The sequence below is a fragment of the Intrasporangium zincisolvens genome, from assembly GCF_034724055.1.
Lineage (GTDB): Bacteria > Actinomycetota > Actinomycetes > Actinomycetales > Dermatophilaceae > Monashia > Monashia zincisolvens.
Map to the genome: position 1 here is coordinate 1 of NZ_JAWIIL010000004.1, position 56,307 is coordinate 56,307.

The window sequence follows — 56,307 nt, forward strand, 5'->3', positions numbered from 1 at the left end:
GCGATCCATGCTCACCCTTGTAACGCCGATAATCGACATTATGTCATTTCAGTGGAGAGAACCCCTCTACCCGAGGAGGTAGACGACGCCCGGCGACCGTAGCCTTGGCCCCGATGCTGTGCGACTACTTCGATGCCGACCGGTGCCGCTCGTGCACCCTCATGGGCGTCCCCCACGACCACCAGCTGGCCGACAAGCAGCGACACGTCGTCGACGTCCTCGCACCGGTCACCGCCGGCGTCACGTGGCTGCCGCCGCACGCCGGTCCCGAGTCGCACTTCCGCAACAAGGCAAAGCTCGTCGTCGGGGGCTCCCCCGGTGCGGTGACGGTCGGCATCCTCGACCGCAGCGGCCTCGGCACCGACCTGCGCCACTGCGGCCTCTACGAGCCCGGGCTCGCCGAGCTCGTGCCGCGGGTCGCCGACCTGCTCGACGCGCTGGCGCTCGAGCCGTACGACGTGCCGTCCCGGCGCGGCGAGGTCAAGCACGTCCTGCTGACCCACTCCCCCGACGGGGACGCGATGCTCCGTTTCGTCCTCCGGTCGCAGAAGCACCTGGCGCTTTTGCGCTCCCGCTTGGCCGTCATCCTCGACACGCTGCCCGAGGTGCGCGTCGTGTCGGTCAACCTCCAGCCGGAGCACAAGGCGGTCACCGAGGGCGACGTCGAGATCCTCCTCACCGACGCCGACGTCCTGCCCATGCGTCTCGACGACGTCGAGCTGTTCCTGCGGCCCAACAGCTTCTTCCAGACCAACACCGGCGTCGCCACGGCGCTCTACCGGCAGGCCCGCGACTGGGTGGCGCGGGTCGACCCGGCCGTCGTCCTCGACCTCTACTGCGGCGTCGGCGGATTCGCCCTGCAGGCAGCCGTCGCGCCGGGCCGGGCCGACCGCGTGGTCCGGGGCGTCGAGGTGGCCCCCGAGGCCATCGTGTCGGCCCGCCGCAGCGCCGCTGCGCTCACGGCGTCGGGCGCCACCAGCGCGGACCTCGGCTTCACCGTGGGCGATGCCACCGACGTGACTGCGCTGCCCGGCGTGACCGAATCCGACTCGGGCCGTGGGCTCGTCGTCGTCAACCCACCCCGACGCGGCATCGGTCCACGTCTCGCTGCGTGGCTCGAGGCGTCGCCTGCCTCGCACGTGGTCTACTCCAGCTGCCACGTCGACAGCCTGGCCCGCGACCTCGGCGCGATGCCGTCGCTGCACGCCGTGGAGGCCCGCCTGTTCGACATGTTCCCCCAGACGTCGCACCACGAGGTCGCCGTCCTGCTCGAGCGAAACCCATTGCGCAGCAACCACTTCGGAGGCAGACCGTGACGACCACCCCGCCGCCGTCGGACCAGGCCGAGCCGGCGGCCCCGTGGACCGCGCCGCCCGTCGAGCAGCCGGGCGGCTCGCTCGTCGCCGGCGAGCGTGAGCTGCTCTCCGGGCTGCTCGCCTACCACCGGGCGACGCTGCTCGCGATCTGTTCGGGCCTGACCGGCGAGCAGCTGGCGACGCGCTCCGTCGAGCCCTCCGGGGTCAGCCTCCTCGGGCTGCTGCGTCACCTGCGCAAGGTCGAGCGCATCTGGTGGCGCCAGCGCGTCGGCGGCCAGGACGTCGTGCCGCTGCACGGGTTCGGTGAGGGGGTCGACCGCGACTTCGACGAGCTGGACCCCGAGCGCGCCGCCGAGGACTACGCGGCGCTGCTCGACGAGTGGAGCCGGGCCGACGCCGTGGCGGCTGCCCACGACCTCGACGACGTCGTGCGATCAGGTGGTCAACCCTTCAAGGTCCGGTTCGTCTACCTGCACCTCATCGGCGAGTACGCCCGCCACAACGGTCACGGCGACCTCGTGCGCGAGAGGGTCGACGGTGCCACCGGCTTCTGACCGGCACACCTCACGCGAGGGGGACGACGACGGCGCGGCCGAGCGCCTCGCGCACGTGCGGCGGCGGTTCCGCGAGTTCGGTGCGGAGTACGCGTCGCTCCCGCTCTACGGTTCCGTCAGCCGACGCGTCGCCGAGGACCCGGAGACCGCCGGGCTGCTCGTGTCGGCCCAGCCGGGACAGGCGCGTCCGGTGCTGTGGTTCGCGGCCCTGCACGACCTCGTCCTGCGCCGGCCCGACGTCCCCGCGGCCCGCTGGTACGCCAGCGTCGTGGGCCGGGACGCCCTGCCTGAAGGCGACCCGTGGCCCGACGTGCGCACCACGGTCCTGGACCACGCCGACGAGCTGCGGCAGCTCATGGCGACGCGCACGACGCAGACGAACGAGGTCAACCGGTCCGTGTACGCGGCCGCCGGTCTCGCCATGGCCACGACGGATCGCCCGGACGTGCCGGTCGCGCTCGTCGAGCTGGGCGCGAGTGCCGGGCTGCTGCTCGGTGTCGACCGCTACGCGGTCGAGCTGTCCTCGCCGCACGGGACCGTGGTCCTGGGCGACGCCACCTCCCCGGTGCGCTGCTCGGGGGTCGACCGCGCGGGCGTCGGCACCGCGCTGCATGCACGAGGTGCCGGGCTGCCGCCCGTGCGTGCACGGGTCGGGCTCGACCTCGCCCCCGTGGACCTCGACGACGACGAGGCGGTCCGCTGGTTGGAGGCGTGCCTGTGGCCCGACGTGCCGGGCCGGGTCGAGCGGTTCCGTGCGGCGCGGGGCCTGCTGCGCCACGACCCCCCGCTCGTCCTCGCGGGCGACATGGTCGACGGCCTGCACGACGCGGTCGGGCGTGCGCGCTCGCTGGCCGGGCCCGGCGCGCACGTCGTGGTCCTGACCTCGTGGGCCCTCACCTACCTCGAGGCGTCGCGCAGGATCGGGCTCGCGTCGGTGCTCGACGCGATCTCGCGTGAGGTGTCCGACCTCTCGTGGCTCACGGCGGAGCCGCCGGGCTGCGTCCCGGCCGTCCCCGTGCCGGACGGTGCCGGTGACCGCGGCACGGTCGTCGGGCTGAGGCGCTGGCGTGCCGGTCGTGAGGGCGAGCCGCGGGCGCTCGGCACGTGCCATCCGCACGGTGCCTGGGTGGACCTGAGCCTCTAGTCGGCCACCCCGGGTGTCTCGCCGGTCACGGAGTTCGCCGAACCACTGACGTGGGATGCGAGTCGTGCCTACCCTCGACGTATCGGGGCCGTACTGCGAATTCCGTTGCAGCAGAACGCATTACGGGAATGGGTGGTTTTTCACGCAATTCGGCCCCGGGAGGACGAAGCATCATGATGCTGCGACGACGGGGCGGTCTTGTCGCCCTCCTTGCCCTGTCCCTGCTCGTTCCGGCGTCGGTCGCCACGGCTCAGGCGTCGGCGACCGCCGCGGGTCCGTCGCCCAGCGCGGTCTCGGCGGCCCCGGTGCCGCCGACGAACCTGCCGCTCCTGTCGGTGGCGCTGACCGACCCGGACCCGACCAAGAACACGCTCGCGTACATCCACGCGTCCAAGGACAACTCCGTCGCGGCCACGGTCAACCTCGTCGACGGCTCCACCCCCGGCAACGACATCATCGACGCCGGCGCGACGATCAAGGGTCGCGGCAACTACACGTGGACCCTCGACAAGCGTCCGTACCAGATCAAGTTCACGACCGCCGTCGGCCCGCTCGGCATGCAGTCGAGCCGGACCTGGGTGCTGCTGGCCAACCACCAGGACCCCTCGCTGCTGCGCAACAAGATCGCCTACGACCTCGCCGACTCCTTCGGCCTGGCGTACTCGCCCGAGTCGCGGTACGTCGACCTGAGCATCAACGGCGAGTACCTCGGCAACTACCTGCTCGTCGAGAAGACCGAGGTCGGCACCAACCGGGTCGCCCTGACCAGCGACCACGGCGTGCTCCTCGAGCAGGACCCGATCCACGGCCGGGCGGAGCCGCACTACTTCCTGACCGCCCGCACCGGGACGTTGTTCGTGCTCAAGGACGCGACGCTCGGGGTGGACGACGTGCTCGACCCCACCGTGGCGGTCGCCTATGCGGAGATCCAGGCCGACGTCAACGCGCTGGAGACGGCGCTCTACGCGCCGACCCCGGACTGGCAGAGGATCAGCTCGCTCATCGACGTGGACTCGTTCGTGAAGTACGCCTTCATCCACGAGGTCACGGAGAACTACGACTTCGACCGCTCGAGCGTCTACTTCTACAAGAACGGGCCCGGCGACAAGCTCCACGCCGGGCCGGTGTGGGACATGGACGTCGCGATGGGCAACTTCACCCCGAAGATCTGGGGCGGCGACCCCAGCTCCGAGTATGTCAAGTCCACGACCTACCTCCGGGTGAAGCGGCACAACTGGTTCGAGACGCTGACGCGGAACCCGCAGTTCGTCGCGCTGACGAAGCAGATGTACGCCTCCACGTTCCGCAGCCGGATCGACGCGACCCTGGCCGAGATCGACGACCTGCGGGCCGACATCGAGGACTCGGCCCACCTGAACTTCCAGCGCTGGGACGGCAACCTCGGCTACACCACGGGCTCGTTCGAGCAGGGCGTCCGGTCGTTCAAGAACTGGATGTCGGCCCGCGCCGCCTACCTGCGACTGGCGTACGGCCCCGGCGTGCCGACCCTGACCTTCCCGGCGCATCTCGCCGGCACCGGGTGGCAGCCGGCGGTCTCGTCGGGCATGATCGCCGGAACGACGGGCGAGGCTCGGCGCCTCGAGGCCGTGCGGTTCGCGGTGTCGGGCACGACGCTGACCGGCGGGGTGCAGGGGGACGGCCACGTGCAGAACCTCGGCTGGATGGGCTGGGGCGCGCCCGGTGGCCTGGTGGGTACGACTGGTCGCGCCCTGCGGCTCGAGGCGGTCCGGCTGCGACTCACGGGTGAGCTCGCGTCGAGGTTCGACCTCTCCTACCGCGTGCACGTGCAGAACGTCGGCTGGATGGGCTGGGTCCGCAACGGCGCCACGGCCGGCACCACGGGCCGCGCGCTGCGCATCGAGGCCATCCAGGTGCGGCTGCTGGCCAAGGCGCCGTCGACGACGTACGCCGCCTACGTGCAGGGTCTCGGGTGGATGGCGGCCGTGAGCGACGGCGCGGTGAGCGGCACGACGGGTCGCGCGTTGCGTCTCGAGGCGCTGCGGATGTCCACCGCGCGACTGCCCTTCTCCGGGCAGGTCCAGTACCGCGCCGACGTCGAGGGCCTTGGCTGGATGGCCTGGACGACGACGCCGGCCATGATCGGCACGGTCGGTGAGTCGCGACGGATGGAGGCGCTCCAGGTCCGGCTCATCGGTGACCTCGCGACGTTCTACTCCGTCCGCTACTCGGCGCACGTGCAGGACGTCGGCTGGCAGCCGTGGGTCGTCGACGGGGCGACCGCGGGCACCGTCGGACAGGACCGGCGCCTGGAGGCGGTCAAGATCCAGCTCGTCCCGAGGGTCTTCTGACGCGTCGGTCGGTCACGAGCCCCATTGCATAATGTCGATTATGGGCGAATTACATTGTGGCACAGTGGGATTCGCTCACCCTACTCTACGACCGAGCCCGGCGGCGTACTGGTCGAGCGCCCGGAGCACGTCAGGTGCCCGATAGACCCGGTTGCGCCGATGCCCCGTCGACTCGACGACGATGCCGTCGGCGACGAGGCGCTGGATCGCGGTCTGCGCCGTGGGGGCGGTGACGCCGAGCTCCCGAGCCACGACGCGGGCCGTGACGACGGGCTGGCGGACGAGCAGGTCGAGCGCGGCCCGAGCCGCGGACCCGCCACGGGCCGTGAGCCGTTCGTCCCACTCGGCGCGGACGTCGCGGAGCGTGCCGACGAGCCGCTCACCGATGTGGGCGCCGCTGCGGGCGGCGCCGGCCACGCACCGCAGGATCGGCTCGGCGTCGCCGGCGCGGTAGGCGGTCAGTGCCGCGAAGTAGTCGTCGCGCACCGCGAGCAGGCCGGCCGAGATCGGCACCGTGACCCGATGGATCGCCCCGGTGTGCAGGAGCACCGAGTGGAGCAGCGCCCGCCCGGTGCGGCCGTTGCCGTCGGTGAACGGGTGGATCGTCTCGAACTGCGCGTGCGCGAGGGCCGCCTGCGCGAGCGGCGGCAGGTCGTCGCGGTCCATGAACGCGACGAGGTCGGCGACAAGCGTCGGGACGTCGGCGGCCACTGGCGGGACGTAATCGGCCTGGCCCGGGTGCAGGGGCGAGCCGCCGACCCACACCTGCTCGGTACGCCACTCCCCTGCCGCGTGTCGCACCTGCTGGGCCATGAGGGCGCGGTGCATCGCGAGAATGGCCGACTCGTCGAGCCGGCCCGCGAGGTCGAGCGCTGCTTGCATCGTGCGGACGTTGCCGAGGATGAGCGAGGCGTTGGCGCGGTTGCCCTCACCGATCTCGGCCTCGGCGAGCGCCCGGGCCGACGACGTGAGGTTCTCGATCTGCGAGCTGGCCGCGCTCTCCGAGCGCAGCAGGACCGAGGCGAACGGGGCGATCTCCCCCGCTCCCCCGGCATCGAAGGCCGCGAGCAGCCGGGTGGCCTCGTCGAGGTCGGCGGCGAGGTCGCCGGGCAGCACCAGCGACGCGTCGACGACCGTCGGCACGAGGGCGGCGTCGTAGGTGCGCGGGGTCGAGCGCAGGGCCCGGCGTGAGAGGTCGAGCAAGCCCTCGACGGGCTGCCACGGCACCGTACGGCGACCGAGCGTCGGCCAGCTGACTGCCACGTGGACCACCTCCTTGGTAAAGGTTATCGCACAACCTTTACCAAGGAGATGGGTCGTGGCCGGGGAACGGCTCACACCGACGCGTCGACGACCCACCACGCGGCGTACGGGCTGAGGGCGGCCATGCCGTCGGGCCCGGCGTAGACCGGGTGACCGCCGAGGGCGTCGACGGGCTGGGCGATCCCGGCCTCGTGCAGGTGCCGGACGGCCACGGTGCGCCACGTCGGGGTCACGTTGTAGACGCCGACCATCGGCCCGCTCGGGTGCGAACGCTCGACGACGAGAACGCCGTCGTCGCTGTCGGCGACGACGCGCACGGGGGCGGACGCGTGCAGCTGGGGCAGCGAGGCGCGCACGCGCGCGAGGTGGCGCAGGCCCTGGAACGCCTTGCCCGCGTCGGTCGCGAGGTCGGCCCGTCGGGTGGCGACGTCCCAGTCCAGGCGCTCCCGGTGGGCCCACCGGTTGTCGTCCTCGTGGCCGGGCTCGAGGTCCCACAGCGGGTCGTTGGGCAGGCCGAGCTCGTCGCCGCTCCACACGACCGGGATGCCGCCCCAGCCCGCGACGACGGCGTGGGCCAGGAACAGCCGTGCGAGGCCGAGGTCGCGCCCGTCCCGGTCACCGGCCTCCTCACCGGCCTGCAGCCCCGCCAGGGCCGCTGCCGTGCCGGAGATCCGCTTGTCGCCGGTGGCCGGGTTCGCCTGGAAGACGAGCCCGCGCGCCCACGAACCCGGGAACTCGCCGGCGTACCAGTCGGACAGGAAGCGGCGGTGGGCGAAGCCGTCGAGACCTGCCCGGGCCGCGTCCTCGTCGTCGATGGCCCAGCCGATGTCGTCGTGGCAGCGCACGTAGCAGATCCACGTGCCGCTAGGCGGGGTCGGCGGCAGCGACGAGAGCGCCACCCGCGCCAGGTGCGTACTCCCGGTCGCGAGCATCGACCAGACCTGCACCATGAGGCTGTTGTGGTACGCGAGGTCGCTGACGCGTCCGGCGTGGGCGCCGAGGCCGAGGTACTGCACGAGGTCGCGCGGGCCGACGATGGCCTCGGCCTTGAACGCGAGGGCGGGGCACGCGATCCGCGCGACGGCGCGCAGCGCCTGGGCCACGGCGTGCACCTCGGGCTGGTTCTGGCAGTTGGTGCCGAGCCGCTTCCACGTGAAGGCGATGGCATCGAGCCGAAGCACCTCGACGCCGAGGTTGGCCAGGTGCAGGACGATCTCGGCGTACTCCACGAGGACGTCGGGGTTGGACCAGTCGACGTCCCACTGCCACTCGTTGAAGGTCGTCCACACCCAGCCGCCGAGCTCGTCGTCCCACGTGAAGTTGCCCGGCGCGAAGTCGGGGAACACTTCGGGCAGGGTCCGCTCGTAAGCATCGGGCATGACCCGGTCGGGGTAGACGTGGAAGTAGTCGCGGTAGCGCGACTCCCCCGCGCGGGCCCGCCGGGCCCACTCGTGCTCGCGCGCGACGTGGTTGAGGACGAGGTCGAGGACCAGCGAGATCCCCTCGGTGCGCAGGGCCCGGGTCAGGGTCCGCAGGTCCTCGACGTCGCCGAGGTCGGGCCGGACGCGCCGGTAGTCCGCGACCGCATAGCCGCCGTCGTTGTCGCCGTCGCGCGGCAGCAGCAGCGGCATGAGGTGCAGGTAGGTGACGCCGAGGTCGCGCAGGTAGTCCAGGCGCCCGGTCATCCCCTGCAGGTCCTCCGCGAACCGCTCGGTGTAGCAGGCGTACCCGAACATGTCGGGCTGCTGGAGCCAGTCGGGCCGCAGGAGCCGCTTCTGGTCGAGGCGACGCAGCTCGGGGTCGCGATCACGGAAGCCCGTGACGGCGCGCTCGATGAGGCGCAGTGCGAGCGCCGACACGTCGTGCTCCGGGTAGAGCGTCGCGAGCGCCGTGACGAGGTCGTCGGTGAAACGGTCGAGGCGCAGCCGGATCGTCTCCCGCTCGGCGGGGTCGAGCCCCGCGAGCAGTGCCGTCATCGACTCCTTCGTCGGCGCGTGGCTCATGGGGCGATTGAACCCCACCGGAGGACGTCGCGACAGTGGGTCGCTCGTCGGCGCGCGCCGGGCACGCGTCGGCTCACTCGAACGGCGACGGGTCCCCGGCGCCGACGCGCGTCACCTCTGGGTAGCCCTCGGACCAGTCGACGACCGTCGTCGGCTCGAGGCCGCACTCCCCCGAGTCGATCACGGCGTCGACGACGTGGTCGAGGCGGTCCTTGATGGCCCAGCCCTCGGTCATCGGCTCGTCGTCCTCGGGCAGCAGAAGGGTGCTCGACAGGATCGGCTCGCCGAGCTCGCGGAGCAGCTCGCGGACGACGGGGTGCTCGGGGATGCGCACGCCGACGGTCTTCTTCTTGGGGTGCAGGAGGCGACGCGGCACCTCCTTGGTGGCGGGGAGGATGAACGTGTACGGGCCCGGGGTGGCGGCCTTGACGGCTCGGAAGACGGCGTTGTCGAGGTGCACGAACTGGCCCAGCTGCGCGAAGTCGGCGCACACGAGCGTGAAGTGGTGCTTGTCGTCGAGGTGGCGGATGCGCAGGATCCGCTCCTTGCCCTCGGGGTTGTCGAGGGTGCAGCCGAGGGCGAAGCACGAGTCGGTCGGGTACGCGACGAGACCGCCGTCGCGCAGCACCTGCACCGCCTGGCGGATCGCGCGCGGCTGGGGGTCCACCGGGTGGACGTCGAAGTACTTCGCCATGGGGCCCACCCTGCCATGCTGGGGCGATGAGCGAGCCCGCGAGCCAGCCCGAGGACGGCGCCGCCGACCCGTTCACCGTCGCCGACGCACCGGATGCCGGTCGCTGGGAGGTGCGCGACGGCGACCGCGTCGTCGGCATCGCCGAGTACGTCGTCGTGCCCGGCACCGACGGCCGGCCCGACCGGGTCGTCTTCTTCCACACCGAGGTGCGCCCGGAGGCCGAGGGCCACGGGCTGGCGAGCCGCCTGGCCCGCACCGCCCTCGACGCGACGATCGCCTCCGGGCACGCCATCGTCGCGCTGTGCCCGTACATCCGCGTCTGGGTGGCCCGCCACCCGGACCCGTACGCCGAGCACGTGGTGCCGGCCACGCAGGCCGACGTCGACGCCGTCGAGCAGGGCGCGTGACCGCCGGGCCGGCGCGGAGCCGCGTGGTCGTCGTCGGCGCCGGCATCGTCGGGGCCGCGGTGGCGCGTCGCCTCACGCGGCCCGGTCCGGGTGGGACGGTGCCCGAGGTGACGGTGCTCGAGAAGGAGGCCGAGCCCGGCACGCACCAGACCGGCCACAACAGCGGCGTCGTCCACGCCGGCGTCTACTACGCGCCCGGCTCGGACAAGGCGCGCCTGTCGCGGGAGGGGGTGCGGCGGCTCTCGGCCTACTGCCGCGAGCGCGGCCTGCCCTACGACGAGCTCGGCAAGGTCGTCGTCGCGCTCGACGCTGACGAGGAGGTTCGCCTGCGCGAGCTCGAGCGCCGGGCGAGCGCCAACGGCGTCCCCGGCCTGCAGCGGCTCGGTCCGGACGGCCTGCGGGACGTCGAGCCGCACGTCACCGGGCGGGCCGCGTTGCTGTCCCCGACGACCGCCGTCACCGACTTCGGCGCCGTCGCGCGGGCGTTCCTCTCCGACGCGTCGGACGCGGGCGCACAGGTCCTCACTCGTTTCGAGGTCGTCGACGTGCGGCGCCGGGACTCCGGACCGGTGCGGCTCACCGCTGCCGACGGGCGCGGGGTCACCGCCGACGTCGTCGTCGTCGCGGCCGGGCTCGGGGCCGACCGGCTCGCCGCCCTGGCCGGCGACGGACCGGAGCCGCGCATCGTGCCCTTCCGCGGTGAGTACCTGCGGCTGCGGCCCGAGGCGCGTCACCTAGTGCGGGGGCTCGTCTACCCGGTGCCCGACCCGCGCTACCCGTTCCTCGGCGTGCACCTGACCCGCCGTACCGACGGCGAGGTGCTGCTCGGGCCCAACGCCGTGCTGGCCACGGCCCGCGAGGGCTACCGGCGCGGAGACGTCGACGCGTCGCAGCTGCGCGAGCTGGTGGCCTCGCCCGGGTTCCGACGCTTCGCCCGGGCCAACGTGCGCACCGGCCTCCACGAGGTGGCCGGCTCACTGAGCCGACGCACGTACGTGGGCCGCGTCCGTCGCTACGTGCCCGAGCTGAGCCAGTCCGACGTGCTCCCCGCGCCCGCCGGAGTGCGGGCCCAGGCAATGGACGGCGACGGCTCGCTCGTCGAGGACTTCCGCTTCAGCCGCGTCGGCGCGGTGTTCTGCATCCGGAACGCGCCCTCCCCCGCGGCCACGGCGTCGCTGGCCATCGCCGACCTCGTCGTCGACCGGCTCGAGCTCGCCTGAGCCGCAGTGTGTTTCGGTGGTCGCCGGGGCGTCACTGCTTGCCGAAGTAGGTGCTCGCCTCCATGGCGTCGATGACCGAGGGCGCCTGGTGCTCGTGCACCGACCACCCGCCGAGGTCGGTGGCGACGTCGATGGCGCCGACCACGGGGCTGAGCGCGGCCCATCCCGACACCGACACGTGCGGCCCTTCGGCGGGGTCGAGGGCGATCTGGGTGCCGAGGGCGTCGGGGGCGAGGGCGTTGTCGCCGATGCCGAACGGGACGTGGTCGACGAAGGACCCGAGCGGGTTCTGCAGCGTCGTGAGCAGCTCGCCGCGCACGTGGTAGTTGCGGACCTGGTCGGCGGCGACGCCGAGGTGGCTGCCGCCGAGCGCCGCGGCGGCGAGCAGGGTGTTGGGGTGGACGCCGGCCGCGTTGAAGGTGACGGCCGGGTCACCGGTGGCGGCCGCCGCCGTGCTGGCCAGTCCGCCGCCGAGCGAGTGGCCGGTGAGGACGAGGTGCTCTGGACCGACCGCCGTGCCGAGGGCCTGGGCCAGGCGGATCGCCTGCAGGTGCTGGGCGCTCAGCTGCCCGGTGCCCTGCTGGACGTTGGTGGCCCAGTCGCTGACGCTCGTCGGGTCGGTACCGGCGAAGGCGAGGACGTAGCCGCCGTCGGCGTCGCGGTAGACCTGGGCCTGGAAGCCGCCCGGTCCGGTGAGTCGCGACGGGTCGATGCCGAGCGCCCGCAGGTCGTCGTCGGCGACGGGGCTGAAGCGGTCGGTGCCCTCGCCGTCGTAGACGCCCTGCGCGAGGTGTGCCAGCTCGAGGTCGATCGGCTGCGGCTCCGTGCCGCGGGTCTCGTCGGCCAGCGGCTCGGAGGCTTCGCTCCCGCTCGGGGAGGGGGCGAAGGGGAAACCCGGGACGCCACCGCCGCCGAAGGGCCACGGGAACACGGGCACCCCACTGCCACCGGCGGCCTCGCTCGCTCCACGTTGGGCGCGTGCGTTCTCACGCAAGCGGGAGGCGAGGTCGTCGAGACGCGTACCGAGGACGGACAGGTGCGCGGATGCCCGGCGCCAGTCGTCGGCGGCACGGTCGGCGTCGGCCCCGCCCCAGGCGTGTCCGATCGCTGTGACGGCGCGGGAGGCGTCGGCCCGCACGGTGTCGACGTCGCGCGCGCAGCGGGCGAGCTCGCCGGCGACGCGGTCGAGCACGACGGGGTCGGCACCCTTGCGGTACAGCACGGCACACCTCCTGACGACGGTGCGGCCACGCTAGGGCGCGCCGAGCCCGGAGTCCATGGGGAGAGGTCCCCCGTGCACGGCGTCAGGCGTGTCGCGAGCGCCGGACGCGGCGGACGACGAGCCGGCCTAGCAGACCGACCGCGAGCACGAGCGCCCCGGCGACGAGCGACGCGAGCGGCACGGCCCAGGCGAGGACGAGGCACCCGACGAGCCCGAGCACCGCGATCGGCCGCGGGTACCGCCGGTGCTCCGCTGCCTGGGTCAGGGCCGAGGCGTTGGCCACCGCGTAGTAGGTCAGCACGCCGAACGAGGAGAACCCGATGACGCCGCGCAGGTCGGTGAGCAGCACGAGCACGACGACGACGACGCCGAGGACGAGCTCGGCGACGTGCGGCACGGCGTAGCGGGGGTGGACGGCCGCGAGCGCTCGCGGCAGGTCGCCCTCGCGGGCCATCGCCAGGGTCGTGCGCCCGACGCCGGCGACGAGCGCGAGCAGCGCCCCGAGCGTGGCCACCGCTGCCGCCACGACCGCGACCCACGACAGCCAGCCGTCCAGGCCCTGGGCCACCTCGGCGAGCCGGTGCACCGGAGCCCGCGTGGCGGCCGTCGCGCCGGGTCCGAGGACGTGCAGGAGCAGGGCCGCCGTCACCGCGTAGAGCGGCAGGACGACGGCGAAGCTGAGGGCGACGGCCCGCGGGATGGTCCGGGTCGGGTCGACGACCTCCTCCCCCAGCGTCGCGACGCGGGCGTAACCGGCGAAGGCGAAGAAGAGCAGCGCCGCGCCCTGCAGCACGCCACCGACGCCGCCGGTGCCGGGCGCGGCGACGCCGCCGTCCAGGGGCGGCTCGCCCCAGCGCAGGACGGTTGTCGTCGCGAGGACGACGCCGAGCAGCACGAGGACGACGGTGACGAGCACGCGCGTCAGGGCCGCGGTGCGGGTGATGCCGCGGTAGTTGACGGCCACGAGGGCCACGACGACCGCCGCCGCGACCGGGCGCTGCCAGGCCGGCGGGGCCACGTAGACCGCGAAGGCGAGCGCCATGGCGGCGCAGCTCGCGGTCTTGCCGATGACGAACCCCCAGCCGGCGACGAACCCCCACCAGGGGCCGAGGCGCTCGCGTCCGTAGACGTACGTGCCTCCGGACGTCGGGTACTGGGCAGCGAGCTGGGCCGAGGACGCCGCGTTGCAGAACGCGACGACGCCGGCGACCAGCAGGGCGAGCAGCAGCCACGAGCCGGCCGACGCGGCGGCCGGCGAGAACGCCGTGAACAGGCCCGCGCCGACCATCGACCCGACGCCGATGAGGGTCGCGTCGGAGGTGGTGAGGCGCCGCGCGAGAGCGGGGACGGTCGAGCCCGTGGGAGTCGAGGTCACGGGCCCGAGTCTGCCCGGTCGCCCACCCGCGGCGCCTGATCGGCCTTGCGGGTGGGCGACGGGGTCTCTCAGGCGCTGAGGCCGTCGAGGAGGGCCGCGAACGGCGTCACGTCCTCGAAGGGGTCGACGCGCTCCCGGCGGGGGGCTCCGGTCAGCAGGCCGGCGAACGCCGAACCCGCGCGGGTGATGCGCTCCCCGAGCCGGCCCGCGTCGACGCTGCCCCAGTCCTCGGAGGCCGCGAACACGGCGACCGGGGCCACGAGCGCGCCGAGGTGGGCGAAGAGCGGCCGCAGCGCGTGGTCGATGGCCAGCGAGTGCCGGGCGGTGCCGCCGGTGGCCCCGAGCAGGACCGGGGTGTCGCGCAGGGCGTCCTTGGGCAGCACGTCGACGAGCATCTTGAACAGGCCGCTGTAGGAGGCCGCGTAGACCGGGGTCGCCACGATGACGGCGTCGGCCCCGGCGACCGCGTCGAGCCGGGACTGCAGCTCGGGGGCGGCGAAGCCGGTGAGGACGTTGTCGGTCAGCTCGTGGGCGACGTCGCGCACCTCGACGACCTCGACGACGACGTCGCGGGGCGCGAGGGCTGCGACGACGGCGTCGGTGAGGCGGTCGGCGAGCAGGCGCGTCGAGGACGGCTGGGTCAGGCCGGCCGTGACGACGGCGAGGTGGAGCGGCCGGTGCAGGTTCGTGGTCATCGGGTCACCTCCGCGGTGTCCTGGGTGCTGTCGGTGGTGTGGGTGCCGGTCTCGGGCGAGGCACCGGTGACGTCGTCGGCGGCGGCGTAGACCGTCGCGTCGTGGGCGCCGCCGGCCGCGGCGACGAGGCTGGTGTGGGTCGGGGCGTCCGGCACGTGGGCGGGCTTGAGGGCGGCGAACTCCTTGCGCAGCACGGGGACGACCTCCTCGCCGAGGATGTCGAGCTGCTCGAGGACCGTCTTGAGGGGCAGGCCGGCGTGGTCCATGAGCCAGAGCTGGCGCTGGTAGTCGCCGACGTAGTCACGGAACCCGAGGGTGCGCTCGATGACCTCCTGCGGGCTGCCGACGGTGAGCGGCGTCTGGGTCGTGAAGTCCTCGAGCGAGGGCCCGTGGCCGTACACCGGCGCGTTGTCGAAGTACGGGCGGAACTCGCGCACCGCGTCCTGGCTGTTCCTGCGCATGAAGACCTGGCCGCCGAGGCCGACGATGGCCTGGTCGGCGCTGCCGTGGCCGTAGTGCTCGAAGCGGCGGCGGTAGAGCTGCACCATCTGGGCCGTGTGGCTGGCCGGCCAGAAGATGTGGTTGGAGAAGAAGCCGTCGCCGTAGTACGCGGCCTGCTCGGCGATCTCCGGGCTGCGGATCGAGCCGTGCCACACGAACGGCGCGACGCCGTCGAGCGGGCGGGGCGTGGAGGTGAAGCCCTGCAGCGGGGTGCGGTGCTTGCCCTGCCAGTCGACGACGTCCTCGCGCCACAGCCGGTGCAGCAGGGCGTAGCTCTCGATGGCGAGCTCGATGCCCTCGCGGATGTCCTTGCCGAACCACGGGTACACGGGGCCGGTGTTGCCACGGCCCATCATGAGGTCGACGCGGCCGTCGGACAGGTGCTGGAGCATCGCGTAGTCCTCGGCGATGCGCACCGGGTCGGTTGTCGTGATGAGGGTCGTCGAGGTGGACAGGATGATCCGCTCGGTCTGCGCGGCGATGCTCGCGAGTAGCACGGGCGGGTTGCCCGGTGCGACGAACGGCGGGTTGTGGTGCTGTCCGGTGGCGAAGACGTCGAGACCGACCTCCTCGGCCTTCTTCGCGATGGCGACGGTCGCCTTGATCCGCTCGTGCTCGGTCGGTGTGCGACCCGTCGTCGGGTCGGTCGTGACGTCGCCGACGGTGAAGATCCCGAACTGCATGGCTCCCAGCTCCTTGGTTGTTGAGAATTCAACCACTCTAACGCAGGGTCCTCCTCGCCCATTCCCGGCGTGAAAGGCTGGGCACATGTCGCCGGTCCACGCCCTCGCCCGCACGGTCTGGCGCCGGATCGGGGGCCGGTGGCAGTGGCGGCTGCTGCGCTGGCGCCACGACACCTTCCTCGTCGGGCTCACCGGCGCCGTCACGACACGCGACGGCCGGGTCCTCGTGCAGGAGCACCGCTACTGGATGGGCAACCCGTGGGGGCTGCCGTCCGGCTGGGCCGAGGTCGGCGAGACGTGGGAGCAGGGCCTGGCCCGCGAGGTCCGCGAGGAGACCGGGCTGCGTCTCGAGGAGGTTCGGGTCCTGCGCGTGCGCCCGGTACCCGGCGCCCGGCGCGGGCCGCGCATCGAGGTCGTGCTCGCCGGGGTGCTGCCCGACGACGCCGTGCCGGTGCCCGACGGCAGCGAGGTGCTGCGGGCCGAGCTGCTGCCGCTCGAGGCGGCCCGGCAGCGGCTGCGCCCCGAGCACGTCGGGCTCCTCGACCTCGCTGTGACATCCTGACGCGGTGACCCCGCAGGACCGCCGCACCACCCGCCAGAGCACCGATCGTCCGAGCAGCGATCGCCACGGGTCCGAGCCCGTCTCGCCGAAGGACCGCTTCATCACGGTCTACGGGCGCAACCCGGTGCACGAGGTGCTCCTCGACGACGAGCTGCACGTCGACAAGGTCGTCGTCGCCGAGGGCGTGCGGGGTGCCGGCATCCGCGAGATCGAGCAGGCCGCGCGGCGTCGCGGCGTCCAGGTCCAGCGGGCGAGCGCCGACCGCGTCAAGAAGCTGGCCGGCAACGGCCGGCAGGACCAGGGTGTGCTCGCCGACGTCACGGCTCCTCGGATGCGCCCGCTCGACGCAGCCCTCGAGGCCTTCGACACCGACGCCTCCACCCTCGGTTCGGTCCTCGTCCTCGACGGCATCACGACCCCGGCCAACGTCGGCATGATCCTGCGCTCGGCCACGGCGGCCGGGATCGGCGGGGTCGTCGTCCCCCGCCGCGGCGTCGCCTCGCTCGACCCGCTCGTCGTCAAGGCGTCGGCCGGGGTGGCGTTCAAGGCACCCATCCTCAAGACGGCGACCGCGGAGGAGGCCGTCGCGGCGCTCAAGAGGCGCGGCTTCCACGTCGTGGGTCTCGACGCGTCGGGTGACGACGACCTCTTCGCCGCGCACCTGCGCGAGCCGGTGGCCTTCGTCCTCGGCAGCGAGACGGCCGGGCTCTCGCCCGAGGTGGCGCGCCTCGTCGACACGTGGGTGTCGATCCCGATGGCCTCGGGCGTCGAGTCGCTCAACGTGTCGGCCGCGGCCGCCGTGGTCTGCTTCGAGCTCGTCCGGCGCTCGCGTCTCTGACCGGCCGCCGGAGCCGGGCCTCCCTCAGCCGCCCCACTTGTCGGCGAGGGCGCGCACGACGGTGATGTTGCGTGCCGTGCCGACCGCGCCCGTCAGCTTCTCGATGCGGGCATTCGTCAGCCGCGAGCCCTGGACCCCGTCGGACAGGAACAGCACGATGTCGCCGCCGACGACCCGGGCGGCCTCGGTGGGCACGTCCCAGGCGTGCAGCGCCTCGACGCCCTCGGGTGCCAGGTCGCCGGTCATGAAGGTGACGTAGCGCCGGGCGTCCGACGTGATGGGTGAGTCGAGCGACTCGGCGTCGTCGGCGAGCCGGCGCAGCTGGGCGGGGGTGCGCACGACCACCGGCACGTCGAAGCCGAAGGCCTCGCTGATGAGTCGCCGCAGCTCCTTCTCGACCTTGGCGACGCTGCGCATCGACGAGGTGACCTTGACGTTGCCCGTCTGGATGTGGGTCTCGACGTCGCGGAACCCGTTGTCGGACAGCACGTTCCGCAGCCGCTCCATGCGCACCTGACGCTTGCCGACGTTCACGGCGCGGAGGAAGCCGATGTAGACGCCCATGTCAGCCCCGCTCCCCCGCCAGCACGCCGGACCCGACCCGCTCGACGCGCCCACCCACGTGCACCCGGCCCCCGGCGTCGACCTCGAGCACGAGACGCGACGGTCGGCCGACCGCCGCGCCCTGCCGCACCTCGATGGTCGCGTCGCGGTGTCCCTGCTCGGCCAGCCAGCCCCCGAGGTTGGCGCAGGCCGACCCGGTGGCCGGGTCCTCGACGACCGAGGCGTCCTGGGTGAAGAAGAGGCGCGCCTCGATCGAGGCCGGACCGGTCCAGGCCCACACGTAGACGTGCGGCGGCCACCCGGGAGAGGTCATGTGCTGCGCCATGAGGCGCGGGTCGGCGACGCAGGCCCGGACGTCCTCGGGCCCGCGCAGGCGCACGACGAGCTGCTCCACACCGGCATCGACCCACGCCGCGTCGCACACGGCCTCCACGCCCAGCCCCAGGGTGCGGGCGAGGTCGGCGGCACTCGCGGGGACCGGACGCGTGGTGGCGGCCGGGGCGTCGAGGCGCCAGCCGCCTGCCACGCGGTGCACGGGGATGCGCCCCGCCGGCATCGTCAGGTGGACCCGCTCGGGCGGGGCGGCGCCCCCGGCGGCCGCGAGCCCGGCGACGACCTCGGCGGTGCCGAGCGTCGGGTGCCCGGCGAACGGCATCTCGTGCCCGGGCGTGAAGATCCGCACAGACGCCTCCCCCGCGTCGTCGTGCCCGGTGACGAACGTCGTCTCGCTGAGGTTGAACTGCCGGGCCCAGCGCTGCATCGCGGCATCGGACAGGCTTGCGGCGCCGGTGAGCACGCAGAGCGGGTTGCCGGAGAACGGGTCGCCCTCGACGGCGAAGACGTTGAGCAGCTCGAAGGACAGGTCCATGAGGCGAGTCTGCCCGAGCGGGTGCGAGGATGGCGCCATGGCCCAGCGCGACGGCGTCGTCCCCGGCGACATCTACCTGTTCCGGCACGGCGAGACCGAGTGGTCGCTCACCGGCCAGCACACCGGCACCACCGACCTCCCGCTGCTGCCCGAGGGCGAGGCGGCCGCGCGCGAGCTCGCCGACATCCTGCGCCCCCGCACCTTCTCTCGCGTCCTCGTCTCTCCGCTCCAGCGGGCCAGGCACACGGCCGAGCTCGCAGGCCTCGGCGACTTCGAGGTCGAGCCGCTGCTACGCGAGTGGGACTACGGCGCCTACGAGGGCGTCACGACGAAGCAGATCAGCGCCGACATCGGCCACCCGTGGGAGGTCTTCGTCGACGGCGTGAAGCCCGGCGTCACCCCGGGCGAGACGATCGAGCAGGTGGCCGAGCGGGGCCGGCAGGTCATCGAGAAGGTGTGGCCCGCCCTGCAGGACGGCAACGTCGCCCTCTTCGGGCACGGGCACGCGCTGCGCGTCCTCACCGCCGCCTACCTCGGGGTCGACCCGCGCTTCGGCCAACAGCTGGTCCTCGACGCCGGATCGATGAGCGTGCTGACGCACCACCGGTCCACGCGGTGCATCGGCTCGTTCAACCTCTCGCCCTGGCGCCTGCTCAAGGACGCCTGACCCGCGACATCCCGACGCGTCACGGCGCCGAGGGCAGCTCCCACGTGTGCACCGGCTCGTTGGCCATCATCCCCTCGATGTAGCGCCCGAGCATCTCGCGCAACGCCTTGTCGCGCGTCAGACCGCGGGCCTCGAGCCGGGCGACGCACTCGGTCTGCCACGAGGCCCCGTTGACGCCAGTGAGGCAGCGCTGCTCGATCATCGTCAGGTAGCGGTCGCGGACCGCCGAGGACACGCCCCACCGCTCGAGGCCCTCGTGCGCCATCGGCAGCAGGCGGCGCAGGACGAGCTCGGTCGTCGGCACCTCGCCGAACCCGGGCCAGTACGAGCGGGCGTCGATGCCGAGGCGGGCGCCCTCCTCGAAGTTCGCCTCTGCCGCAGAGAAGCTCATCCGCGTCCACACCGGGCGGTCCTCCTCGGCGAGCACGCGCAGGGTGCCGTAGTAGAACGCGGCGTTGGCGAGGACGTCGGCGATGCTCGGACCGGCGGGCAGCACCCGGTTCTCGACGCGCAGGTGCGGGCGGCCGCCGACGATGTCGTAGATGGGCCGGTTCCACCGGTACACGGTGCCGTTGTGCAGCCGCAGCTCCTTGAGCTCGGGCACCTCGCCGCGTTCGAAGACGTCCTCGGGCTGCTCCTCGGAGATCTCCGGCAGCAGGGCCGGGAAGTAGCGCACGTTCTCCTCGAACAGGTCGAAGATCGAGGTGATCCAGCGCTCCCCGAACCAGACCCGGGGCCGGACGCCCTGGTTCTTCAGCTCGACCGAGCGGGTGTCGGTCGACTGGGTGAACAGCGGGATGCGCGTCTCGGCCCAGAGGCGCTGGCCGAGGAAGAACGGGGAGTTGGCGCCGACGGCCAGCTGCGGGCCGGCGAGCACCTGGGCGGCGTTCCAGTGGTCGGCGAACCGCTCTGGCTGCACCTGCACGTGCAGCTGGATCGAGGTGCACGCCGACTCGGGCGCGAGGCTGTCGGAGTAGCGGGCGATCCGTTCGCCCGTCGGTCCCTCGAGCTCGAGCCACACGTCCTCGCCCCGCGCGTCGAGGACGGCGTTGTTGAGCGCGGCGTAGCGGATGTTCTCGCTGATCCAGTCGCCCTCGAAGTGCTCGGACATGATCGTCGGCAGGATGCCGATGGCCACGATGCCGACGCCGAGGTCGGCGGCCCGGGCCGAGGCCTGGTTCAGCGACTCGCGCAGGTCCTTCTCGAGCTCGAGCGCCGAGTCGCCCGGCAGCGGCCGCGGGTGGACGTTGAGCTCGATGTTGTAGCGGGCGAGCTCGGTCTGGAAGTTCTCGTCGGCGATCTGCTCGAGGACGGTCTTGTTGTCGAGCTTCGGACCGAGGTCCTCGGACACGAGGTTGAGCTCGATCTCGAGGCCCGTCATGGGCCGGTCGAACTCGAACTCGCTCTTGCCGAGCATGCGTTCGAACACGTCGAGGTCGCGCCGGACCTTCTCCCGGTACTGCTGTCGCTGTTCCCGGGTGTACCTGGCCTGCTCGACGTCGGCTCCCACGAAGCGAGACAACCACATGTGGGAGCCCGACGCGAGCCAATCGGGCCGGGGTGTTCAGCCCTCGAACGCCTCCGGCGGCGGGCACGAGCAGACGAGGTTGCGGTCGCCGTAGGCGCCGTCGATGCGGCTCACCGGCGGCCAGTACTTGTCCGGGGCGCACACCCCGACCGGGAAGGCGGCCGTGGCGCGGTCGTACGGGTGGTCCCATTCGCCGGCCAGGCGCATCGAGGTGTGGGGCGCGTGCCGCAGCACGCTGTCGGCCACGGGGACCTCGCCGCGGCCGACCTGCTCGATCTCGTCGCGGATCGCGATCATCGCGTCGCAGAACCGGTCGAGCTCGTAGAGGTTCTCCGACTCGGTGGGCTCGACCATGAGCGTGCCGGCGACCGGGAAGCTCATCGTGGGCGCGTGGAAGCCGTAGTCGATGAGCCGCTTGGCGACGTCGTCGACCGTGACGCCGGTGCGAGCGGTCAGGGCGCGCAGGTCGAGGATGCACTCGTGCGCGACGAGGTCGTCGGTGCCGGAGTAGAGCACCGGGTAGTGCTCGCGCAGCCGGGCGGCGACGTAGTTCGCGTTGAGGACGGCGGTCTGCGTGGCGTGGCGCAGGCCCGCACCGCCCATGAGTCGCACGTACGCCCACGAGATCGGCAGGATGCTCGCCGAGCCGTACGGCGCCGCGGAGATCGGGCCGACGCCGGTCTCGGGCCCCGCCTCCGGCGCGAGCGGGTGGTTCGGCAGGTGCGGCGCGAGGTGGGCGCGCACCGCGACCGGTCCGACGCCGGGGCCGCCGCCACCGTGCGGGATGCAGAAGGTCTTGTGCAGGTTGAGGTGGCTGACGTCGGCGCCGAACTTCCCGGGCTGGGCCAGGCCCACGAGCGCGTTGAGGTTGGCGCCGTCGACGTACACCTGGCCGCCGGCGTCGTGGACGAGCTCGCACAGCTCCGTGATGGTGTCCTCGTAGACGCCGTGGGTCGAGGGGTAGGTGACCATGATCGCGGCGAGGTCGTCGCGGTGAGCCTCGATCTTGGTGCGCAGGTCGTCCATGTCGACCGTGCCGTCGGGGGCGGTCTTGACGACGACGACCTTGAGGCCCGCCATGACGGCCGAGGCGGCGTTCGTGCCGTGCGCGCTCGCCGGGATGAGGCAGACGCGGCGGTGGCCCTCGCCGTTGGCCTGGTGGTAGGCGTGGATCGCGAGCAGGCCCGCGAACTCGCCCTGGGAGCCGGCGTTCGGCTGCAGGGACACGGCGTCGTAGCCGGTGATCTCGCAGAGCCACGCGGCGAGGTCGTCGATGAGGGCGCGGATGCCCTCGGACTGGTCGGCCGGCGCGAACGGGTGCAGGTTCGCGAACTCGGGCCAGGTGACGGCCTCCATCTCGGTCGTCGCGTTGAGCTTCATCGTGCACGACCCGAGCGGGATCATGCCGCGGTCGAGGGCGAAGTCGCGGTCGGCGAGCCGGCGCAGGTAGCGCAGCATCGCGGTCTCGGAGTGGTGCGCGTGGAAGACCGGGTGGGTGAGGAAGTCCGACGTGCGCGCGAGCGTCGCGGGGACGCCGGACGCGTCGGCCTCCCCGGATGCGACGGTGCCCGACGCGTCGACGCCGAAGGCCGCGAGGATCGCGGACACCGTTGCGGCCGTGGAGGCCTCGTCGAGGCTGAGGGAGACGCGGTCGGCGTCGACCCGGCGGAGGTTCATGCCGCGGTCTGCAAATGCCGCGACGACGTCGTCGGCGCGCCCGGGGACCACGACGGTCAGCGTGTCGAAGAACGCGGTCGTCTCGACGTCGACACCCCCGGCGACGAGCTGCTCGCGCAGGGCCGTGGCGAGGCCGGTGACGCGGCGGGCGATCCCGACGAGCCCGGCCGGGCCGTGCCACACGGCGTACATGCTCGCCATGACGGCGAGGAGGACCTGGGCGGTGCAGATGTTCGAGGTGGCCTTCTCGCGGCGGATGTGCTGCTCGCGGGTCTGCAGCGCGAGCCGGTAGGCCTGGTGTCCGTCGGCGTCGACGGACACACCGACGAGGCGGCCGGGCAGCTGGCGCTCGAGGCCGCGGTGCACCGCCATGTAGCCGGCGTGCGGGCCGCCGAAGCCCATCGGCACACCGAAGCGCTGGGCGCTGCCGACGGCGATGTCGGCGCCCCACTCCCCCGGCGCCGTGACGAGGGTCAGGGCGAGCAGGTCGGCGCACGCCGTGACGAGCCCGCCGGCCGCGTGGACGGTCTCGGTGAGCGTCGCCCAGTCGTGCAGCTGGCCCGACGCGTCGGGGTACTGGAGCACCACACCGGCGACCGGCGCGCCCTCGGCGACCGCGGCCAGCGCGTCGGCGTCGGTGACGGGGCGCAGGTCGGCGACGACCAGCGGCAGGCCGATCGCCTCGGCGCGGGTGCGCATGACCGCGATGGTCTGCGGGAAGACGCGCTCGTCGACGACGACGACGGCCTCGGCCTTCGCGCGGGTGGCCCGGTGCATGAGCGACATCGCCTCGGCCGCCGCGGTGCCCTCGTCGAGCAGCGACGAGCCGGCGACGTCGAGGCCGGTGAGGTCGGTGACGACGGTCTGGAAGTTGAGCAGCGCCTCGAGGCGGCCCTGGGAGATCTCCGGCTGGTACGGCGTGTAGGCCGTGTACCAGGCGGGGTTCTCGAGGACGTTGCGCTTGACGACCGGCGGCGTGACGGTGCCGTAGTAGCCGAGGCCGATGAGCGAGGTGAGCACCGTGTTGCGAGAGGCGAACCCGCGCAGTTCGTCGATGACGGCGCTCTCGCTGGGGGCGGCCTCGATCGCCAGCGGCAGGTCGGAGCGGATGGCGCCCGGGATCGCCCGGTCGCAGAGGACGTCGAGGCTCGGCTGGCCGACCACCTCGAGCATCCGGGCGACGTCGTCCTCACGAGGACCGACATGGCGGCCGACGAAGTCGGCGAAGCCCTCGGTTGCGGTGGTGAACGCCGCGGTCTCGGCGGCGAGCTGGTCGGTCGACATGCGGGGCTCCTGGCGGGATGAGCGGATGACACACACGCTCCCCGTCTGTCACCCACCGGCTCCAGAGGTGCCTCGCCCGCGTGGTCCTGGCGCCTGAGAGGTTCCGGGGATGTTGCCCCTTCGGCGCCTCGCAGGTGGTGACACCTCGAGGACTCTCCCACGCGGGGTGATCGGCACCGCCAAATCTACCAGCCGACGCAGCAGGGCCCGCCCGGACGTACCGGGCGGGCCCTGCTGGTGCTGGTGTCGCTGTGGGTGTCGCTGGTGGGCTCAGGCCATCTTGCGGGCCTGGCGGCGCGCGGTGAGCTCGTCGCCGGGGTGGTCGGCCGGGGCCTCGTCGTCGGGACGCTCGCTCGGCAGCTGTGCGAGCTCGCCCTCGACCTCGCGCCACACGCGTCCTACGGCGATGCCGAAGACGCCCTGCCCGCCCTGGACGAGGTCGATGACCTCGTCGGCCGACGTGCACTCGTAGACCGAGGCGCCGTCGCTCATCAGGGTGATCTGGGCGAGGTCCTCGACGCCGCGCTCACGCAGGTGGCTGATGGCGACGCGGATCTGCTGGAGCGAGACGCCGGTGTCGAGCAGGCGCTTGACGACCTTGAGCACGAGGATGTCGCGGAAGCCGTAGAGCCGCTGGGTGCCCGAGCCGGTGGCGCTGCGCACCGACGGCTCGACGAGGCCGGTGCGGGCCCAGTAGTCGAGCTGCCGGTAGGTGATGCCGGCGGCGCGGCACGCGGTGGGCCCGCGGTAGCCGATGTCGTCGGCGAGGTCGGGCAGGTCGTCGGTGAAGAGCAGACCCTGGGCGCTGCTGGGCACCGTGCGGCCCGGTTCGGGCGCGTTCTCCATGGCGGCCATGCCGTCCTCCTCAGGGCGGGTCTGCGCGACACGCGCAGACGACATCGGGATAACTACACACACGTCGTTATCCGACGGTAGGACGCGGGTAGGTGGGCGTCAATCACCGGGCGCTGCCGGCGTCGGCGTGTCGCGACGTCCGGGCCCACCTTCACCTTCCACTTCAACCTGAGGGTTGGTCACTCCCCCGGGCCGGGCTGCCCGGGACGGCCCGGGTCACCCTGCTCATCCGGCTCACCGCCGGAGGGGCCCTCGAAGTCCTCGGCCGACACGTGGTCGAGAAACTCCTTGAAGCGCTCCACCTCGTCGTCCTCCTCCGAGCTGACGACGATCGCCGCCTCGTCGAGGATCGCGGGGTCGACGAGCACCGGTGAGCCGGTGCGCAGCGCGAGGGCGATCGCGTCGCTCGCCCGCGAGCTGATCTCGACCGAGCCGTCGACGACGAGCGCGGCGTGGAAGACGGAGTCCTTGAGGGCGACGATGCGCACCTCCGTCAGCTCGTGGCCCAGGACCGCCAGCACGTCGCGCAGCAGGTCGTGGGTCAGCGGGCGCGGAGGCACGACACCCTGCTGGGCGTAGGTGATGGCTGCCGCCTCGGCGGCACCGATCCAGATCGGCAGGTACCGACCGCCGTCGCGCTCGCGCAGCAGCACGATGGGGTTGTTCGTCGGCATCTCGACCCGGACGCCCAGGACATCGACCTCTCTCACGACTCCACCGTACCCCGGGCCTCGCCACCTGTCGGGAGGGTCCGGCAGGGGTTCGGCAGTGCGCTCAGCGGGCGAGACCGGCCTTGACGAGAGCGACGTGCAGCGCGATGCACGACGCCGCGATCTGCGCCGCGCGCTCGCCCCTGGTGTCGTCGTCGCGATGGGTCGAGAGCACCTGGTCGACGAGCCCGATCTCGCGGTCGGCAGCCGTGCGGAAGGGGCGCAGGTGGCGCGGCTCGAGGCCGTGGGCGGCGAGGGCGTGGGCCGCCGCGGCGACGGCCACCTGGTCCTGCCCGTAGTGGCCCGACGCGTCGGCGGCGAGCAGCCCGAACGTCTCGAGGGCGTGCATCGTCGGGCGGTCGATGCCGGTGGCCTGGCGCAGCTCGGGGCCGGTCAGGGTCACGCCGCGGCGCGGCGCGAGCTCGGCGGGGTCCGGCACGTCGGGGTCGGGGGCCGACTCGGGCGGCACCGGTCGCCCTCCCCCGCTGCCGGCGTCGGTGAGGCCCCGGTCGAGGGCGTCGAGGGCCTCACGGATGACCTTGAGGGGCCAGAACCGGTCCCGCTGCGCCGCCAGGACGTAGCGCAGCCGCTCGACGTCGGACTCCGTGAAGGTGCGGTAGCCCGACGCCGTGCGGTGCGGCGTCACGAGGCCCTCGGCCTCGAGGAAGCGGATCTTGGACGCCGAGACGTCGGGGAAGTCCTCCGAGAGGGCGGCGATGACCTTGCCGATGGTCAGGCGTGGTCCCGAGGGCAGCACGCCCTCGCCCGTCGTCCCCGTGGGCATCCGTCGGTCAGGCGGCGTAGTAGACGAGGCGGAACTTGCCGATCTGGACCTCGTCGCCGGTGTGCAGCGGTGCCTCGTCGATGCGCTCGCGGTTGACGTACGTGCCGTTGAGCGAGCCGGCGTCGCGCACGAGGTAGCCGGTGTCGCCCTGCTTGACGAAGAGGGCGTGCTTGCGCGAGACGGTGACGTCGTCGAGGAAGATGTCGGAGTCGGGGTGACGCCCGGCAGCGACCTCCTGGTCGTCGAGCAGGAACCGGGCTCCGGTGTTCGGGCCGCGCAGCACGACGAGCAGCGCCGTGCCGGGGCGCAGCGCCTCGATCGTGGCCTGGTCCTCGGCCGTCAGGCCACGCGGGTCCAGGTGCTCGGTGTCCTGGGCCGGGACGCCCTGGAACCGCATGGTGCGCGGCTCGACGTTCATGTCGTCGGAGTCGAACTGGTCGCTCGACATGCGGTCCTCCTCGTTCTGGTGTTCGGAGTTCGGCTCGTCCCGGTCGGGAGCGCCGTGCTCGTCGCGATCGTCGTGATCGTTCGACATGCCGTCCTCCTGCCGTCGGTGGGGCGAAGCGGGCGTCACCACTCTAGTTGACGCCTGTCCCCGTCGCGCCCGCCGACGCGGCCGGGTGGACCGACCATTCGATGGTCGCCGTGGCGCGACGGACGGGCACGACGGACCGCACGTGAGGACGGTGCGGGTGTCGCTGGACGTGCGGGGTGCTGCGTTGCTGCTGGGTGCTGCTGGGTGCTGCAACCGGTCAGGACAGCGTCGCGGTGTAGGTCGAGGCGTCCATGAGGCCCTCGACGGCTGCGGCGTCGGCCGGGCGCATCTCGAACATCCAGCCCTCGCCGTACGGGTCGGAGTTGATGAGCTCGGGCGAGGCGTCGAGCGCGTCGTTGACGGCGGTGACCTCGCCGTCGAGGGGCGCGAAGACGTCGCTGACCGACTTCGTCGACTCGACCTCGCCGCAGGAGTCGCCGGGCGACACGGTGTCGCCGACGCCCGGGAGCGAGACGTACACGACGTCACCGAGGGCGTCCTGCGCGAAGGAGGTGATGCCGACGCGGACGACGCCGTCGTCACCCACCCGGACCCACTCGTGGTCGCTGGTGTAGCGCAGGTCGGCGGGGTACTCGAGGTCGCTCATGTCGCTCCTAGCTCGTCGCTGAGGTGGTGGGGATCGGCAGTCTGACTCCAGGTCACTCCACCGGCAAGGGAGAGGATGCCATGCCCGGGTCGGTGCGTCCTGCGCCGGGCGGTCACTGGGCCGGCTTCGCGTGGGTCATCGGGTGCGACTCGTGCACCGAGGTGATCTGGATCGACGGTGACTCGGTGACCGTGGCGTTGGCGCCCTTCTGTCGCACCGTCTCGACGATCCCGCCCGGGATCGTCATCGCCGAGGACAGCGTCTTGGAGTCGCCGATGGCCTTGATCTCGATGGGGCGGGTGATCGCCTTGCCGTCGATGAGGAGGTCGCCACCGGCGTCGCCGACGAACGAGGACGCGACGACGCGCACGCCACCGACGTCGATCGACTCGGCGCCGGCGTCGCGCATCTCCTGGATGATGTCGAGGACGACCGGCCCGGTGACCTGCTTGTCGGGGTCGGTGATCGTCAGGACGATGCCCTGGCCCTTGGCGCCGATGGTGCCGGCGAGGATGCCGAGGGTGTCGACGCGCTTCTGGGCCTGCTCGAGGGCCTCCGCGGCCGTCCCGGTGCCGTTCTTGAGCCGGTCGCGGGTGGCCTCGAGCTCACGGACCTGCTGGTCGAGGCGCGAGGACTTCACGGAGATGTCGTCGAGGACCCGGACGAGGTCGGTCTGGCTCAGCTGGTCCAGGCCGCGCTCGTTCGTCAGCTGCACCTGCGCGGCGATGCCGGCCCCGAGCAGGACGGCGAGCAGCGCCCCGAGGAGGTTCGCGCGGGTGGCCCGGGGGCGCGACATCGCGAAGAGGCGCCGCCACGCGGCCACGCCCTCGACGGGACGCCGCCCGGGCTCGGCGGCCGTGTCGGCCTCGGTGAAGTCGTCCTCGACGCCGTAGCGGTCCTCCATGGGGACGGCGGGCTCGGGCGGCTGCACGTCTGCGTCCGGCGCGCCTGCGGCCTCCGGGGCGTCCGGCTCGTGACCGGCGTCCGTGGACGACGTGTCCTCGGGGACGGGCACGTCGTGGCTGACGACGGGGGCGTCCGGTTCGGGCGTCTCGTCGGGCGGTGTCTGCTTACGGCTCATCGTCACGCCTTGAACAGGTGCCGCCGGATCGAGGCCACGTTGGAGAAGATCCGCACCCCGAGGACGACCACGACGCCCGTCGACAGCTGGGCGCCGACGCCGAGCTGGTCGCCGAGGAAGACGATGAAGGCGGCGACCACGACGTTCGACAGGAACGACACGACGAAGACCTTGTCGTCGAAGATGCCGTCGAGGATGGCCCGGATGGCCCCGAACACCGCATCGAGCGCCGCGATCACGGCGATGGGCAGGTAGGGCTGGAGCCACACCGGGACCGACGGGTGCATGAACAGACCGATCGCCAGGCCTGCCAGCAGTCCGAAGACGGGGATCACGGGTTCTCCTGACTGTTGCCTGCGCTGGTCGTCGGTGGGGCGGTGGTCGGGCTGTCGGTCTGGGTGGCGCTGTTGGTGGCGCTGTTGGTGGCCGTGTCCGTCGCGGTGCCGCCCGGGGGCGCCGTACCGGGGGCGGCCTTGCGCTGGGTCGAGGTGATGCCGGGGCTCGTCGAGGTCGCCGATCCCGCAGGCGTGATGGGCTGGGCCACCTCGAGGCGCGACGCGGAGTCGGCCGGCACGCTGAGGGTGTCTGCGGTCTTGAGCACCGAGCGGATCTTGAACTCCTGGGTCAGCTGCGAGAGGTAGACGCCGGCGAAGGCCTGGTCGAAGAGCTGCTGCATCCCGGTGCCGTCGCCGAGGGCGGTGATGACGTACGGCCGCGCGAGGGGCCGGAAGTCCACGATGATCGCCTGCCCGGCGAACCGGATCGCCGCCGTGGAGCTGAGCCGGTGGCCGTTGATGGAGATCGCCTCGGCGCCCGCGCCCCACAGCCCGTTGACGATGATCTGCAGGTCGGCGGACGTCACCCGTCCCGGCTCGAACCCGCTGCTCGGGCGCGACCCGGCGCCCCCGCCCGCCTCGGTGGAGGCGGCGTCGTCGATGGTGAGGGTCAGGCCCGGGCCGGTGAGCCCCACGGTGCCGGCCTGGACCTCGAGCCCGGCGATCTGGCCACCGAGGTCGCTCGACCCGCTCTGCTTCAGGGCCAGGGCCTCGTAGTCGCGGACCTGCCGGGTCAGTGCGACGACCTTGGCGTCCTGCGTGCTCGCCTGCTTCTGGAAGCCTTCGATGCGGGCCACGAGCTGGGCCTTGACCTGGGCGGCCGCCGTCGGCTTGGGCCGCAGCGAGAGGGCGGCCAGGGCGAAGAGGAAGCCGGTGAGCACGGCGAGGACGATGACGAGCGGCGTGGTGTAGGAGGTCGAGCGCGGCAGACCCTGCGCCTCGCGCCGGTCCGCCGCCTGCTGGTAGCCCGGGTCGAGCGGGCGCTCGAGCATCGAGGTGATGAGCGTCATCGACGCGTCGGGGCGCCGGCGTCCGCTGGTGCCGCCCGTGTCGTTCGTGCCGTTCGTGCCGGTCGGGTCGTTCGTCATGACGGCACCGCCCGGGCCGCGCGGTCGCGCAGGACGATGCGCGCGTGGATGCCGTAGAGGACCGCGGCGAGCCAGTAGAGGGTGATCCCCCACCAGGCGAAGGCCCAGCCGATGGGCTGGGCGAGATCGCCCACCCAGTCGTCGCGGTGGGCCAGGAGCAGCAGCGGGAAGGCGTAGAGGAGGTTGAAGGTCGCCGCCTTGCCGACGTAGTGCACCGGCAGGCCGAGCTGCCCGCGCAGGCGCAGGTAGCCGAGCATGACGCCCATGACGACCTCGCGCGCGAGGAGCACGACGACGACCCACCACGGGATGACCTCGCGCCAGGCGAGGCCGAGCAGCGTCGTGAGGATGTAGAGACGGTCGGCGATCGGGTCGAGGAACTGCCCGAGGCGCGACTCCATGCCGAACGTCCGCGCGATCTTGCCGTCGAGGTAGTCGGTGACCCCCGACAGCATGAGGATCAGCAGGGCCAGGCCGTCGCGCTCCGCGAGGATCGCCCAGAGGAAGACGGGCACGCCCAGCAGTCGCAGCACCGACAGCGCGTTGGGGATCGTGAGGAGCTGGTTCGACACCACGTGCTCGCGGTCCGCCGCGTCCTTCTGCTCACCCACGGCGGTCAGCCTAACGGGCGCCTCGCGGCCCCGCGTACGCCACTCGGCATCGATCCGGACACGCTGTGACACACTCCGCACCATGTCCGGCGGTCACAGCCACAGCCACCGACCCGGCGATCACGAGGCCGCGGCGTCCGTGTCCGTGAGCGTTCTCGCCCGTGTCGCCCTGACGGCCCTCGTCGTCCTCGCCGCAGCGGCGACGCTCTTCGGCGTCGTCCGCTTCTGGCCGTCGGACGCCGGGGCGGCCGGGCGTGTGGGCACCACCGACTTCGCCGCGCCGGGCGTCACCTTCCCGCTCGCCGAGGTGCTCGACGTGCTGCCGGTCTGCGCGGGGCAGGACGCCTCGACCGGGGCCCCCACCGCACCGGGACAGGGCGGTGAGGTGGCCGAGGCGGGTGCGACGTGCGGCGCGATCCGGGTGCAGCTCGAGCAGCCGACCGCGTCCTCCGGTGACGTGCACCCCACGGTGACGGTCGCCGTGCCGCCCCCGGTGACGGAGTCGGGCCTGCGCGCGGGAGACACCGTCCAGCTGATGCGCACCCCGCCGGCTCAGGGCCAGCCCGAGGGCTTCTCCTTCCTGCAGGTGCAGCGTGGTGCGCCCCTCTCGCTCATGCTCGGGCTCTTCGTCCTCGTCGTGGCGCTCGTCGCCCGGTGGCGCGGGATCCTGGCGCTCGTCGGGCTCGGCTTCGGCGGGCTCGTCGTTGCCCGGTTCATGCTGCCGGCGCTGCTCGAGGGGCAGTCGGGGTTGCTCGTGGCCGTCGTCGGCAGCTCGGCGATCATGTTCGTCGTCCTCTACCTGGCCCACGGCCTCTCGATCCGTACGAGCACGGCCCTGGCCGGCACCCTGTTCGGCGTCGGCATCACCGCCGGGCTCGGCCTGCTCGCCGTCGACCTCGCCCGCCTCAGCGGCGTGGCCGACGACGAGGGCGCCACGCTGTCCTCGTTCGTCACGACGCTGCACCCGCAGGAGCTGCTGACGTGCGCCATCATCGTCGCCGGCCTCGGCGTGCTCAACGACGTGACGATCACGCAGTCCTCGGCCGTCTGGGAGCTGCGCGCGGCCGCCCCATCGATGGGGCGGCGTGAGCTGTTCCGTTCCGGCATGCGCATCGGCCGTGACCACATCGCCTCGACGATCTACACCATCGTCTTCGCCTACGCCGGTGCGGCGCTGCCGGTCCTCATGCTCCTGTTCCTCTACGAGCGGCCGGTCCTCGACCTGCTCCAGACCGAGTCGCTGTCCGAGGAGATCGTGCGCACGCTCGCCTCGGCGATCGGGCTCGTCCTCGCGGTGCCGGTCACGACGGCGATCGCAGCCCTCACGGTCGGTGCCGCCGAGGTGCGGGCCGACGCACCGGGCGTCGACGGGCCCCGGACCCGCGATCGGGAACGCGACACGTCCGGGGCCACCGACACGAGGCATCCGGGCGGGCCCACCGCCGCGGACCTCGAGCTCGCGGCGGGCGCCCCTCCCCCACCCCGCACCCGGGCCGAGGCCCGCTCGCGCGGCGGCGCCTGACCAACCACCCGGGGCCCGGGCGGCTCCGACTCGGTGGGATGCGCCGGCGCCACTAGGCTCCCCGCCATGGCTGTCATCACCGTGCTCGAGAACTGGCAGGACGACCAGGGCAACCGGATCGAGTTCGACGGTCGCGTCGACGCGAACGTCAAGGTCAAGTTCACCGGCTCCAACAACGTCCTGCGCATCGCGTCCCCCTTCCGCATCGGCAAGCTCGTCATCGACTTCGACTGCGACAACGGCCTCTGCGAGATCGGGTCGAGCCACGGGGTGCCGGCCCTCATGGGCGCCATCCGCGTCGGTGACGGCGCCACGATCCGCCTCGGCGACAACGTGTCGACGACGACCACCGTGTCGATGTCGGCGGCGGAGGGCGCGACGATCACGCTCGGCGACGACGTCATGATCGCCTCCGACGTCCAGGTGCGGGCCGACGACGGCCACCCGATCTTCGACGTCCGCACCGGCAAGCGCGTCAACACCCCCCGCGACATCACCATCGGCAGCCACGTCTGGCTCGGCCTGCAGTCGTGCGTGCTCGGCGGCGCGGTCATCGGCGACGGCACCGTCATCGGGATGCGGTCCATCGTCACCCGACGCCTGCCGAACAACGTCATCGCCGCCGGCGTCCCGGCGAAGGTCGTCAAGCGCGACATCGCGTGGGAGCGTCCGCACCTGACGCTCATGAAGCCGTGGCGCAAGCCGGACGCCTCGACGGTCAAGAAGTCCAAGGCGTACTGGAACCTCACCGACGACCCCGAGGGCGCCACCGTGGCGTCCCGCAGCCGAGACCTCGTCGCCGGCGCCCGACGCAAGGCGCGTCGCACGGCCCGCAAGGTCGTCAAGAAGGTCCGCACCCTCACCTGAGCCACTGCAGTGCGACGGCCCCGCTAGACGCCTCTCGCGGGGCCGTCGTCGTCTTCGGGCACGTGGGTGCCGAGCCTCGGCATCGCCGGCCGACGACCGTTGGTCGACGCCGGTGCCCGACACTCCGGCACCTGGGGCCTGACGCGCCGCCGCCGGGGCCACCTCGTCGCGCAACGGTCGTCCGGCGGCTTGCCGCTGAGAACCGGGGACCGGTCGGGCTGACAGGACGCCGCCGTCGCGTCCCGTCGCTCGTTCCTCGCGGCGGTGCGCTCCGGCGGATCCTGGCTGCCCGCCGAACGACGAAGGGACTGTTTCCACGACTACGTCGTGGGAAACAGTCCCTTCGTCAAACGGTCGGGCTGACAGGATTTGAACCTGCGACCCCTTGACCCCCAGTCAAGTGCGCTACCAAGCTGCGCCACAGCCCGTTGCCCCTCGGGGCGATCGAAACCATAGCGCACCCCCTGCCCCGCAACCGAATCGGGGTGCCGGGCCGGGGTGCGACCTGCTGGTCCGGCCTCGGGAGGTCAGCGGCGGCGCTTCTCCCGGACCCGCACCGACACCTCGATCGGGGTGCCCTCGAAGCCGAACTGCTCGCGCAGGCGACGCTCGATGAAGCGGCGGTAGCCGGCCTCGATGAAGCCCGAGGCGAAGATGACGAACCGCGGCGGACGCGTCGAGGCCTGGGTGGCGAAGAGGATGCGCGGTTGCTTGCCGCCGCGCAGCGGGTGCGGGTGCGCGGCCACGATCTCGCCGAGGAACGCGTTGAGGCGGCCCGTCGGGATGCGGGTGTCCCACGAGTCGAGCGCCGTCTCGATGGCCGGCACGAGGCGGTCCATGTGGCGGCCGGTGCGCGCCGAGATGTTGGCCCGCGGCGCCCACGGCACCTGGACGAGCTCCTTCTCGATCTCGCGCTCGAGGTAGTAGCGGCGCTCCTCGTCGAGGTTGTCCCACTTGTTGTAGGCGATGACGAGGGCGCGGCCGCTGTCGATGACCTGCTGCACGACACGGATGTCCTGCTCGGCGATCGGCTGCTCGGCGTCGATGAGCACGACGGCCACCTCGGCTTTCTCCAGGGCGGTCTGGGTGCGCAGCGAGGCGTAGAAGTCGGCGCCGCGGGACTGGTGCACGCGGCGGCGGATGCCCGCGGTGTCGACGAAGCGCCACGTCTTGCCGCCGAGCGTGATGAGCTCGTCGACGGGGTCGCGGGTGGTGCCGGCGACGTTGTCGACGACGACGCGCTCCGAGCCGGCGAGCTTGTTGAGCAGGCTCGACTTGCCGACGTTCGGGCGCCCGATGAGCGCGACGCGTCGCGGGCCGCCCTGGGCGTAGGCGCCGTGGGCCGACACGTCGGGCAGCACCTCGAGGACGGCGTCGAGCGCGTCGCCGCTGCCGCGACCGTGCACGGCCGAGACCGGCCACGGCTGGCCGAGGCCGAGGTTCCACAGGGCGGCCGCGTCGGCCTCGCCGCGCTCGTCGTCGACCTTGTTGGCCACGAGCACGACCGGCTTGCCGGAGCGGCGCAGCAGGCGCACGACCTTCTCGTCGTCGTCGGTGGAGCCCACGGTGGCATCGACGACGAACATGACGACGTCGGCCAGCTCGATGGCGATCTCGGCCTGCTCGGCCACGCGCAGGTGGATGCCCGACGCGTCGGCCTCCCAGCCGCCGGTGTCGACGATGGTGAACCGCCGCCCGCCCCACTCCGCCTCGTACGAGACGCGGTCGCGGGTGACGCCGGGGACGTCCTCGACGACGGCCTCGCGGCGGCGCAGGATGCGGTTGACGAGGCTCGACTTGCCGACGTTGGGGCGGCCGACGACGGCGACGACCGGCAGCGGTCCCCGCTCGGCCTCGTCGCCCGCCAGCGGGCCCTCGGCCGACAGCAGCGCCTCGTCCTCCGGGCTCAGCTCGAACTCGGTGAGCCCGGCTCGCAGGGCGCGCTCGACGCTGGCGTCGTCGGCGGTGGTGGTCGAGATCGGAGCGCCCTCGTCGGTGGGGCGGGCGGTCTCGTCAGTCACGGTGTCCTCGAATCAGTGAACGTCTCTGGAGGCACCATTCTCCACCCGCGCGAGACGCACGTGTGACGCGAGGCGGTCGCGCAGCTGTTCGCTGGCGAGACGGAGGCGGTCACGGCCCGGTGCGGAGGCGTCGACCTCGAGGTGGAACGCCTCGCCGAAGTCGACCAGGAGGCGCGAGCGGGGCGCCGGCCAGGAGTCCTTCGTGCCGCCCTCGACACGGGTGCCCATGACGGCCACCGGCACGATGGCGGCATCGGTGCGCAGGGCGATCCACGCCGCGCCCTGGTTGACCTGCTGGACGTCGCCGTCGGCCCGGTTGCCCTCGGGGAAGATGCCGACCGCTCCCCCCTCCTCGAGCACGGCGGTGGCGGCCGCAAGCGCAGCCCGGTCGCCGACGGTGCGGTCGATGGGGATCTGCCCGACGTTGCGGATGGTCCAGCCGAAGAAGCCGGAGAAGGCCTCCTGCTTGACGAGGAAGCTGACCGGGCGCGGCGCCATCGAGAAGACGAGCGGGCCGTCGAGGAACGCGGCGTGGTTGGCCACGAGGATGACCGGTCCGGTGCGCGGCACCCGCTCGGCGTGACGGGCCACGCCGCGGTAGAGCGTGCTGAAGATGAAGCGTCCGATCGGTCGGCCGACGCGGGCGCGGTTCGGGTGCGGCGCGGTGGCTGCCGTCATGCCCGGGCCGCCTCGACGACGGCGAGCACGGCCGCGACCGACCCCTCGAAGTCCAGGTGCGAGGTGTCGACCGTGGTGACACCGTCGGCGGCCACGGTGAACTGCGACACCGTCGAGTCGGCCTTGTCGCGGTCGACGATCTGCGAGCGGGTGGCGGCGACCGAGTGCTCCTCGGCGTCGCCGTGCAGCTCCTTGCTGCGGCGGGCCAGGCGGGCCTCCTCCGAGGCCGTGAGCAGGATCCGCACCGGGGCGTCGGGGGCCACGACGGTGGTGATGTCGCGCCCCTCGGCGACGACGCCTCCCGACGCGGCGCCGGCCTCGGAGACGAGCCGGCGCTGCAGGTCGCGCAGGATCTCCCGGACCGGGATGACGGTGGCGACGGCCGAGACGTTCGTCGAGATGCGGGTCTCGCGGATCGCGGCGCCGACGTCGGTGCCGTCGACGCTCACCGTCGGGTGGTCGGGGTCGGTGCCGATGGCGAGCGGGAAGTCGGCGGCGGCCCGGGTGATGGCGTCGGCGTCGGCGAGGTCGACGCCCTCGTGCAGGCACCACCACGTCAGCGCGCGGTACATGGCGCCGGTGTCGAGGTAGCCGTAGCCGAGCGTGCGCGCGACCTGCTTGGAGACGCTCGACTTGCCCGAGCCCGACGGGCCGTCGATGGCGATGACGAACCCGGAGAGGGCCTGGTCGTGCTGCTCGTGCTGATCGGCGGTCTGCGACATGCGCCAGAGGATAGTGCCTGGGCGGGGTGCCGCCGCGGGCACGCTCAGTCGTGGACGCGCCAACCCAGGCGCGTCAGCTCGGCCTGCAGCGGCTCGACCGACGCCGGGACGACCGACACCTCCGCCACACCGACGGCCTGGCCGAGGCCGTGCTCGAGGTGGAGGTCCTCGAGGTTGATGCCGGCGGCACCGATGTCGGTGAGCAGCCGGGCGAGGGCGCCGGGCTCGTCGGGCACGACCACGGAGACGACCTCGTAGGCGGCCGGTGCGGCACCGTGCTTGCCGGGGATGCGGGCGTGGCCGAGGTTGCCCGACTCCAGGACGCGGCTCAGCGTCGCGAGCGATCCGGCGCCGTCGGCGTCCACGAGGTGGTCGAGCGCGACGAGCACGTCGTCGACCTGGGTGCGCACCTGGCGCAGGACGACCCGGACGGCGTCGGCGTTGCCGGCGAGGATCTGGGTCCACAGGCGGGGGTCGCTCGCGGCGATCCTGGTGACGTCGCGCAGGCCCTGGCCGGCGAGGCCGACGGCGGGCTCGGGCAGCTCGCGCAGGCACGCGGCGACGATGCTCGCCGCCAGCTGCGGCACGTGGGAGACCGCGGCGACCGCGGCGTCGTGCTCGTGCGCAGGCATGACACGGACCGCGGCGCCGACCTCGAGGGCGAGGGCGCGCACGGCACGGACCGCGGCGTCGCTCGAGCCCGCGTGCGGCACGACGACCCACGCGCGTCCGTCGAAGAGGTCGGCCCGGGCGGCGGCGGCGCCGGAGCGCTCGCGCCCGGCCATGGGGTGCGACCCGACGTAGCGGGACGCGTCGGCGCCCGAGGCCAGGACGCGCTCGAGCACCGTCTCCTTGACCGACGCGACGTCGGTGACGACGGCGTGCGGCCAGCGCCTCAGGGCCGCGGTGACGGCGTCGGCAGCCACGTCGGGGGGTGCCGCGACGACCACGACGTCGGGGTCGCGCCCCTCCTGCCCGGCCTCGAGCGGCTCGCCGGCCCGCAGGTCGCGGGCCAGGTGCACGGCCGTCGGGGACGGGTCCTCGAGCGTGACGCGGTGGCCCTGGTTGGTCAGCGCGATGCCGAGGCTCGTGCCGATGAGGCCGGTGCCGACGACGTGGACGTGGGTCGCCGGGGTCGCACGTGTCACAGACCGGCGGCCTTGTAGAGGGCTCCGATCTCGGCCTTGTTGAGGCGGCGCAGGCGCCCGGACTTGAGGTCGGCCAGACGGATCGGGCCGACCTCCGTGCGGACGAGCTCGAGGACGGGGTGACCGACCGCCTCGAGCATCCGGCGCACGACGTGCTTGCGGCCCTCGTGCAGGACCACCTCGATGAGCGCGCGGCCGGGTTGGTGGTCGACGATCTTGAAGGAGTCGACGGTGACCGGGCCGTCCTCGAGCTCGACGCCCTCGCGCAGCCGCTTGCCGACGTCGCGGGCGACCGGGCCGCGGACCGTCGCGAGGTAGGTCTTGAGGACGCCGTAGGCCGGGTGCTGGAGCCGGTGTGCGAGGTCGCCGTCGTTGGTCAGCAGGAGCAGGCCCTCGGTGTCGGCGTCGAGGCGACCGACGTGGAAGAGGCGCTCCTCGCGGTTGCCCACGTAGTCGGCCAGCGAGACGCGGCCGAGGTCGTCGCTCATCGTCGTGACGACGCCCTTGGGCTTGTTGAAGGCGAGGTAGACGCGGTCCTCGTCGAGGTTGACCCGCACGCCGTCGACGTGCACGACCGCGGTGCGCGCGTCGACGCGGACGCCGAGCTCGGTGACAACCTGGCCGTCGACCTGCACGCGGCCCTCGGCGATGAGGTTCTCGCAGACACGCCGCGAACCGACACCGGCCGCCGCCATGAGCTTCTGCAGGCGCGTGCCGTCGGGGTCGTGGACGTCGACCTGCGGCTGCTGGCGACGATCCGGCAGGCGCGTCGGCTGGCTCGGCTTCGTCGAGCCCGCGAACCGCGGGGCCGACCGCTGGCCGCGCCCGCCCGAACCCGCGGTCTTGCCTCCGCGCGTGGGCTGGCCGGAGCGTCCGCGCCCGGCACCCCCGGCGCCGGTGCCTCCGGAGTGTCCGGAGCCCTTCTTCCGCGGCTGGCGCGGGGAACGTGAGTACTCGCTCATGCGTGTCCTTCCTCGATGAGCTCGTCGATGACGTCGGCGTCCGGCAGGTACGGCGCCAACGGGGGCAGGTCGTCGATCGACCCGAGGCCCATGCGCTGGAGGAAGAACGGCGTCGTGCGGTAGAGCACCGCACCGCTCTCCCCCGTGCCCTCGACCTCCTCGATGAGACCGCGCGAGACGAGCGTGCGCACGACGCCGTCGACGTTGACGCCGCGGACCGCGCTGACCCGGGCCCGCGACACGGGCTGGCGGTAGGCGATGACGGCGAGGGTCTCGAGGGAGGCCTGGGTCAGCTTGGCCTGCTGGCCGTCGAGGACGAACTTCTCGACGACGGGGGCGTAGTCGGTGCGGCTGTACATCCGCCAGCCTCCCGCGACGGGGCGCAGGGTGAAGCCGCGCAGCTGCTCGGTGTACTCGGCCTCGAGGGCGTGCAGGTGCTCGCGGACGTCCTCGACCGGCAGCTCGAGCGCGGAGGCGAGGGCGAGCTCGGTGACCGGCTCGTCGATGACCATGAGGACGGCCTCCAGCGCGGAGCGGGCGCCACCCGGGAAGTCGTTGATGTCGAAGGCGATCTGCTCGTCGGCCTCCACCACCGGTTCGGCGTCCGGTTCGGCGTCGGGCTCGACCTCCGGCACGGACTCAGGCTCGGGCGCCGGTACCTCGTCCACGGCGTCCGCCGGCACGGTCACGGCGTCGTCGTCACTCATCGTCTGCTCCTGCGTCGGTCTGGGGTGCCGCGGCCGGCGTGTCGGCGGTGTTGTCCGGCTCGTCCGCCCCGTCGGCCTCGTCGAACTCGTCGGTGATGTCCACGTCGCCGTCGTCGGCACCGGTCCAGCGGATGTCGAGCTCGCCGAGGGCCTCGGCCTGCTCGAAGGCGATGGCCGCCTCCTTGAACAGCTCGAGCAGCGCGAGGAACCGGGCCACGATGACGAGGGTGCTGTCGGCGTCGGACACGAGGCTGCGGAAGGACACCTGGCCACGCGAACGCAGCCGCGCCACGACGATCGCCGCCTGCTCGCGGACGCTGACCTGCGGGGCGTGCAGGTGGTCCAGGCCCACGGTCGGGGGCACCTTGGGCGTCATGGCCCGCGCCGCGATCATCGCGAACTGCTCGGGTGTCAGGGCGATGACGAGCTCGGGCAGCAGGCTCGCGAACTCGGGCTCCAGGCCGGCCTGGCGCGGCGTGATGCGCCCGGCCGTGGCCATCCGCTCGCGGAAGGCGCCGGCGATCTCCTTGTACGCGCGGTACTGGAGCAGCCGGGCGAAGAGCAGGTCGCGGGCCTCGATGAGGGCGAGGTCCTCGTCGTCCTCCGGGCCGGACTGCGGCAGGAGCCGGGCGGCCTTGAGGTCGAGGAGGGTCGCGGCGATGAGGAGGAACTCGCTGGCCTGCCCGAGGTCCCAGTCGTCGTCGGCTGCCTGTGCGGTGCGGATGTGGGCGATGAACTCGTCGGTGACCTGGGCCAGGGCCACCTCGGTGATGTCGAGCTTGTGCTTGCTGATGAGGCCGAGGAGCAGCTCGAAGGGCCCGGAGAAGACGTCGAGGTGCACCTGGAAGGGCGCGCTCGCCGTGCGCCGCGTGAGGATGCCGCCGGGGGTGATCGCCGGGGCGGGATCGGTGCCGCCCGCCTGCTGACCCCTGGCGGCCGGCTGGGCGCCGAGGTCCTCGAGGTCGCCGAACGCGCCCGCCTTGGGCGCGGGGCTCTGCGCGTCGACCGGCACGCGGTCGACGATGTCCTGCTCGGTCATCGCGTCAGCCGGGATCAGGCGGCGCCGCCGCGCGAGATGAGCTCGCGCGCGAGCTGCCGGTAGGCGTTGGCCCCGGAGTGCTCGGAGGAGTACGTCGTGATCGGCTCGGCGGCGAGCGTGGCGTCGGGGAACTTCACCGTGCGGCTGATGACCGTGTGGAACACCTGGTCGCCGAAGTGGTCGACGACCGACTTGACGACCTCGCGGCTGTGCAGCGTGCGTGCGTCGTACATCGTGGCGAGGATGCCGTCGACCTGCAGGCGCGGGTTGAGCCGGTCGGTGATCTTCTCGATCGTGTCGACGAGCAGGGCGACGCCGCGCATGGCGAAGAACTCGCACTCGAGCGGGATGACGACGCCGTGCGCCGCCGTCAGGGCGTTGACCGTGAGCAGCCCGAGCGAGGGCTGGCAGTCGATGAGGATGACGTCGTACTCGTCGGCGACGGGCCGCAGCACGCGGGCGAGGATCTGCTCGCGGGCGACCTCGCCGACGAGCTGGACCTCGGCCGCGGAGAGGTCGATGTTGGCCGGCACGACGTCGAGGCCCGGGGTGCGGGTGTGCTGGATGACGTCGTGGATCTCGTGGCCACGCTCGACGAGGAGGTTGTAGATCGTCGTGTCGAGCTCGAGGGCGTTGACGCCGAGGCCCACGGACAGCGCGCCCTGCGGGTCGAAGTCGATGACGAGGACCTTGCGGCCCAGCTCGGCCAGGGCCGCGCCGAGGTTGATCGTCGTCGTCGTCTTGCCGACGCCGCCCTTCTGGTTGCACATCGCGATGACGCGGGCGGGACCGTGGCTCGGCAGCCGCGGCGGCACCGGGAAGTCGGGCAGGGGGCGACCGGTGGGGCCGAGCCCGTTACGCGCGTCGACCTGCAGCTGGGCGGCGGGGACGATGCGTTCGGGCGCGGGGCCCGGGCGGGCTCCGGCGTCGCCGGGTCGCGTGTCGAGGCGCTCGGACGGCACGGACTGCATGGTCTCGCGTGACTCCTCGTTCACCTGGTGTTCCACTCGGTCGACCTCGTCTCAGGTCAGTGGTCGGCCTCTCGCCGATCACGAGTGACCCTATCAGCGCGCACGCGGATGAGCCGTCGCATACACCTCTCGGAGCCGGTGTGTCGAGACCATCGTGTAGATCTGGGTCGTCGTGACCGACGCGTGCCCGAGCAGCTCCTGCACGACGCGCACGTCGGCGCCACCGTCGAGCAGGTGGGTCGCGAAGGAGTGGCGCAGCGTGTGCGGCGAGACGTGCTCGGTGAGGTCGGCGCGCTCGGCCGCCCGCCGGATGACCGCCCAGGCCGACTGCCGCGAGAGCCGGTTGCCGCGCTGGTTGAGGAAGAGGGCGGGCCCTCCCCTGCCCTTGACGGCGAGGGCAGGACGCCCCCGGACGAGGTAGGCGCTGACGGCGTCGACGGCATAGCGCCCGACGGGCACGAGCCGCTCCTTGCCGCCCTTGCCGTGCAGGCGCACCGCCGAGACCCCGGGTGCCCCCGCTGTGCCGCTGCCGGTCGGCAGCTCGAGGTCGTCGACGTCGAGCCCGACCGCCTCGCTGATGCGGGCCCCGGCGCCGTAGAGCAGCTCGAGGAGGGCCCGGTCGCGCAGGGACTCGGGCGTGTCGCCGACCGACGCCGCGGCGAGCAGCCGCTCGACGGCGTCGACGGAGATCGCCTTGGGCAGCCGCGCCGGGGGCTTCGGGGGCGCGACGTTGGCGGCCGGGTCGGTCGGCACCTCCCCCTCGAGCGCGAGGAAGCGGTGGAAACCCCGCACGGCGACGAGCGTCCGTGCGGCCGACGACGCGGCAAGGCCCCGCTCGCGCATCGCGGCGAGGAAGTCGGTGACGTCGGCCTCGGTGACGCGCCCGGCGTCGGTGATCCCACGCGCTGCGAGGTGGGCCGTGTAGGCCCGCAGGTCGCGTCGGTAGGAGGAGAGCGTGTTGTCGGACGCGCCCTTCTCGACGCGGACGTGGTCGAGCCAGCCGCGGACGTCACGTTCGATGCGCGTGACGACCGCGGCCGGTGCGGCGAGGGGCTCGACGGGCTGCTGGGTCAGGACAGGGCCTCGTCGAGGGAGACCGAGGTCATGCCGTGCGCCTCGGCGACGCCCGCGTAGGTGACGTGGCCGTCGTGGGTGTTGAGGCCGAGGCCGAGGGCGTGGTCCGAGCGAAGGGCGTCGCGCCAGCCCTGGTTGGCCAGCTTGACGGCGTAGGGCAGCGTCGAGTTGGTCAGCGCGTACGTCGACGTGTTCGGCACGGCGCCGGGCATGTTCGCGACGCAGTAGAACACCGAGTCGTGCACCCGGTAGGTGGGGTCGGCGTGCGTCGTGGCGTGGCTGTCCTCGAAGCAGCCACCCTGGTCGATGGCGATGTCGACGAGCACCGAGCCCGGCTTCATCTGCGCGACGAGGTCGTTCGAGACGAGCTTCGGGGCCGCCGCGCCCGGGATGAGCACCGCGCCGATGACCATGTCGGCCTGCATGACCTGCTCCTGCACCGTCAGCTTCGAGGACGCGAGGCCGTGCACCTGGTTGTCGTAGCGCCAGAACGACATCCGGAGCTTGTCGAGGTCGGTGTCGAGCAGCGTGACGTCGGCGCCCATGCCGAGCGCGATGTTCGCCGCGTTCTGGCCGGACACGCCGGCGCCGAGGATGACGACCTTGGCGTTGGCGACGCCGCCGACACCTCCCAGGAGGACGCCACGCCCGCCCTGGGCGCGCATCAGCGCGTGCGCGCCTACCTGCGGCGCGAGGCAGCCGGCCACCTCGGACATCGGGTAGAGCAGCGGCAGCGCGCCGGACGGCAGCTGGACCGTCTCGTAGGCGATGCCGGTGACCTTGCGCTTGACGAGCTCCTCGGTGAGCGGCTTGTCGGCGGCAAGGTGCAGGTAGGTGAAGAGCGTCAGGCCCTCCCGCATCCGGTGGTACTCCTCGGCCACGGGCTCCTTGACCTTGAGCACCATGTCGGCCTCGCCCCAGACGTCGTCGGCCGAGCCGATGATGCGGGCTCCGGCCGCGACGTAGTCGTCGTCGCTGATCTGGGAGCCGACCCCGGCATCCTTCTCGACGAGCACGTCGTGCCCCTGGTCGGTGAGCTCGTGGACCCCGGATGGGGTGATGGCCACGCGGTACTCGTGGTTCTTGACCTCGCGAGGGATGCCGACCTTCATCGTGCTGCACTTCCTTCCGGACTCACGACCACCCGTGGCGCCGTTGCCGCGGTCGGGCGGCCCCGTCCACCGGCCGCGAGGCCAGCGTATCCGCGCCACCGCACGGTCCGTGACCACCTCGGCACACTCGCCCACTCCCCCGTTCCGGCGCGTAGGTTGGCCCGGACGACGAGGGAGGCCACCCGATGAAGCTCTACGCCGACACGCCCGTCCGCCGGACGCGTCAGCTGCTGTCCGACGTGCTCGTGCTCCTGTGGGTCGGGGTGTGGGTGTGGCTCGGCCGGCAGACCCACGACGTCGTCATGGGCCTGAAGGCGCCCGCCGACTCGATCACCTCCGCCGGCAGCTCGGTGCACAGCTCGCTGACCGGTGCAGGCGACCAGGCCGGGCAGATCCCGCTCGTCGGCGACCAGCTCAAGCAGTGGCTGGGGCAGGCCGCGTCGTCGGGCACGACGCTGAGCCAGGCCGGCACGACGATGGCGACGACGGTCGAGCGCGTCTCCCTCGTGCTCGGGCTCGTCGTCGCCCTCGTGCCGATCGCCATCGTCGTGGCGCTGTGGCTCTACGTCCGGGTCGGCTTCGTGCGTCGGGCCTCGGCGGCCCAGCGGTTCATCGACGCCAGTGCCGACCTCGACCTCTTCGCGCTCCGGGCCATGGCGACGCAGCCGATGGGCGCCCTGGCCCGGATCAGCGACGACCCTGCCGGCGCATGGCGCCGGCAGGACACCGCCGTCATCCGCGAGCTGGCGACCCTCGAGCTGCGCGACCAGGGCCTGCGCCCGCCACGCGTCTGAGTGCCGCCCGACGCAGGTCGGTCGGCAGACGCGGGTCGGGCGGCAGACGCGTCAGTCGGCGACGCGCGTCACCGCGGGGTGCAGGTCCTCGGCTGGAGGCGTCCACGACGCGGCGTCGGCCGCCACCTGCTCGCCCGAGCGGATGTCCTTGACCTCGTCGCCGGACTCACCGGCGGAGGGGAACCACACGAACGGGATGCCCCGGCGCTCGGCGTAGCGGATCTGCTTGCCGAACTTCGCCGCCTTCGGCGCGACCTCGCAGGCGATGCCGCGACGGCGCAGGGCCGTCGCGATCGTGACCGCGCCCTCGCGCGACGCGTCGTCGTTGAGGGCGACGAGGACCGCCGCCGGCGTGGACCGCGACGCCGTGACGAGCCCGCGCCCGACGAGCAGGCCGAGGATTCGGGTGACGCCGATCGAGATGCCGACGCCCGGGTAGGTGTTGCGGCCGTCGCTGGCGAGGGCGTCGTAGCGGCCGCCGGAGCAGAAGGAGCCCCACGACTCGTGCCCGACGAACTGCGTCTCGTAGACGGTGCCGGTGTAGTAGTCGAGGCCGCGGGCGATGCGCAGGTCGGCGACGATGCGTCCGGGCGCGTGCGCCATGCCGGTGCGGATGACGTTCGCGAGCGACTCGAGACCCTCGTCGAGGAGCGGGTGCTCGACGCCGAGGGCGCGGACGCGATCGACGAAGGAGAGGTCGTCGGTGCGGATGTCGGCGAGGGCCAGGCACTGGTCGGCCTGCTCGTCGGTGGCGCCGGCCTCGAGCAGCATGACGCGGACCTTCTCGGGGCCGACCTTGTCGAGCTTGTCGACGATGCGCAGGGTGCCGACGACGTCGGTCAGGCCGATGCCCTGGTAGAAGCCGTTGGGGATCTTGCGGTTGTTGACCTGGATGACGAAGTCGCCGACCGGGAACCGGCTGAAGACGTCGGCGATGACGAGCGGCATCTCCGCCTCGAAGTGCGGGCTGAGCTCTCCGGTGTCGACGACGTCGATGTCGGCCTGGGTGAACTCCCGGTAGCGGCCCTCCTGGGGCCGCTCGCCGCGCCAGGCCTTCTGGATCTGGTAGCGGCGGAACGGGAAGGACAGCTTGCCGGCGTTCTCGAGCACGTAGCGGGCGAACGGCACGGTCATGTCGAAGTGCAGGCCCCACCGGGCGTCCTCGTCGTCGCCGGCCAGGCGGGAGACGGCGTAGATCTCCTTGTCGGCGTCGCCGCCCTTGCCGAGGAGGCGGTCGACCGGCTCGATGGAGCGGGTCTCGACCGAGGAGAAGCCGTGCAGCTCGAAGGTCTCGCGGATGACGTCGAGGAAGCGCTGCTCGACGATGCGCTCGGCCGGCAGGTACTCGGGGAAGCCGCTGATCGGCATGACCTTTGTGCTCGGGGTGCTGCTCACGCGCCCAAGTCTCTCAGGTACGGGTTCGTGGCCCGCTCGTGGGCCATCGTCGTGGCCTGGTAGTGCCCGGGCAGCACGAGCGTCGTGTCGGGCAGGGGCAGCACCTTCTCGCGCAGGCTGCGCTGCATCGCCGCCGGGTCGCCGCCCGGCAGGTCCGTGCGCCCGATCGAGCCGGCGAAGAGGACGTCGCCCGTGACCATGGTCCGGTCGACGTCGACCTGGTCGCGGATGCCGTCGGGCACCCGGTCGATGCCGAACATCACCGACCCCTCCGTGTGCCCCGGCGCGTGCACGACGTCGACGTCGATCCCGGCCAGCGACAGGCGCGTGCCGTCGCCGATCTCGACGACGGTGCTCGGCTCGGTCCACGTGGCGGCCGTGCCGAACTGCTGCTCGAGCATCGCGACGAGCTGCGGGTTGCTCCGGGCGAGCAGGTCGGTGAGCCGGTACCGGTCATCGGCGTGGATGTAGGCGGCGGTGTCGGCGCCGCACACCGGCGTCACCGAGTAGACGTGGTCGACGTGTCCGTGGGTCAGCAGCACCGCCGCCGGCCGGAGCCGGTGCTCGGACAGCACCTCGCGCAGCGTGTCGACGACGCCGACCCCCGGGTCGACGACGAGGCACTCCTCCCCCGCGGCCGGCGCGATGACGTAGCAGTTCGTGTCGAAGGCCTGGGCCGGGAAGGCGATGGTGAGCACCCGGCGAGCCTAGCGAGGGGCACGTCGGAGGCGACGTTCGCCGCAACATCTCCGGAACGGAGCCAGTTGTCATGGACTCGTGACCGGTCCCGCTGCGTGAGCGCCGTGCACCTTCCCTAAAATGACCGAACGCCCGGGGACCACCCCCAGCGGCCCGTCCGAGGAGAGGTTCGTGACCAAAGAGCAGGAACGCGCACGTGCGCGCCGCCGCCACGAGGAGCAGCTGAGCAAGGCGAAGCCGCCGGTCAGCGACTCGACGCGGGACAAGCAGGTGTTCGGCGTGATCCTCGCGGTCATCCTCGTCATCGCGGCAGTCATCGTCGTGCCCAAGATCGTGGGGAGCTCCGACACGCCGGCTCCCGCGGCGGCCCCGACGACGACCGCGACCCCGAGTGCGTCCGAGTCGAGCCCCACCACCGGCGCCAACGGCCTGCTGGCCGGCCAGAAGCTCGCGGCGGGGTGCACCAAGCCCCCGGCGCTGCAGAAGACCCCGAAGAAGCTGACGCAGGTGCCCGACAAGAAGACGGCCGCCGGCAAGACCTTCGTCGGCACCATCAAGACCACCTGCGGTGACGTCGTCATCGAGCTCGACGGCGCGAAGGCACCCCAGACGGTCGCCTCGTTCCTCAACCTGGCCAAGGTCGGGTACTGGGCGCCGAGCCCCTGCCACCGCGTCACGACCGAGGGCATCTACGTGCTCCAGTGCGGCGACCCCACCGGCACCGGCTCGGGCGGCCCCGGCTACACCTTCGGCATCGAGAACGCCCCGAAGGACGGCACCTACCCGACCGGCAGCCTCGCGATGGCCCGCACCTCGGACCCGAACAGCAACGGCGGCCAGTTCTTCATCACGTACAAGGAAACAAAGTTGCCGACCGACGGCGGCGGCTACACGATCTTCGGGAAGGTCACCAAGGGCCTGGACATCGTTGCGAAGATCGCAGCGAACAAGGCCCTGCCGCCGAGCCCTGCCGACGGTACCCCGGTGTCCCCGATCAGCATCCTGAGTGTGAGCGTGACGGAGAAGAAGGCATGAGCGACGTGCACGAGCCCCGCCCCGACGAGGCCCCCGAGGCCACCGAGACCCAGACGGAGACCCAGACGGAGACCCAGCCGGAGGTCCAGAACGGCCTGCCCGACGCGTCCACCGACGCCGGTGCCGACGCCGGTGCCGACGCGGCCGCCGAGGAGCAGGCACCCGTGACGCCCGCCGCCGAGATGGCCGACACCCTCGAGTCCGTCCGCAGCACCGAGGGCAGCGACACCACCGAGGCTGCTGAGGAGGCGTCGGTCGAGCCGGTGGCCGAGGAGCCTGCCGTCGTCGAACCCGAGGCGGCCACGCCCGCCGAGGTGACGGCCCCCGAGTCGGCCGAGCCGGCCGGTACCGCCCCGGAGGAGCAGCCTGGGCTGGTCGCCGCCGTCGAGGCTGCCGCGCCCGTCGAGACGGGCGAGAGCGGCGAGGCCCCCGCGGCGACCGAGGCCGCGACCCCCGCGACCCCCGCGCCGCCCAAGCCGAGCGCCGTGCCGAAGCCGTCGGTGATCCCCTCGCCGGCCGCGGTCGCCAAGGTCGCCGCCCACGCCCCGGCCCCGGCCGCTCCGGCGCCGATCACGACCGACCACTCGGCCTCGGCCGCCTTCGGTCGGGTCGCCGAGGACGGCACGGTCTTCGTGCGCACCAAGGAGGGCGAGCAGGAGGTCGGGTCCTACCCGGGTGCGACGCCCGAGGAGGCCCTGACCTACTTCGCCCGCAAGTACGACGAGCTCTTCGCGTCGGCCGTGCTGCTCGAGCAGCGGCTCGGTCAGCCGGAGGTGCCGTCCAAGGATGTCGCCGAGGGCCTCAAGACGCTGAGCGCCCAGGTCAAGGACGCCACCGTCGTCGGCGACCTCGACGCGCTGGCCGCCAAGCTCGACGAGATCCAGTCCGGGATCGCGAGCAAGCGCACCGTCGAGCAGCAGCACCGCGCCGAGGCACGCGCGCTCGCCACCACCGAGCGGGAGAAGATCGTCGCCGAGGCCGAGGAGATCGCCGGCCAGCCGGAGAACCGGATCCAGTGGAAGAGCAGCGGCGCCCGGATGCGCGAACTGCTCGACGAGTGGAAGGCCCACCAGCGCGCGGCCACCCGCCTCGACCGTGAGACCGAGTCGGCGCTCTGGCAGCGTTTCAGTGCCGCGCGCAACGGCTTCGACAAGGCCCGACGCGCCCACTTCGCGCAGCTCGACGCCTCGCACGCCGACGCCAAGTCGCGCAAGGAGCAGCTCGTCGGCGAGGCCGAGCGTCTCGCGACGAGCCACGACTGGGCCGCGACGGCCGGCGCCTTCAAGCGCCTCATGGACGACTGGCGTCGGGCCGGGCGGGCCAGCCGCACCGACGACGACAAGCTGTGGGCGCGGTTCAAGGCCGCGCAGGACGCGTTCTTCGCGGCCAAGGACGAGGTCGTCGCCGCCGAGGAGGAGCAGTACCGGGGCAACCTCGCCGTCAAGGAGACCCTGCTCGTCGAGGCCGAGGCGATCCTGCCGGTCACCGACCTCGAGAAGGCCAAGGCCCAGCTGCGCGTCGTGCAGGACAAGTGGGACGCGGCCGGCAAGGTGCCGCGGTCCGACATGGACCGCGTCGAGAAGGCGATGCGACGGGTCGAGCAGACCGTCCGCGACGCCGAGGACCGCAAGTGGCGCTCGAGCAACCCGGAGGTCGCCGCGCGCGCCCAGGGCATGGTCGACCAGCTCGAGCGGGCCGTCGCCGACCTGCGTGAGGAGCTCGAGAAGGCCGAGCGCACCGGCAACGAGTCCAAGGTCCGCAAGGCCCGCGAGGCGCTCGACGCGCGTCAGGCGTGGCTCGACCAGGCCCGCGCCGGCGTCGCCGAGTTCGGCGGCTGACCAGCGCACCAACGACGACGAGGGGCCCCCGACCGCACGGTCGGGGGCCCTCGTCGTGGAGCCGACGTGGAGCCGGCGGGTCAGGCGCGACTGTTGCGCAGGACGGCGTCCGAGGACTTGCTGCCGTTGACGCGGTACACGTCGAAGACGCCGTCGATCCGGCGCACCGCCTTGATGACGTGGTCGAGGTGGGCCGGGTCGCCCATCTCGAAGGTGAAGCGCGAGATGGCGACGCGGTCGCGGGACGTCTGCACGGAGGCCGACAGGATGTTGACGTGCTGGTCGGACAGCACCCGCGTGACATCGGACAGCAGCCGGTTGCGGTCGAGCGCCTCGACCTGCAGCTGCACGAGGAAGACGCTGGCCGAGCTCGGCGCCCACTCGACGTCGATGAGGCGCTCCGGGTTGGCGGTCAGCTGCGAGGCGTTGGTGCAGTCGGCGCGGTGCACCGAGACGCCGTTGCCGCGCGTGACGAAGCCGATGATCGGGTCGCCCGGCACCGGGGTGCAGCACTTGGCGAGCTTGACCCACACGTCAGCAGTGCCGACGACGACGACGCCGGGGTCTCCCCCGCGGCGCCGCTTGGCCTGGCGCGTCGGGACGGTCGCCTCGGCGAGGTCCTCGGTGGCGCCCTCGACGCCACCCATCGACGCGACGACCTTGCTGACGACGTGCTGCGCGGACACGTGGCCCTCGCCGACCGCCGCGTAGAGCGCCTCGATGTCCTGGTAGCGCAGGTCGGTCGCGACGGCCGTCATCGACTCGTGGCTCATGAGCCGCTGAAGCGGGAGGTTCTGCTTGCGCAGGGCCTTGGCGATGGCGTCCTTGCCCGCCTCGATGGCCTCCTCGCGGCGCTCCTTGCTGAACCACGCCTTGATCTTGTTGCGGGCCCGCGGGCTCTTGACGAACTGGAGCCAGTCGCGCGACGGGCCGGCGCCGTCGGCCTTGCTCGTGAGCACCTCGACGACGTCACCGTTCTCGAGCGTCGACTCGAGCGGCACGAGGCGGCCGTTGACGCGCGCGCCGATGCAGTGGTGGCCGACCTCGGTGTGCACCGCGTAGGCGAAGTCGACCGGCGTGCCGCCCACCGGCAGCGCGACGACGGCGCCCTTGGGCGTGAAGACGTAGACCTCGCTGCTGCCCATCTCGAAGCGCAGCGAGTCGAGGAACTCGCCCGGGTCCTCGGTCTCGCGCTGCCAGTCGAGCAGCTGGCGCAGCCAGGCCATGTCGTTCTGCGGCGTGATCTCGCCCGGCCGGGCTCCCCCGCCCTTGTCCGACTGGTCCTTGTACTTCCAGTGCGCGGCGACGCCGTACTCGGCCCGGCGGTGCATCGTGTGCGTGCGGATCTGGATCTCGACCGGCTTGCCCTGCGGACCGATGACCGTCGTGTGCAGCGACTGGTACATGTTGAACTTCGGCATCGCGATGTAGTCCTTGAACCGGCCGGGCACCGGGTTCCACCGCGAGTGCAGCGCGCCGAGCGCCGCGTAGCAGTCGCGCACCGTGTCGACGAGGACGCGCACCGCGACGAGGTCGTAGATCTCCTCGAAGTCGCGGCCGCGCACGATCATCTTCTGGTACACGGAGTAGTAGTGCTTGGGCCGGCCGGTGACGGTGGCCTTGATCTTGGCCGCCGCGAGGTCCTCGGTGACCTGTGACCGGACGCCGGTCAGGTACTCCTCGCGGGCCGGGGCGCGCTCGGCGACGAGGCGCACGATCTCGTCGTAGACCTTGGGGTAGAGCGTCGCGAAGGAGAGGTCCTCGAGCTCCCACTTGATGGTGTTCATGCCGAGGCGGTGCGCGAGCGGCGCGTAGATCTCGAGGGTCTCGTTGGCCTTGCGCTTGGCCGACTCCGGGCTGACGTAGCGCCACGTGCGCGCGTTGTGCAGCCGGTCGGCGAGCTTGATGACGAGGACGCGGATGTCGCGGGCCATGGCGATGACCATCTTGCGGACCGTCTCGGCCTGCGCGGCCTCGCCGTAGGTGACCTTGTCGAGCTTGGTGACGCCGTCGACGAGCATCGCGATCTCGTCGCCGAAGTCGCGCCGGAGCTCGTCGAGTCCGTAGTCGGTGTCCTCGACGGTGTCGTGCAGCAGCGCGGCGGCGAGCGTCGGCGGGGTCATGCCCAGCTCGGCGAGGATCGTCGTCACCGCGAGCGGGTGGGTGATGTACGCGTCGCCGCTCTTGCGCATCTGGCCCTCGTGGGCCCGTTCGGCGACGGCGTACGCGCGCTCGATGACCGACAGGTCGGCCTTCGGGTGGTTCTGGCGGACCACCGTCATGAGCGGCTCGAGCACAGGGTTGCCCGCCGGTCGGGTGGCCCCGAACCGCGCGAAGCGGGCGCGCACCCGCGACGGGGTGGACAGCTCGCTGCGGACGTCCTCGCTCATGGAGAGAGTCTAGGTCCCCGTGTCGGGATCACACTGTGAGGACGGCGTCGACGGGCCGATGTGCGAGACGATCTCGCCCGTCGAGGAAGGCGAGCTCGATGACGAACTCGAGGCCGGTGACCTCCGCGCCGCAGCGCTCGATGAGCTCGCAGGCCGCGGCGGCCGTGCCGCCCGTGGCGAGCACGTCGTCGATGAGCAGCACCCGGGCCCCGGGGGCGAACGCGTCGGCCTGCACCTCCACCTCGGCGGTGCCGTACTCGAGGGAGTACACCGAGGCGATCGTGTCACCGGGCAGCTTGCCCGCCTTGCGGATCGGCACGAAGCCGAGGCCCAGGGCGAGGGCCACCGGCGCGCCGAAGATGAAGCCCCGCGCCTCGATGCCGGCCACGACGTCCACCTGCCCGGCGTAGCGGCCGGTGATGTCGTCGACGAGGGCCCGGAAGGCAGAGCCGTCGGCCAGCAGCGGGGCGATGTCCTTGAAGACGATGCCCGGCTTGGGGAAGTCGGGCACGTCGCGGACGCGGGCCGCCACGAGGTCACTGATCTTGCTCACGTCGTCTCCTGCGGCGCTCGAACGGGTGGTCGGCGGGCGGTCAGGCCGCTCGAGGGCGGCCTGACCGTCTCGTCAGCGACGCGACTTCGGGGCGCGCTTGGGCTGGTTGCGCGGGCCGGCCTGGGCGTACTTGTGGACCGGACGCGCCGACGCGGGGCCGTCCCCGTGGGCATCCCCGTGCGCCCCGACGGACGCGTCGGCACCCACGGCGACCGGCTCGCCGTCGGCGAACGCCCCGACGACCTCGTCGTGCGACTTCGTGCCGTGCTTGGCGACGTAGCGCTCGAGGTCCTTGACGCCCTTCTCGCCCCGGCGCAGGTCGACGAGCAGCGGCGTCGCGATGAAGATCGAGGAGTACGCGCCCACCGAGATGCCGATGAAGAGCGCGAGGGCGAGGTCGAGCAGCGTGCCGGGGCCGAGCATCGTGAAGCCGACGAAGAGGATCGCGGCGATCGGCAGCAGGGCGACGACGGTCGTGTTGATCGAGCGCACCAGCGTCTGGTTGACGGCCAGGTTGGCGGCCGCGGAGTAGGTGGTGCGACGCGTCCGGAAGGCCTCGGCCGTGTTCTCGCGCACCTTGTCGAAGACGACGACGGTGTCGTAGAGCGAGTAGCCGAGGATGGTCAGGAAGCCGATCATCGACGACGGCGTGATCTCGAACCCGAAGAGGGCGTAGATGCCGACGGTGATGACGAGGTCGTGCAGCAGCGCCACGAGGCCCGACACGGCCATCTTCCACGTCCGGAAGTAGAGCCCCATGACGAGGGTGACGAGGACGAGGAAGACGATGAGGCCGCGGATCGCCTGCTGGCTCACCGTCTCACCCCAGCTCGGGCCGATGAGCGAGGCGCTGACGTTGCTCGGCTGGACGCCGAACTGCTGGGCCAGCTCGGACCGCGCCGCGTCGGTCTTGTCGTCGGCCGCCTCGGTCTGCACGCGGACGGTGTTCTGCCCGACGACGGTCGTGACGACGTTGCCGCTGATCTTGGCGTCGGCGATGGCCGTCTGGGCCTTCTCCTCGTAGCCCTCGGTGTTCGTGACGCTCTGGACCCGGAACTCCGAGCCGCCGCTGAACTCGATGCCGAAGTTGAGGCCCTTGGCGAAGATGCCGAGGAGGGCCAGGGCGATGAGGACGCCGGAGAAGGCGTACCAGAGCTTCTGGCGACCGATGAAGTCGATCGAGCGCTTACCCGTGTAGAGGTCGTTGCCGACCTGGGCGAAGTTGATCATGGGTCAGGCCTTCCCCTCGGCGGTGCGGGTGGCGGCGCCGGAGCCCGCCGCGGCCCCGGCACGGGCGGCCGGGCGCGACGGTCCGAACTGGCCGCGGCCGCGGTAGCGCGGCGACTCCTTGGCGCCGAGGCGCTTCGGGTCGAGGCCGGACCACTTGTGGCCACCGCCGAAGAAGTTCGTGCGGGCGAGGAGCTGGACCATCGGGTGCGTGAAGACCATGACGACGAGCAGGTCGATGATCGTCGTCAGGCCGAGCGTGAAGGCGAACCCGCGCACGTTGGCCGAGGCGAGGACGTACAGCACGATGGCCGCGATGAAGTTGACGGTGTCGGCCGCGATGATCGTGCGCCGCGCGCGCTTCCACCCGGTCTCGACAGCGGCCACGAGCGGACGGCCGTCGCGGACCTCGTCACGGATGCGCTCGAAGTAGACGATGAACGAGTCGGCCGTCACGCCGATCGCGACGATGAGGCCGGTGACGCCGGCCATCGTCAGGCGCAGCCCGTGCGTCGTGCCGAGGATCGTCACCGCGAGGTAGGTGATGCCCGAGGCGACGAGCAGCGACGCCACGGTGACGAAGCCGAGGGCCCGGTACTGGATGAGCGAGTAGATGACGACGAGGATCAGGCCGACGAGACCGGCGAGCAGGCCGATGCGCAGCTGCTCCTCACCGAGCTGGGGCGTGATCGTGTCGTTCGTCTGCAGCGCGAACTGCAGCGGGAGCGCACCGAACTTCAGCTGCTGGGCCAGGGCCTTGGCCGAGTCGATGGTGAACGAGCCGGTGATCGAGGCGCGCCCGTCGGAGATGACGGCGCGGGCCTGCGGGGCGGTGATGACCGACTTGTCGAGCACGACGGCGAACTGGTCCATCGGCGGCTGGCTCTGCAGCCCGTACAGGCGCTTGGTGACCTCGGCGAACTTCTTCGCGCCGGCCGAGTTGAACGACAGGACGACCTCGACGATCGAGGTGGGCTGGCCGTTCGGGCCGGGCTGGTAGCCACTCGAGGCGTCGGAGATCTGGCTGCCGTCGATCTCGACCGGGCCGAGGACGAACTTCGACGTGCGGTCGTCGCTGCACGTCGCGAGCGGCAGCGTCGGGTCGTCGACGATCGCGTCGACGGCACCCGGCTTGGCGCAGCTGAGGGCGACGAAGTCCTTCGCCGTCTTCGCGGCGGCGGTGTCGGCCTTGGCCTTGTCCCAGCCGAGGCCGACGAGGCCCTGGCTCACCTGGGCCTTGACGGCGGCCTCGGTCTGCTCGGCGGTGGGCGCCACCGGCGTCGTGGCCGCGGGGGCCGGGGTCGTCGCGGCGCCGGCGGGCGTCGTCGCCGACGGCGTCGGAGCCGTCGTCGCGGCGCGCAGCGCCTGCGGGACCGCGCCGTTCTGGGCCGTGGCCGACGTCGAGGGGGTCGTGGCCGGCGTGGTGGCGGTGCCGGTGGGCGTCGGGGTGCCCGTCGAACCGGTGGAGCCCGTCGAGCCGGTCGTCGCACCCGGGTTCACCTGGGCGGCGCTGGTGTCGGCGTTCTGGATGAAGACGGCACGGAAGCGCAGCTGCGAGGGCTTGCGGATCGCGTCGAGCTGCTCCTTGGTGGGGCTGCCCGGGATCGACACCACGATGTTGTCGCCGCCCTGGGTGGAGATCTCGGCCTCGCTGACGCCGTTGGCGTCGATGCGCTGGCGGATGATGTCGACGGCCTGGTCGATCTGGCCCTGCGTGACAGGGGCGGCGTTGCCGACCGTGACGGGCTTGAGGACGAGCTCGGTGCCGCCCTCGAGGTCGAGGCCCAGGCGCGGGGCCCAGGAGCCGCCGCCCCACTGGGCGAGGCCTGCGGTCAGTGCACCGAGGCCGAGGATGATGACGACGAGCGCGACGAGCGTGCGGGTCGCGGACTTGCGGATGGACGTACGAGCCACGGACGCCTCACTGACCCGTCGGGGTGCTGCCGGGGGCGTCGTCGCCCGGCAACGAGTCCTGTCCGGTCGTACCGGTGGCCGCGTCCTGCTTCATGGCTACGGCGCGACGGTCGACGCGGATGGTGACGCCCTCGGCGATCTCGAGCCACGCCGTCGAGTCGTCGAGCCGGCGCACGGTGCCGAAGATGCCCGAGGAGGTGACGACCTCGTCGCCGACCGACAGGGCGGAGCTGAACTGCCGCATCTGCTTCATCCGCTTGTTCTGGGTCCAGAACAGCCAGCCGATGAGCAGCAGCGGCAGGAGGAAGATCAGCAACGAGAAGGACCCGTTGGAGTTCATGTCAGCTCAATCCTTCGTGTCTACGTCCGATGTCGGCGCCGGGCACAGCGAGCCCACTCGTGTGGTGTCGGCTGTGGCGTCAACGACCGGAGGCACCCGATGGTGCCGCGGCAGCGGCGATGGTGCCCGCAGGAGTCTACGTGCGCGCCCGCAGTTTGTCAGAACGGTCACACCGGCCACACGCAGGCCCCCGGTCACGTTTTGGCACCGGTTGCCGCAGGCGTCGGCGCGGGCGTGGGCACAGGTGTCGGCGCAGCGGTCGGCTCAGCCCTCGAAGCGTCCGCCGCCGGCGTCGTCGAGCGGCAGCGTCGCCGTCCAGATGCCGTGCGCCTCGGCGGGCGGCGTCAGCCCGAGGTGGTCCCAGGCGAGACGCGACGCGGCGCGGCCACGAGGCGTGCGCACCATGAACCCCTCGCGCACGAGGAACGGCTCGGCGACGGTCTCGACGGTGTCGGGCTCCTCCCCCACGGCCACCGCCAGCGTCGACAGTCCCACCGGACCGCCGGCGAAGCGTCGGCACAGCGCCTCGAGGACGGCTCGGTCGAGGCGGTCGAGGCCGCGCTCGTCGACGTCGAACAGCTCGAGGGCGCGCCGGGCCGCCGCGTGGGTGACCCGGTCCTCGCCGTGCACCTGGGCCCAGTCGCGGACGCGCCGCAGCAGCCGGTTGGCGATGCGTGGCGTGCCGCGGGAGCGCAGCGAGATCTCGCGGATGCCGTCCTCGTCGGCCTCGAGCCCGAGCAGCCGAGCCGACCGGTGCAGGATCGTCACGAGGTCGGCCGCGGCGTAGAAGTCGAGGTGGCCGGTGAAGCCGAACCGGTCGCGCAGCGGCGCGGGCAGCAGCCCGGCGCGAGTGGTGGCGCCGACGACGGTGAAGGGCGGCAGCTCGAGCGGGATCGCGGTGGCGCCGGGGCCCTTGCCGATGATGACGTCGACGCGGAAGTCCTCCATCGCCAGGTACAGCATCTCCTCGGCCGACCGGGACATCCGGTGGATCTCGTCGAGGAAGAGCACCTCCCCCTCGGCGAGCGAGGACAGCACCGAGGCGAGGTCGCCGGCGTGCTGGATGGCCGGACCGGAGGTGATGCGGATCGGCTGCTCGAGCTCGCTCGCGACGATCATCGCCAGGGTCGTCTTGCCGAGGCCCGGCGGACCGGACAGCAGCACGTGGTCGGGCGGCGTGCCGCGCCGGCGAGCGGCCGTGAGGACGAGCCCGAGCTGCTCGCGGACGCGGTCCTGCCCGGGGAAGTCGTCGAGGCGTCGCGGCCGCAGCGCGGCCTCCACCTGGCGCTCGTCGCCGG

Annotated in this window: 52 protein-coding genes, 1 tRNA gene and 1 riboswitch (1 of these 54 only partly in view); of the genes, 14 read left to right on the plus strand and 39 right to left on the minus strand. The window is 72.5% G+C overall.

Features of this window, described 5'->3' with window-relative positions; translation table 11 throughout:
• Nucleotides 1-113 precede the first annotated feature (113 nt).
• The 4 genes from RY076_RS12240 to RY076_RS12255 all read left to right on the plus strand — a co-directional run bounded on the left by RY076_RS12240 (nt 114) and on the right by RY076_RS12255 (nt 5,344).
• Nucleotides 114-1,316, plus strand: coding sequence for a methyltransferase domain-containing protein (locus RY076_RS12240; RefSeq protein WP_323098321.1), 1,203 nt, complete (start codon nt 114-116; stop codon nt 1,314-1,316).
• The gene (locus RY076_RS12245; protein WP_323098323.1) at nt 1,313-1,870 is read left to right on the plus strand and encodes a DinB family protein; all 558 of its coding nucleotides are present in this window, start codon (nt 1,313-1,315) and stop codon (nt 1,868-1,870) included. The genes RY076_RS12240 and RY076_RS12245 overlap by 4 nt, the downstream gene beginning before the upstream one ends.
• Entirely contained in the window at nt 1,854-3,014 is a 1,161-nt protein-coding gene (locus RY076_RS12250) for a DUF2332 domain-containing protein (protein ID WP_323098325.1), read from the plus strand. Before RY076_RS12245 ends, RY076_RS12250 begins: the two co-directional genes overlap by 17 nt.
• Before the next feature lie 173 nt (nt 3,015-3,187).
• Nucleotides 3,188-5,344, plus strand: coding sequence for a CotH kinase family protein (locus RY076_RS12255; protein ID WP_323098330.1), 2,157 nt, complete (start codon nt 3,188-3,190; stop codon nt 5,342-5,344).
• A 75-nt stretch (nt 5,345-5,419) separates the two neighbouring features.
• On the opposite strand, the gene RY076_RS12260 is transcribed toward RY076_RS12255, so the two are convergent.
• The 3 genes from RY076_RS12260 to RY076_RS12270 all read right to left on the minus strand — a co-directional run bounded on the left by RY076_RS12260 (nt 5,420) and on the right by RY076_RS12270 (nt 9,304).
• Complete coding sequence (locus tag RY076_RS12260) at nt 5,420-6,607, minus strand: Fic family protein (protein WP_323098333.1); 1,188 nt, start codon at nt 6,605-6,607, stop codon at nt 5,420-5,422.
• A gap of 71 nt (nt 6,608-6,678) precedes the next feature.
• Complete coding sequence (locus RY076_RS12265; RefSeq protein ID WP_413785772.1) at nt 6,679-8,610, minus strand: alpha-amylase family protein; 1,932 nt, start codon at nt 8,608-8,610, stop codon at nt 6,679-6,681.
• A gap of 73 nt (nt 8,611-8,683) precedes the next feature.
• Nucleotides 8,684-9,304 carry an L-threonylcarbamoyladenylate synthase gene (locus RY076_RS12270; protein WP_323098337.1) on the minus strand — a complete coding sequence of 207 codons (621 nt, stop codon included), beginning with the start codon at nt 9,302-9,304 and terminating at the stop codon, nt 8,684-8,686.
• Nucleotides 9,305-9,330: 26 nt separating this feature from the next.
• On the opposite strand from RY076_RS12270, the gene RY076_RS12275 reads away from it, so the two are divergent.
• Complete coding sequence (locus RY076_RS12275; RefSeq protein ID WP_323098343.1) at nt 9,331-9,711, plus strand: GNAT family N-acetyltransferase; 381 nt, start codon at nt 9,331-9,333, stop codon at nt 9,709-9,711.
• A complete protein-coding gene (gene lhgO / locus RY076_RS12280) occupies nt 9,708-10,931 on the plus strand; it encodes an L-2-hydroxyglutarate oxidase (protein ID WP_323098346.1) in 1,224 nt (407 codons plus the stop codon). Before RY076_RS12275 ends, lhgO begins: the two co-directional genes overlap by 4 nt.
• A 31-nt stretch (nt 10,932-10,962) precedes the next feature.
• On the opposite strand, the gene RY076_RS12285 is transcribed toward lhgO, so the two are convergent.
• From RY076_RS12285 to RY076_RS12300, 4 genes are all read right to left on the minus strand, one after another.
• Nucleotides 10,963-12,153 (minus strand): Mbeg1-like protein, encoded by a 1,191-nt coding sequence (locus RY076_RS12285; protein WP_323098350.1) that lies wholly within the window; start codon nt 12,151-12,153, stop codon nt 10,963-10,965.
• An 82-nt stretch (nt 12,154-12,235) separates the two neighbouring features.
• The gene (locus tag RY076_RS12290) at nt 12,236-13,528 is read right to left on the minus strand and encodes an APC family permease (protein WP_323098352.1); all 1,293 of its coding nucleotides are present in this window, start codon (nt 13,526-13,528) and stop codon (nt 12,236-12,238) included.
• Between the two features lie 68 nt (nt 13,529-13,596).
• Complete coding sequence (locus RY076_RS12295) at nt 13,597-14,223, minus strand: CE1759 family FMN reductase (RefSeq protein ID WP_323098356.1); 627 nt, start codon at nt 14,221-14,223, stop codon at nt 13,597-13,599.
• A complete protein-coding gene (locus RY076_RS12300; RefSeq protein WP_323098358.1) occupies nt 14,220-15,407 on the minus strand; it encodes an LLM class flavin-dependent oxidoreductase in 1,188 nt (395 codons plus the stop codon). Before RY076_RS12300 ends, RY076_RS12295 begins: the two co-directional genes overlap by 4 nt.
• An 85-nt stretch (nt 15,408-15,492) precedes the next feature.
• On the opposite strand from RY076_RS12300, the gene RY076_RS12305 reads away from it, so the two are divergent.
• Together RY076_RS12305 and RY076_RS12310 are read left to right on the plus strand one after the other, a co-directional pair.
• A complete protein-coding gene (locus RY076_RS12305; protein WP_323098360.1) occupies nt 15,493-15,969 on the plus strand; it encodes an NUDIX hydrolase in 477 nt (158 codons plus the stop codon).
• Nucleotides 15,970-15,973: 4 nt separating this feature from the next.
• Nucleotides 15,974-16,807 carry a TrmH family RNA methyltransferase gene (locus RY076_RS12310; protein ID WP_323098363.1) on the plus strand — a complete coding sequence of 278 codons (834 nt, stop codon included), beginning with the start codon at nt 15,974-15,976 and terminating at the stop codon, nt 16,805-16,807.
• A 24-nt stretch (nt 16,808-16,831) separates the two neighbouring features.
• On the opposite strand, the gene RY076_RS12315 is transcribed toward RY076_RS12310, so the two are convergent.
• Entirely contained in the window at nt 16,832-17,371 is a 540-nt protein-coding gene (locus RY076_RS12315; RefSeq protein ID WP_323098366.1) for a DUF1697 domain-containing protein, read from the minus strand.
• 1 nt (nt 17,372) lies between these two features.
• Entirely contained in the window at nt 17,373-18,239 is an 867-nt protein-coding gene (locus RY076_RS12320) for a PhzF family phenazine biosynthesis protein (protein WP_323098373.1), read from the minus strand.
• Between the two features lie 37 nt (nt 18,240-18,276).
• Here RY076_RS12320 and RY076_RS12325 point away from each other — a divergent pair, with 37 nt between their 5' ends.
• Nucleotides 18,277-18,906 carry a histidine phosphatase family protein gene (locus RY076_RS12325; RefSeq protein ID WP_323098375.1) on the plus strand — a complete coding sequence of 210 codons (630 nt, stop codon included), beginning with the start codon at nt 18,277-18,279 and terminating at the stop codon, nt 18,904-18,906.
• Between the two features lie 19 nt (nt 18,907-18,925).
• Here the strand turns inward: RY076_RS12325 and RY076_RS12330 are convergent, their stop codons facing one another.
• The 11 genes from RY076_RS12330 to RY076_RS12380 form a co-directional block, all read right to left on the minus strand.
• Nucleotides 18,926-20,434, minus strand: a complete 1,509-nt coding sequence (locus RY076_RS12330) for a glutamate--cysteine ligase (protein WP_323098377.1) — start codon at nt 20,432-20,434, stop codon at nt 18,926-18,928.
• Nucleotides 20,435-20,470: 36 nt separating this feature from the next.
• Nucleotides 20,471-23,395, minus strand: coding sequence for an aminomethyl-transferring glycine dehydrogenase (gene gcvP / locus RY076_RS12335; RefSeq protein WP_323098382.1), 2,925 nt, complete (start codon nt 23,393-23,395; stop codon nt 20,471-20,473).
• A 71-nt stretch (nt 23,396-23,466) separates the two neighbouring features.
• Nucleotides 23,467-23,565, minus strand: a riboswitch (glycine riboswitch).
• 100 nt (nt 23,566-23,665) lie between these two features.
• Complete coding sequence (locus tag RY076_RS12340; protein WP_323098384.1) at nt 23,666-24,250, minus strand: MerR family transcriptional regulator; 585 nt, start codon at nt 24,248-24,250, stop codon at nt 23,666-23,668.
• Between the two features lie 179 nt (nt 24,251-24,429).
• Nucleotides 24,430-24,960 (minus strand): bifunctional nuclease family protein, encoded by a 531-nt coding sequence (locus tag RY076_RS12345; protein ID WP_323098386.1) that lies wholly within the window; start codon nt 24,958-24,960, stop codon nt 24,430-24,432.
• A 64-nt stretch (nt 24,961-25,024) separates the two neighbouring features.
• Nucleotides 25,025-25,744: a transcriptional regulator FtsR gene (ftsR, locus tag RY076_RS12350; RefSeq protein ID WP_323098391.1), complete on the minus strand. Its 720-nt coding sequence runs from the start codon at nt 25,742-25,744 to the stop codon at nt 25,025-25,027.
• A gap of 7 nt (nt 25,745-25,751) precedes the next feature.
• The gene (locus RY076_RS12355; protein WP_413785778.1) at nt 25,752-26,192 is read right to left on the minus strand and encodes an FHA domain-containing protein; all 441 of its coding nucleotides are present in this window, start codon (nt 26,190-26,192) and stop codon (nt 25,752-25,754) included.
• A 304-nt stretch (nt 26,193-26,496) separates the two neighbouring features.
• Nucleotides 26,497-26,886 (minus strand): glycine cleavage system protein GcvH, encoded by a 390-nt coding sequence (gcvH, locus tag RY076_RS12360; RefSeq protein ID WP_323098394.1) that lies wholly within the window; start codon nt 26,884-26,886, stop codon nt 26,497-26,499.
• Between the two features lie 112 nt (nt 26,887-26,998).
• The gene (locus tag RY076_RS12365; protein WP_323098401.1) at nt 26,999-27,967 is read right to left on the minus strand and encodes a DUF881 domain-containing protein; all 969 of its coding nucleotides are present in this window, start codon (nt 27,965-27,967) and stop codon (nt 26,999-27,001) included.
• 2 nt (nt 27,968-27,969) lie between these two features.
• Nucleotides 27,970-28,302, minus strand: a complete 333-nt coding sequence (locus tag RY076_RS12370) for a small basic family protein (protein WP_323098405.1) — start codon at nt 28,300-28,302, stop codon at nt 27,970-27,972.
• Entirely contained in the window at nt 28,299-29,390 is a 1,092-nt protein-coding gene (locus tag RY076_RS12375) for a DUF881 domain-containing protein (RefSeq protein WP_323098407.1), read from the minus strand. The genes RY076_RS12370 and RY076_RS12375 overlap by 4 nt, the downstream gene beginning before the upstream one ends.
• The gene (locus RY076_RS12380; RefSeq protein ID WP_323098411.1) at nt 29,387-30,001 is read right to left on the minus strand and encodes a CDP-alcohol phosphatidyltransferase family protein; all 615 of its coding nucleotides are present in this window, start codon (nt 29,999-30,001) and stop codon (nt 29,387-29,389) included. The genes RY076_RS12375 and RY076_RS12380 overlap by 4 nt, the downstream gene beginning before the upstream one ends.
• Nucleotides 30,002-30,083: 82 nt before the next feature.
• On the opposite strand from RY076_RS12380, the gene RY076_RS12385 reads away from it, so the two are divergent.
• The gene (locus RY076_RS12385; protein ID WP_323098413.1) at nt 30,084-31,523 is read left to right on the plus strand and encodes a YibE/F family protein; all 1,440 of its coding nucleotides are present in this window, start codon (nt 30,084-30,086) and stop codon (nt 31,521-31,523) included.
• Nucleotides 31,524-31,589: 66 nt separating this feature from the next.
• The gene (locus tag RY076_RS12390) at nt 31,590-32,390 is read left to right on the plus strand and encodes an acyltransferase (protein WP_323098418.1); all 801 of its coding nucleotides are present in this window, start codon (nt 31,590-31,592) and stop codon (nt 32,388-32,390) included.
• Nucleotides 32,391-32,744: 354 nt separating this feature from the next.
• On the opposite strand, the gene RY076_RS12395 is transcribed toward RY076_RS12390, so the two are convergent.
• The 11 genes from RY076_RS12395 to ald form a co-directional block, all read right to left on the minus strand.
• Nucleotides 32,745-32,818, minus strand: a tRNA-Pro gene (locus RY076_RS12395).
• Nucleotides 32,819-32,917: 99 nt separating this feature from the next.
• A complete protein-coding gene (gene der / locus RY076_RS12400) occupies nt 32,918-34,411 on the minus strand; it encodes a ribosome biogenesis GTPase Der (RefSeq protein WP_323098420.1) in 1,494 nt (497 codons plus the stop codon).
• 12 nt (nt 34,412-34,423) lie between these two features.
• On the minus strand, nt 34,424-35,089 hold the full coding sequence (locus RY076_RS12405) for a lysophospholipid acyltransferase family protein (protein ID WP_323098424.1): 666 nt from the start codon (nt 35,087-35,089) through the stop codon (nt 34,424-34,426).
• Nucleotides 35,086-35,811 carry a (d)CMP kinase gene (gene cmk / locus RY076_RS12410; protein WP_323098426.1) on the minus strand — a complete coding sequence of 242 codons (726 nt, stop codon included), beginning with the start codon at nt 35,809-35,811 and terminating at the stop codon, nt 35,086-35,088. The genes RY076_RS12405 and cmk overlap by 4 nt, the downstream gene beginning before the upstream one ends.
• A gap of 44 nt (nt 35,812-35,855) precedes the next feature.
• Nucleotides 35,856-36,959, minus strand: coding sequence for a prephenate dehydrogenase (locus RY076_RS12415; protein WP_323098433.1), 1,104 nt, complete (start codon nt 36,957-36,959; stop codon nt 35,856-35,858).
• On the minus strand, nt 36,956-37,921 hold the full coding sequence (locus RY076_RS12420) for a pseudouridine synthase (protein ID WP_323098435.1): 966 nt from the start codon (nt 37,919-37,921) through the stop codon (nt 36,956-36,958). Before RY076_RS12420 ends, RY076_RS12415 begins: the two co-directional genes overlap by 4 nt.
• Nucleotides 37,918-38,628 (minus strand): SMC-Scp complex subunit ScpB, encoded by a 711-nt coding sequence (gene scpB, locus RY076_RS12425; protein WP_323098437.1) that lies wholly within the window; start codon nt 38,626-38,628, stop codon nt 37,918-37,920. Before scpB ends, RY076_RS12420 begins: the two co-directional genes overlap by 4 nt.
• On the minus strand, nt 38,621-39,667 hold the full coding sequence (locus RY076_RS12430) for a segregation and condensation protein A (protein WP_323098439.1): 1,047 nt from the start codon (nt 39,665-39,667) through the stop codon (nt 38,621-38,623). Before RY076_RS12430 ends, scpB begins: the two co-directional genes overlap by 8 nt.
• Nucleotides 39,668-39,681: 14 nt before the next feature.
• Complete coding sequence (locus RY076_RS12435; RefSeq protein WP_323098444.1) at nt 39,682-40,638, minus strand: ParA family protein; 957 nt, start codon at nt 40,636-40,638, stop codon at nt 39,682-39,684.
• Between the two features lie 93 nt (nt 40,639-40,731).
• The gene (xerD, locus tag RY076_RS12440; RefSeq protein WP_323099212.1) at nt 40,732-41,658 is read right to left on the minus strand and encodes a site-specific tyrosine recombinase XerD; all 927 of its coding nucleotides are present in this window, start codon (nt 41,656-41,658) and stop codon (nt 40,732-40,734) included.
• Between the two features lie 50 nt (nt 41,659-41,708).
• Nucleotides 41,709-42,824 carry an alanine dehydrogenase gene (gene ald, locus RY076_RS12445; RefSeq protein ID WP_323098446.1) on the minus strand — a complete coding sequence of 372 codons (1,116 nt, stop codon included), beginning with the start codon at nt 42,822-42,824 and terminating at the stop codon, nt 41,709-41,711.
• A 185-nt stretch (nt 42,825-43,009) separates the two neighbouring features.
• On the opposite strand from ald, the gene RY076_RS12450 reads away from it, so the two are divergent.
• On the plus strand, nt 43,010-43,618 hold the full coding sequence (locus RY076_RS12450; RefSeq protein ID WP_323098451.1) for a hypothetical protein: 609 nt from the start codon (nt 43,010-43,012) through the stop codon (nt 43,616-43,618).
• A gap of 51 nt (nt 43,619-43,669) precedes the next feature.
• Here RY076_RS12450 and hisS read toward each other — a convergent pair whose 3' ends face one another.
• The gene (gene hisS / locus RY076_RS12455) at nt 43,670-44,986 is read right to left on the minus strand and encodes a histidine--tRNA ligase (RefSeq protein WP_323099214.1); all 1,317 of its coding nucleotides are present in this window, start codon (nt 44,984-44,986) and stop codon (nt 43,670-43,672) included.
• Nucleotides 44,987-45,009: 23 nt separating this feature from the next.
• Nucleotides 45,010-45,711: an MBL fold metallo-hydrolase gene (locus RY076_RS12460; protein ID WP_323098454.1), complete on the minus strand. Its 702-nt coding sequence runs from the start codon at nt 45,709-45,711 to the stop codon at nt 45,010-45,012.
• 172 nt (nt 45,712-45,883) lie between these two features.
• Between RY076_RS12460 and RY076_RS12465 the strand changes: the two genes are divergently transcribed.
• The gene (locus RY076_RS12465; protein WP_323098456.1) at nt 45,884-46,747 is read left to right on the plus strand and encodes a peptidylprolyl isomerase; all 864 of its coding nucleotides are present in this window, start codon (nt 45,884-45,886) and stop codon (nt 46,745-46,747) included.
• The gene (locus tag RY076_RS12470) at nt 46,744-48,585 is read left to right on the plus strand and encodes a DUF349 domain-containing protein (RefSeq protein ID WP_323098458.1); all 1,842 of its coding nucleotides are present in this window, start codon (nt 46,744-46,746) and stop codon (nt 48,583-48,585) included. The genes RY076_RS12465 and RY076_RS12470 overlap by 4 nt, the downstream gene beginning before the upstream one ends.
• An 80-nt stretch (nt 48,586-48,665) precedes the next feature.
• Here the strand turns inward: RY076_RS12470 and RY076_RS12475 are convergent, their stop codons facing one another.
• The 6 genes from RY076_RS12475 to ruvB all read right to left on the minus strand — a co-directional run.
• The gene (locus RY076_RS12475) at nt 48,666-50,975 is read right to left on the minus strand and encodes a RelA/SpoT family protein (RefSeq protein WP_323098462.1); all 2,310 of its coding nucleotides are present in this window, start codon (nt 50,973-50,975) and stop codon (nt 48,666-48,668) included.
• Nucleotides 50,976-51,003: 28 nt separating this feature from the next.
• Nucleotides 51,004-51,528 carry an adenine phosphoribosyltransferase gene (locus RY076_RS12480; RefSeq protein WP_323098466.1) on the minus strand — a complete coding sequence of 175 codons (525 nt, stop codon included), beginning with the start codon at nt 51,526-51,528 and terminating at the stop codon, nt 51,004-51,006.
• 72 nt (nt 51,529-51,600) lie between these two features.
• A complete protein-coding gene (gene secF, locus RY076_RS12485) occupies nt 51,601-52,758 on the minus strand; it encodes a protein translocase subunit SecF (protein ID WP_323098469.1) in 1,158 nt (385 codons plus the stop codon).
• Between the two features lie 3 nt (nt 52,759-52,761).
• Entirely contained in the window at nt 52,762-54,669 is a 1,908-nt protein-coding gene (secD, locus tag RY076_RS12490; RefSeq protein ID WP_323098471.1) for a protein translocase subunit SecD, read from the minus strand.
• Nucleotides 54,670-54,676: 7 nt separating this feature from the next.
• Nucleotides 54,677-55,009 carry a preprotein translocase subunit YajC gene (yajC, locus tag RY076_RS12495; protein WP_323098473.1) on the minus strand — a complete coding sequence of 111 codons (333 nt, stop codon included), beginning with the start codon at nt 55,007-55,009 and terminating at the stop codon, nt 54,677-54,679.
• 264 nt (nt 55,010-55,273) lie between these two features.
• Nucleotides 55,274-56,307 carry the 3' portion of a Holliday junction branch migration DNA helicase RuvB gene (gene ruvB, locus RY076_RS12500; protein WP_323099216.1) on the minus strand. 91 nt of this gene lie beyond the right edge of the window, so 1,034 of the gene's 1,125 nt are visible here — the last part of the coding sequence; its start codon lies beyond the right edge, outside the window; the stop codon is at nt 55,274-55,276.

What these genes read in the sequence shown, in the direction of transcription:
- RY076_RS12240 (WP_323098321.1), top strand. Translation starts at nt 114, where the DNA reads ATGCTGTGCGACTACTTCGATGCCGACCGGTGCCGCTCGTGCACCCTC.
- RY076_RS12255 (WP_323098330.1), top strand. Translation starts at nt 3,188, where the DNA reads ATGATGCTGCGACGACGGGGCGGTCTTGTCGCCCTCCTTGCCCTGTCC.
- RY076_RS12265 (WP_413785772.1), bottom strand. Translation starts at nt 8,610, where the DNA reads ATGAGCCACGCGCCGACGAAGGAGTCGATGACGGCACTGCTCGCGGGG.
- RY076_RS12270 (WP_323098337.1), bottom strand. Translation starts at nt 9,304, where the DNA reads ATGGCGAAGTACTTCGACGTCCACCCGGTGGACCCCCAGCCGCGCGCG.
- RY076_RS12275 (WP_323098343.1), top strand. Translation starts at nt 9,331, where the DNA reads ATGAGCGAGCCCGCGAGCCAGCCCGAGGACGGCGCCGCCGACCCGTTC.
- RY076_RS12295 (WP_323098356.1), bottom strand. Translation starts at nt 14,223, where the DNA reads ATGACCACGAACCTGCACCGGCCGCTCCACCTCGCCGTCGTCACGGCC.
- RY076_RS12300 (WP_323098358.1), bottom strand. Translation starts at nt 15,407, where the DNA reads ATGCAGTTCGGGATCTTCACCGTCGGCGACGTCACGACCGACCCGACG.
- RY076_RS12305 (WP_323098360.1), top strand. Translation starts at nt 15,493, where the DNA reads ATGTCGCCGGTCCACGCCCTCGCCCGCACGGTCTGGCGCCGGATCGGG.
- RY076_RS12315 (WP_323098366.1), bottom strand. Translation starts at nt 17,371, where the DNA reads ATGGGCGTCTACATCGGCTTCCTCCGCGCCGTGAACGTCGGCAAGCGT.
- RY076_RS12320 (WP_323098373.1), bottom strand. Translation starts at nt 18,239, where the DNA reads ATGGACCTGTCCTTCGAGCTGCTCAACGTCTTCGCCGTCGAGGGCGAC.
- RY076_RS12325 (WP_323098375.1), top strand. Translation starts at nt 18,277, where the DNA reads ATGGCCCAGCGCGACGGCGTCGTCCCCGGCGACATCTACCTGTTCCGG.
- RY076_RS12330 (WP_323098377.1), bottom strand. Translation starts at nt 20,434, where the DNA reads ATGTGGTTGTCTCGCTTCGTGGGAGCCGACGTCGAGCAGGCCAGGTAC.
- gcvP (WP_323098382.1), bottom strand. Translation starts at nt 23,395, where the DNA reads ATGTCGACCGACCAGCTCGCCGCCGAGACCGCGGCGTTCACCACCGCA.
- RY076_RS12340 (WP_323098384.1), bottom strand. Translation starts at nt 24,250, where the DNA reads ATGGCCGCCATGGAGAACGCGCCCGAACCGGGCCGCACGGTGCCCAGC.
- ftsR (WP_323098391.1), bottom strand. Translation starts at nt 25,744, where the DNA reads ATGCCCACGGGGACGACGGGCGAGGGCGTGCTGCCCTCGGGACCACGC.
- RY076_RS12355 (WP_413785778.1), bottom strand. Translation starts at nt 26,192, where the DNA reads ATGTCGAGCGACCAGTTCGACTCCGACGACATGAACGTCGAGCCGCGC.
- gcvH (WP_323098394.1), bottom strand. Translation starts at nt 26,886, where the DNA reads ATGAGCGACCTCGAGTACCCCGCCGACCTGCGCTACACCAGCGACCAC.
- RY076_RS12365 (WP_323098401.1), bottom strand. Translation starts at nt 27,967, where the DNA reads ATGAGCCGTAAGCAGACACCGCCCGACGAGACGCCCGAACCGGACGCC.
- RY076_RS12375 (WP_323098407.1), bottom strand. Translation starts at nt 29,390, where the DNA reads ATGACGAACGACCCGACCGGCACGAACGGCACGAACGACACGGGCGGC.
- RY076_RS12385 (WP_323098413.1), top strand. Translation starts at nt 30,084, where the DNA reads ATGTCCGGCGGTCACAGCCACAGCCACCGACCCGGCGATCACGAGGCC.
- RY076_RS12390 (WP_323098418.1), top strand. Translation starts at nt 31,590, where the DNA reads ATGGCTGTCATCACCGTGCTCGAGAACTGGCAGGACGACCAGGGCAAC.
- RY076_RS12405 (WP_323098424.1), bottom strand. Translation starts at nt 35,089, where the DNA reads ATGACGGCAGCCACCGCGCCGCACCCGAACCGCGCCCGCGTCGGCCGA.
- cmk (WP_323098426.1), bottom strand. Translation starts at nt 35,811, where the DNA reads ATGTCGCAGACCGCCGATCAGCACGAGCAGCACGACCAGGCCCTCTCC.
- RY076_RS12420 (WP_323098435.1), bottom strand. Translation starts at nt 37,921, where the DNA reads ATGAGCGAGTACTCACGTTCCCCGCGCCAGCCGCGGAAGAAGGGCTCC.
- scpB (WP_323098437.1), bottom strand. Translation starts at nt 38,628, where the DNA reads ATGAGTGACGACGACGCCGTGACCGTGCCGGCGGACGCCGTGGACGAG.
- RY076_RS12430 (WP_323098439.1), bottom strand. Translation starts at nt 39,667, where the DNA reads ATGACCGAGCAGGACATCGTCGACCGCGTGCCGGTCGACGCGCAGAGC.
- RY076_RS12435 (WP_323098444.1), bottom strand. Translation starts at nt 40,638, where the DNA reads ATGCAGTCCGTGCCGTCCGAGCGCCTCGACACGCGACCCGGCGACGCC.
- ald (WP_323098446.1), bottom strand. Translation starts at nt 42,824, where the DNA reads ATGAAGGTCGGCATCCCTCGCGAGGTCAAGAACCACGAGTACCGCGTG.
- RY076_RS12450 (WP_323098451.1), top strand. Translation starts at nt 43,010, where the DNA reads ATGAAGCTCTACGCCGACACGCCCGTCCGCCGGACGCGTCAGCTGCTG.
- hisS (WP_323099214.1), bottom strand. Translation starts at nt 44,986, where the DNA reads ATGCCGATCAGCGGCTTCCCCGAGTACCTGCCGGCCGAGCGCATCGTC.
- RY076_RS12470 (WP_323098458.1), top strand. Translation starts at nt 46,744, where the DNA reads ATGAGCGACGTGCACGAGCCCCGCCCCGACGAGGCCCCCGAGGCCACC.
- RY076_RS12475 (WP_323098462.1), bottom strand. Translation starts at nt 50,975, where the DNA reads ATGAGCGAGGACGTCCGCAGCGAGCTGTCCACCCCGTCGCGGGTGCGC.
- secF (WP_323098469.1), bottom strand. Translation starts at nt 52,758, where the DNA reads ATGATCAACTTCGCCCAGGTCGGCAACGACCTCTACACGGGTAAGCGC.
- yajC (WP_323098473.1), bottom strand. Translation starts at nt 55,009, where the DNA reads ATGAACTCCAACGGGTCCTTCTCGTTGCTGATCTTCCTCCTGCCGCTG.